The 54,043-nt window shown below is 65.0% G+C and carries 62 protein-coding genes and 1 tRNA gene (2 of these 63 running past the window's edge); 26 read left to right on the forward strand and 37 right to left on the reverse strand.

Translation table 11 applies throughout. The annotated features are described in order from the left end of the window. Both CFE35_RS11585 and CFE35_RS11590 read left to right on the forward strand, forming a co-directional pair. Positions 1 to 106: the 3' portion of a type II toxin-antitoxin system RelE/ParE family toxin gene (locus CFE35_RS11585; protein ID WP_292930757.1), read on the forward strand. Its footprint begins 143 nt before the window's first position; only the last 106 of its 249 coding nucleotides appear in the window; its start codon lies off the left edge, out of view; its stop codon occupies positions 104 to 106. Positions 107 to 117: 11 nt separating this feature from the next. Then, entirely contained in the window at positions 118 to 459 is a 342-nt protein-coding gene (locus CFE35_RS11590; protein ID WP_292930758.1) for a helix-turn-helix transcriptional regulator, read from the forward strand. Positions 460 to 462: 3 nt separating this feature from the next. On the opposite strand, the gene CFE35_RS11595 is transcribed toward CFE35_RS11590, so the two are convergent. The 8 genes from CFE35_RS11595 to coxB all read right to left on the reverse strand — a co-directional run bounded on the left by CFE35_RS11595 (position 463) and on the right by coxB (position 7,001). Next, positions 463 to 1,050 (reverse strand): SURF1 family protein, encoded by a 588-nt coding sequence (locus tag CFE35_RS11595; protein ID WP_292930759.1) that lies wholly within the window; start codon positions 1,048 to 1,050, stop codon positions 463 to 465. Further along, on the reverse strand, positions 1,047 to 1,421 hold the full coding sequence (locus CFE35_RS11600; RefSeq protein WP_292930760.1) for a DUF983 domain-containing protein: 375 nt from the start codon (positions 1,419 to 1,421) through the stop codon (positions 1,047 to 1,049). The genes CFE35_RS11595 and CFE35_RS11600 overlap by 4 nt, the downstream gene beginning before the upstream one ends. A gap of 10 nt (positions 1,422 to 1,431) precedes the next feature. Next, a complete protein-coding gene (locus tag CFE35_RS11605) occupies positions 1,432 to 2,253 on the reverse strand; it encodes a cytochrome c oxidase subunit 3 (protein ID WP_292930761.1) in 822 nt (273 codons plus the stop codon). A 119-nt stretch (positions 2,254 to 2,372) separates the two neighbouring features. Beyond that, a complete protein-coding gene (locus CFE35_RS11610; RefSeq protein WP_292930762.1) occupies positions 2,373 to 2,966 on the reverse strand; it encodes a cytochrome c oxidase assembly protein in 594 nt (197 codons plus the stop codon). Continuing rightward, positions 2,966 to 3,163, reverse strand: a complete 198-nt coding sequence (locus CFE35_RS11615; protein WP_292930963.1) for a hypothetical protein — start codon at positions 3,161 to 3,163, stop codon at positions 2,966 to 2,968. Before CFE35_RS11615 ends, CFE35_RS11610 begins: the two co-directional genes overlap by 1 nt. After that, positions 3,160 to 4,083: a heme o synthase gene (locus tag CFE35_RS11620; RefSeq protein ID WP_292930763.1), complete on the reverse strand. Its 924-nt coding sequence runs from the start codon at positions 4,081 to 4,083 to the stop codon at positions 3,160 to 3,162. Before CFE35_RS11620 ends, CFE35_RS11615 begins: the two co-directional genes overlap by 4 nt. Positions 4,084 to 4,252: 169 nt before the next feature. After that, positions 4,253 to 5,938, reverse strand: a complete 1,686-nt coding sequence (gene ctaD, locus CFE35_RS11625; RefSeq protein WP_292930764.1) for a cytochrome c oxidase subunit I — start codon at positions 5,936 to 5,938, stop codon at positions 4,253 to 4,255. A gap of 28 nt (positions 5,939 to 5,966) precedes the next feature. Then, complete coding sequence (gene coxB / locus CFE35_RS11630) at positions 5,967 to 7,001, reverse strand: cytochrome c oxidase subunit II (RefSeq protein ID WP_292930765.1); 1,035 nt, start codon at positions 6,999 to 7,001, stop codon at positions 5,967 to 5,969. 338 nt (positions 7,002 to 7,339) lie between these two features. On the opposite strand from coxB, the gene pyrE reads away from it, so the two are divergent. From pyrE to CFE35_RS11695, 13 genes are all read left to right on the forward strand, one after another. Then, a complete protein-coding gene (gene pyrE, locus CFE35_RS11635; RefSeq protein ID WP_292930955.1) occupies positions 7,340 to 7,921 on the forward strand; it encodes an orotate phosphoribosyltransferase in 582 nt (193 codons plus the stop codon). 164 nt (positions 7,922 to 8,085) lie between these two features. Next, the gene (locus tag CFE35_RS11640; RefSeq protein ID WP_292930766.1) at positions 8,086 to 9,093 is read left to right on the forward strand and encodes a serine hydrolase domain-containing protein; all 1,008 of its coding nucleotides are present in this window, start codon (positions 8,086 to 8,088) and stop codon (positions 9,091 to 9,093) included. Beyond that, on the forward strand, positions 9,090 to 9,848 hold the full coding sequence (locus CFE35_RS11645; protein ID WP_292930767.1) for a pyridoxine 5'-phosphate synthase: 759 nt from the start codon (positions 9,090 to 9,092) through the stop codon (positions 9,846 to 9,848). Before CFE35_RS11640 ends, CFE35_RS11645 begins: the two co-directional genes overlap by 4 nt. A 13-nt stretch (positions 9,849 to 9,861) precedes the next feature. Then, on the forward strand, positions 9,862 to 10,278 hold the full coding sequence (gene acpS, locus CFE35_RS11650; RefSeq protein ID WP_292930768.1) for a holo-ACP synthase: 417 nt from the start codon (positions 9,862 to 9,864) through the stop codon (positions 10,276 to 10,278). Next, complete coding sequence (gene lepB, locus CFE35_RS11655) at positions 10,275 to 11,201, forward strand: signal peptidase I (RefSeq protein ID WP_292930769.1); 927 nt, start codon at positions 10,275 to 10,277, stop codon at positions 11,199 to 11,201. The genes acpS and lepB overlap by 4 nt, the downstream gene beginning before the upstream one ends. Next, complete coding sequence (locus tag CFE35_RS11660) at positions 11,198 to 12,268, forward strand: AI-2E family transporter (protein ID WP_292930770.1); 1,071 nt, start codon at positions 11,198 to 11,200, stop codon at positions 12,266 to 12,268. Before lepB ends, CFE35_RS11660 begins: the two co-directional genes overlap by 4 nt. Before the next feature lie 7 nt (positions 12,269 to 12,275). Then, positions 12,276 to 13,415, forward strand: coding sequence for a DUF3089 domain-containing protein (locus tag CFE35_RS11665; protein WP_292930771.1), 1,140 nt, complete (start codon positions 12,276 to 12,278; stop codon positions 13,413 to 13,415). Beyond that, positions 13,412 to 13,879: a Holliday junction resolvase RuvX gene (gene ruvX / locus CFE35_RS11670; protein ID WP_292930772.1), complete on the forward strand. Its 468-nt coding sequence runs from the start codon at positions 13,412 to 13,414 to the stop codon at positions 13,877 to 13,879. The genes CFE35_RS11665 and ruvX overlap by 4 nt, the downstream gene beginning before the upstream one ends. Before the next feature lie 99 nt (positions 13,880 to 13,978). Further along, complete coding sequence (locus CFE35_RS11675) at positions 13,979 to 14,428, forward strand: PaaI family thioesterase (protein ID WP_292930956.1); 450 nt, start codon at positions 13,979 to 13,981, stop codon at positions 14,426 to 14,428. After that, positions 14,425 to 14,829, forward strand: a complete 405-nt coding sequence (locus tag CFE35_RS11680) for a PaaI family thioesterase (protein WP_292930773.1) — start codon at positions 14,425 to 14,427, stop codon at positions 14,827 to 14,829. Before CFE35_RS11675 ends, CFE35_RS11680 begins: the two co-directional genes overlap by 4 nt. 369 nt (positions 14,830 to 15,198) lie before the next feature. Next, complete coding sequence (locus CFE35_RS11685) at positions 15,199 to 15,408, forward strand: cold-shock protein (RefSeq protein ID WP_292930774.1); 210 nt, start codon at positions 15,199 to 15,201, stop codon at positions 15,406 to 15,408. A gap of 81 nt (positions 15,409 to 15,489) precedes the next feature. Further along, the gene (locus CFE35_RS11690; RefSeq protein WP_292930775.1) at positions 15,490 to 15,693 is read left to right on the forward strand and encodes a hypothetical protein; all 204 of its coding nucleotides are present in this window, start codon (positions 15,490 to 15,492) and stop codon (positions 15,691 to 15,693) included. Then, a complete protein-coding gene (locus CFE35_RS11695) occupies positions 15,694 to 15,951 on the forward strand; it encodes a hypothetical protein (protein ID WP_292930776.1) in 258 nt (85 codons plus the stop codon). Here the strand turns inward: CFE35_RS11695 and CFE35_RS11700 are convergent. The 4 genes from CFE35_RS11700 to argH form a co-directional block, all read right to left on the reverse strand. Further along, positions 15,948 to 16,721 carry an NAD(P)-dependent oxidoreductase gene (locus CFE35_RS11700; protein ID WP_292930777.1) on the reverse strand — a complete coding sequence of 258 codons (774 nt, stop codon included), beginning with the start codon at positions 16,719 to 16,721 and terminating at the stop codon, positions 15,948 to 15,950. The two genes, CFE35_RS11695 and CFE35_RS11700, sit on opposite strands and share 4 nt — an antisense overlap. Positions 16,722 to 16,731: 10 nt before the next feature. Beyond that, positions 16,732 to 17,991: a diaminopimelate decarboxylase gene (gene lysA / locus CFE35_RS11705; RefSeq protein WP_292930778.1), complete on the reverse strand. Its 1,260-nt coding sequence runs from the start codon at positions 17,989 to 17,991 to the stop codon at positions 16,732 to 16,734. Positions 17,992 to 18,057: 66 nt separating this feature from the next. Then, positions 18,058 to 18,276 (reverse strand): hypothetical protein, encoded by a 219-nt coding sequence (locus CFE35_RS11710; RefSeq protein WP_292930779.1) that lies wholly within the window; start codon positions 18,274 to 18,276, stop codon positions 18,058 to 18,060. Positions 18,277 to 18,299: 23 nt separating this feature from the next. Then, a complete protein-coding gene (gene argH / locus CFE35_RS11715; RefSeq protein WP_292930957.1) occupies positions 18,300 to 19,676 on the reverse strand; it encodes an argininosuccinate lyase in 1,377 nt (458 codons plus the stop codon). Positions 19,677 to 19,701: 25 nt separating this feature from the next. Here argH and CFE35_RS11720 point away from each other — a divergent pair, with 25 nt between their 5' ends. After that, positions 19,702 to 20,319, forward strand: coding sequence for a TlpA disulfide reductase family protein (locus tag CFE35_RS11720; protein WP_292930780.1), 618 nt, complete (start codon positions 19,702 to 19,704; stop codon positions 20,317 to 20,319). Between the two features lie 22 nt (positions 20,320 to 20,341). Here CFE35_RS11720 and CFE35_RS11725 read toward each other — a convergent pair whose 3' ends face one another. Next, the gene (locus tag CFE35_RS11725) at positions 20,342 to 20,533 is read right to left on the reverse strand and encodes a YdcH family protein (protein ID WP_292930781.1); all 192 of its coding nucleotides are present in this window, start codon (positions 20,531 to 20,533) and stop codon (positions 20,342 to 20,344) included. A gap of 410 nt (positions 20,534 to 20,943) precedes the next feature. On the opposite strand from CFE35_RS11725, the gene CFE35_RS11730 reads away from it, so the two are divergent. After that, positions 20,944 to 21,462, forward strand: a complete 519-nt coding sequence (locus CFE35_RS11730; RefSeq protein WP_292930782.1) for a hypothetical protein — start codon at positions 20,944 to 20,946, stop codon at positions 21,460 to 21,462. A 47-nt stretch (positions 21,463 to 21,509) separates the two neighbouring features. Here CFE35_RS11730 and CFE35_RS11735 read toward each other — a convergent pair. After that, a tRNA-Val gene (locus CFE35_RS11735) sits at positions 21,510 to 21,585 on the reverse strand. Positions 21,586 to 21,742: 157 nt separating this feature from the next. Here CFE35_RS11735 and CFE35_RS11740 point away from each other — a divergent pair. Beyond that, positions 21,743 to 23,455, forward strand: coding sequence for a copper resistance system multicopper oxidase (locus CFE35_RS11740; protein WP_292930783.1), 1,713 nt, complete (start codon positions 21,743 to 21,745; stop codon positions 23,453 to 23,455). Beyond that, positions 23,452 to 24,369, forward strand: a complete 918-nt coding sequence (locus CFE35_RS11745; RefSeq protein WP_292930784.1) for a copper resistance protein B — start codon at positions 23,452 to 23,454, stop codon at positions 24,367 to 24,369. Before CFE35_RS11740 ends, CFE35_RS11745 begins: the two co-directional genes overlap by 4 nt. 6 nt (positions 24,370 to 24,375) lie before the next feature. On the opposite strand, the gene CFE35_RS11750 is transcribed toward CFE35_RS11745, so the two are convergent. The 6 genes from CFE35_RS11750 to CFE35_RS11775 all read right to left on the reverse strand — a co-directional run bounded on the left by CFE35_RS11750 (position 24,376) and on the right by CFE35_RS11775 (position 26,771). Beyond that, a complete protein-coding gene (locus tag CFE35_RS11750) occupies positions 24,376 to 24,858 on the reverse strand; it encodes a hypothetical protein (protein ID WP_292930785.1) in 483 nt (160 codons plus the stop codon). A gap of 9 nt (positions 24,859 to 24,867) precedes the next feature. Then, the gene (locus CFE35_RS11755) at positions 24,868 to 25,497 is read right to left on the reverse strand and encodes a cytochrome b/b6 domain-containing protein (protein WP_292930786.1); all 630 of its coding nucleotides are present in this window, start codon (positions 25,495 to 25,497) and stop codon (positions 24,868 to 24,870) included. Positions 25,498 to 25,660: 163 nt separating this feature from the next. Further along, positions 25,661 to 25,783 carry a hypothetical protein gene (locus tag CFE35_RS11760; protein WP_292930787.1) on the reverse strand — a complete coding sequence of 41 codons (123 nt, stop codon included), beginning with the start codon at positions 25,781 to 25,783 and terminating at the stop codon, positions 25,661 to 25,663. Between the two features lie 221 nt (positions 25,784 to 26,004). Beyond that, entirely contained in the window at positions 26,005 to 26,418 is a 414-nt protein-coding gene (locus CFE35_RS11765; RefSeq protein WP_292930788.1) for a hypothetical protein, read from the reverse strand. Between the two features lie 12 nt (positions 26,419 to 26,430). Further along, complete coding sequence (locus CFE35_RS11770; RefSeq protein WP_292930789.1) at positions 26,431 to 26,607, reverse strand: Flp family type IVb pilin; 177 nt, start codon at positions 26,605 to 26,607, stop codon at positions 26,431 to 26,433. Further along, positions 26,607 to 26,771 carry a hypothetical protein gene (locus CFE35_RS11775; protein WP_292930790.1) on the reverse strand — a complete coding sequence of 55 codons (165 nt, stop codon included), beginning with the start codon at positions 26,769 to 26,771 and terminating at the stop codon, positions 26,607 to 26,609. Before CFE35_RS11775 ends, CFE35_RS11770 begins: the two co-directional genes overlap by 1 nt. Before the next feature lie 461 nt (positions 26,772 to 27,232). On the opposite strand from CFE35_RS11775, the gene CFE35_RS11780 reads away from it, so the two are divergent. Further along, on the forward strand, positions 27,233 to 27,958 hold the full coding sequence (locus CFE35_RS11780; RefSeq protein WP_292930791.1) for a response regulator transcription factor: 726 nt from the start codon (positions 27,233 to 27,235) through the stop codon (positions 27,956 to 27,958). Between the two features lie 5 nt (positions 27,959 to 27,963). Further along, positions 27,964 to 29,331, forward strand: a complete 1,368-nt coding sequence (locus CFE35_RS11785; RefSeq protein ID WP_292930792.1) for an ATP-binding protein — start codon at positions 27,964 to 27,966, stop codon at positions 29,329 to 29,331. A 5-nt stretch (positions 29,332 to 29,336) separates the two neighbouring features. Here the strand turns inward: CFE35_RS11785 and CFE35_RS11790 are convergent, their stop codons facing one another. The 3 genes from CFE35_RS11790 to folE form a co-directional block, all read right to left on the reverse strand. After that, positions 29,337 to 29,747: a LysR family transcriptional regulator gene (locus tag CFE35_RS11790; protein ID WP_292930793.1), complete on the reverse strand. Its 411-nt coding sequence runs from the start codon at positions 29,745 to 29,747 to the stop codon at positions 29,337 to 29,339. Positions 29,748 to 29,861: 114 nt separating this feature from the next. Next, positions 29,862 to 30,815 carry an FAD-dependent oxidoreductase gene (locus CFE35_RS11795; RefSeq protein WP_292930794.1) on the reverse strand — a complete coding sequence of 318 codons (954 nt, stop codon included), beginning with the start codon at positions 30,813 to 30,815 and terminating at the stop codon, positions 29,862 to 29,864. A 14-nt stretch (positions 30,816 to 30,829) separates the two neighbouring features. After that, the gene (folE, locus tag CFE35_RS11800) at positions 30,830 to 31,444 is read right to left on the reverse strand and encodes a GTP cyclohydrolase I FolE (protein WP_292930795.1); all 615 of its coding nucleotides are present in this window, start codon (positions 31,442 to 31,444) and stop codon (positions 30,830 to 30,832) included. A 219-nt stretch (positions 31,445 to 31,663) separates the two neighbouring features. Here folE and CFE35_RS11805 point away from each other — a divergent pair, with 219 nt between their 5' ends. Further along, positions 31,664 to 32,254, forward strand: coding sequence for a LuxR C-terminal-related transcriptional regulator (locus CFE35_RS11805; RefSeq protein WP_292930796.1), 591 nt, complete (start codon positions 31,664 to 31,666; stop codon positions 32,252 to 32,254). A gap of 347 nt (positions 32,255 to 32,601) precedes the next feature. Here the strand turns inward: CFE35_RS11805 and CFE35_RS11810 are convergent, their stop codons facing one another. The 3 genes from CFE35_RS11810 to CFE35_RS11820 all read right to left on the reverse strand — a co-directional run bounded on the left by CFE35_RS11810 (position 32,602) and on the right by CFE35_RS11820 (position 36,588). Continuing rightward, complete coding sequence (locus CFE35_RS11810; protein WP_292930797.1) at positions 32,602 to 33,453, reverse strand: TorF family putative porin; 852 nt, start codon at positions 33,451 to 33,453, stop codon at positions 32,602 to 32,604. Between the two features lie 512 nt (positions 33,454 to 33,965). Then, complete coding sequence (locus CFE35_RS11815) at positions 33,966 to 34,937, reverse strand: winged helix DNA-binding protein (protein ID WP_292930798.1); 972 nt, start codon at positions 34,935 to 34,937, stop codon at positions 33,966 to 33,968. A gap of 361 nt (positions 34,938 to 35,298) precedes the next feature. After that, positions 35,299 to 36,588 (reverse strand): adenylosuccinate synthase, encoded by a 1,290-nt coding sequence (locus CFE35_RS11820; RefSeq protein ID WP_292930799.1) that lies wholly within the window; start codon positions 36,586 to 36,588, stop codon positions 35,299 to 35,301. A gap of 142 nt (positions 36,589 to 36,730) precedes the next feature. Between CFE35_RS11820 and arsC the strand changes: the two genes are divergently transcribed. Beyond that, positions 36,731 to 37,141 (forward strand): arsenate reductase (glutaredoxin), encoded by a 411-nt coding sequence (arsC, locus tag CFE35_RS11825; protein ID WP_292930800.1) that lies wholly within the window; start codon positions 36,731 to 36,733, stop codon positions 37,139 to 37,141. A 24-nt stretch (positions 37,142 to 37,165) separates the two neighbouring features. Here the strand turns inward: arsC and CFE35_RS11830 are convergent, their stop codons facing one another. After that, complete coding sequence (locus tag CFE35_RS11830) at positions 37,166 to 38,308, reverse strand: ATP phosphoribosyltransferase regulatory subunit (protein ID WP_292930801.1); 1,143 nt, start codon at positions 38,306 to 38,308, stop codon at positions 37,166 to 37,168. Positions 38,309 to 38,499: 191 nt separating this feature from the next. On the opposite strand from CFE35_RS11830, the gene CFE35_RS11835 reads away from it, so the two are divergent. Beyond that, positions 38,500 to 40,881, forward strand: coding sequence for a hypothetical protein (locus CFE35_RS11835; RefSeq protein WP_292930802.1), 2,382 nt, complete (start codon positions 38,500 to 38,502; stop codon positions 40,879 to 40,881). 64 nt (positions 40,882 to 40,945) lie between these two features. Here the strand turns inward: CFE35_RS11835 and CFE35_RS11840 are convergent, their stop codons facing one another. The 4 genes from CFE35_RS11840 to CFE35_RS11855 form a co-directional block, all read right to left on the reverse strand. After that, a complete protein-coding gene (locus tag CFE35_RS11840) occupies positions 40,946 to 41,365 on the reverse strand; it encodes a nuclear transport factor 2 family protein (protein ID WP_292930803.1) in 420 nt (139 codons plus the stop codon). Positions 41,366 to 41,480: 115 nt separating this feature from the next. Continuing rightward, positions 41,481 to 42,677, reverse strand: coding sequence for a calcium-binding protein (locus CFE35_RS11845; protein WP_292930804.1), 1,197 nt, complete (start codon positions 42,675 to 42,677; stop codon positions 41,481 to 41,483). 135 nt (positions 42,678 to 42,812) lie between these two features. After that, the gene (serA, locus tag CFE35_RS11850) at positions 42,813 to 44,396 is read right to left on the reverse strand and encodes a phosphoglycerate dehydrogenase (RefSeq protein ID WP_292930805.1); all 1,584 of its coding nucleotides are present in this window, start codon (positions 44,394 to 44,396) and stop codon (positions 42,813 to 42,815) included. Positions 44,397 to 44,495: 99 nt separating this feature from the next. Next, positions 44,496 to 45,623 carry a phosphoserine transaminase gene (locus CFE35_RS11855; RefSeq protein ID WP_292930806.1) on the reverse strand — a complete coding sequence of 376 codons (1,128 nt, stop codon included), beginning with the start codon at positions 45,621 to 45,623 and terminating at the stop codon, positions 44,496 to 44,498. A 159-nt stretch (positions 45,624 to 45,782) separates the two neighbouring features. Between CFE35_RS11855 and CFE35_RS11860 the strand changes: the two genes are divergently transcribed. After that, on the forward strand, positions 45,783 to 46,454 hold the full coding sequence (locus tag CFE35_RS11860) for an extensin family protein (RefSeq protein ID WP_292930807.1): 672 nt from the start codon (positions 45,783 to 45,785) through the stop codon (positions 46,452 to 46,454). Positions 46,455 to 46,470: 16 nt separating this feature from the next. On the opposite strand, the gene CFE35_RS11865 is transcribed toward CFE35_RS11860, so the two are convergent. The 5 genes from CFE35_RS11865 to CFE35_RS11885 all read right to left on the reverse strand — a co-directional run bounded on the left by CFE35_RS11865 (position 46,471) and on the right by CFE35_RS11885 (position 51,337). Next, the gene (locus CFE35_RS11865) at positions 46,471 to 47,091 is read right to left on the reverse strand and encodes a LuxR C-terminal-related transcriptional regulator (RefSeq protein WP_292930808.1); all 621 of its coding nucleotides are present in this window, start codon (positions 47,089 to 47,091) and stop codon (positions 46,471 to 46,473) included. A 260-nt stretch (positions 47,092 to 47,351) separates the two neighbouring features. After that, positions 47,352 to 48,104 (reverse strand): proteasome-type protease, encoded by a 753-nt coding sequence (locus CFE35_RS11870; protein ID WP_292930958.1) that lies wholly within the window; start codon positions 48,102 to 48,104, stop codon positions 47,352 to 47,354. 26 nt (positions 48,105 to 48,130) lie between these two features. After that, positions 48,131 to 48,943, reverse strand: coding sequence for a transglutaminase family protein (locus CFE35_RS11875; protein ID WP_292930809.1), 813 nt, complete (start codon positions 48,941 to 48,943; stop codon positions 48,131 to 48,133). A 13-nt stretch (positions 48,944 to 48,956) separates the two neighbouring features. Next, complete coding sequence (locus CFE35_RS11880; RefSeq protein ID WP_292930810.1) at positions 48,957 to 49,904, reverse strand: alpha-E domain-containing protein; 948 nt, start codon at positions 49,902 to 49,904, stop codon at positions 48,957 to 48,959. Next, positions 49,904 to 51,337 carry a circularly permuted type 2 ATP-grasp protein gene (locus tag CFE35_RS11885; RefSeq protein WP_292930811.1) on the reverse strand — a complete coding sequence of 478 codons (1,434 nt, stop codon included), beginning with the start codon at positions 51,335 to 51,337 and terminating at the stop codon, positions 49,904 to 49,906. Before CFE35_RS11885 ends, CFE35_RS11880 begins: the two co-directional genes overlap by 1 nt. Before the next feature lie 182 nt (positions 51,338 to 51,519). Here CFE35_RS11885 and CFE35_RS11890 point away from each other — a divergent pair, with 182 nt between their 5' ends. Then, the gene (locus CFE35_RS11890) at positions 51,520 to 53,583 is read left to right on the forward strand and encodes a molybdopterin oxidoreductase family protein (protein ID WP_292930812.1); all 2,064 of its coding nucleotides are present in this window, start codon (positions 51,520 to 51,522) and stop codon (positions 53,581 to 53,583) included. A 144-nt stretch (positions 53,584 to 53,727) separates the two neighbouring features. Here the strand turns inward: CFE35_RS11890 and CFE35_RS11895 are convergent, their stop codons facing one another. Beyond that, positions 53,728 to 54,043, reverse strand: partial view of a DUF3617 domain-containing protein gene (locus CFE35_RS11895; protein WP_292930813.1) — the 3' portion only. The gene runs 275 nt beyond the window's last position; only the last 316 of its 591 coding nucleotides appear in the window; the start codon falls outside the window, past its right edge; its stop codon occupies positions 53,728 to 53,730.

Below are 54,043 nucleotides of genomic sequence, written 5' to 3' on the forward strand. Positions count from 1 at the left end.
CCGCGAAGGCATTCGATTGCGGGTTGGTGATTGGCGGGTGATCATGCACGACTGCGTGGTTCTCGCAGTGCTTGAAATTGGCCCACGCGGCGGCGTTTATCGGTGAAGGAGTTCAGCATGGGCGAGATGATCACGATCCCGCTGGAAGACTACGAACGGCTCTGCGCCGCATCGAGCGAGCTTTCCGATCTGCACGCCTATGATCGCGCCATGGCCGCGCTCGATAGCGGCGAGGACGAACGCGTTCCTGCAGACTTTGCCAAGCGCCTGATCGCAGGTGAAAGTCCGCTCTGTGTCTGGCGGGAGCTCCGCGGGCTGGCGCAGGCCGAACTCGCGCGGATTTCCGGCGTGGGCCGTGTGCAGATCGTCAATATGGAAAAGGGCGTGCGCGGCGGATCGGTGGCGACGATGAAGAAGCTGGCCGAGGCGCTGGGCGTTACGATCGACGACCTGGTCTGAGATTCAGCCCGCGCGCATCCGTTTCCTGAGCGCCAGCGCATAGATTACCAACGCCACCCCGGCGAAGAGGAACCACTGCACCGCATAGGCGAGGTGGTTGTTCGGAATGTCGCGCGGATCGGGCTTGGCGTTGGCCTGAAGCCCGGCGAGTGGCGGATCGGCAATGAGGCGAGCCGCACCATCCTTGTGAAATGGCGCGACAATGCCGTTGACCACACCGCCGTTCCAGACCGGTGGCTTCGGATCGCGCGACCACCCCGCCTGAACGTAGGCCGTGCCATTTGCTTGGATGCCGCAAAGAATCACGTGGACGTATCCGGCGTCACCTTTGTCGTTGCGCCCTGAAATCGATTCCCAGTCACCTGAGGTGAAACGGCAATCGACTTGCGACCGGTGGTAGAGAGCGTCTTCGATATGCGCGGGGTTTGCATCCGGGAATATGCGAAGATCAGAACTGCCGGATGCCCCCTCGTAGCGCGCGAGCATCGCCTGCTTCTCGTCCAGCCGCTGAAGCTGCCACAGGCCGAGGTGGATCATGTACCCCACCGCCACCAGCACCAGCAGCGTCGGCAGGATCGGAATGCGCTTCACGTCAGAACTCCTGCGGCTCGCAGCCGCGCCAGCAGCAAACCCGCTTTGACCAATCGCAGTGCGCCGATGATCGTGCCCAGCACGACCACGACGATCAGGCCGAGCAGCACCCACAGCGGCGGACGCAGCGCCTCATCCAGCTTCAGTGCTCCGGCCATCAGCACAATGATCAGCGGAAGCAGGACGGCATAGAGCCAGCGCCCGCGCGGTTCATAATCTGCAAATACCAGCCCGCAGCCCCGGCACCCAGGCGCGAAAGCCGCCGGTGCATCCCAAAGGGTGCGCGCGCTGCAGCGCGGGCACAAACCGAAAAGGGCAGCGCGGGTAAGCCCGCCCTGCCCTTTCGTTGCTTGTTCGGTGCTGTCTGTCACCGGGGACCGATCACTCGATCGGCGCGCCCCAGCCGCCCCACACGTAGATGGCGACGAAAAGGAACAGCCACACCACGTCGACGAAGTGCCAGTACCACGCGGCCGCTTCGAAGCCGAAGTGCTGGCGGGGGGTGAAGTGCCCCTTGTAGGCACGGGCCTGGCAGACGATCAGGAAGATGGTGCCGACGATCACGTGGAAGCCGTGGAAGCCGGTCGCCATGTAGAACGCCGAGCCATAGGTGTTCTCACCAAAGCCGAACGGCGCGTGCATGTATTCGTAGGCCTGGATCGAGCTGAACAGCAGGCCGAGCGCGATGGTGGCCCAGAGACCCTGCTTCAAGCCTTCGCGGTTGCCGTGGATCAGTTCGTGGTGCGCCCAGGTCAGCGTCGTGCCCGAGCAGAGCAGGATCAGCGTGTTGAGCAGCGGCAGATCGAACGGGTTCATCACCGCTTCGATGCCCTTGGGCGGCCATGTGCCGCCGACCACTTCAGCCAGTTCACTGGGGAACAGCGAGAAATCGAAGAAAGCCCAGAACCAGCCAACGAAGAACATCACTTCCGAAGCAATGAACAGGATCATGCCGTAGCGCTGGTGGAGCTGCACGACCGGCGTGTGATCGCCCGCATGCGCTTCCTTGATAACGTTGCCCCACCACGAGAACATGGTGAGCGCCACGCCGAAGACGCCGAGCATCAGCGCGATCTTGCCGCCAGCCATGCCGTGCATGGCAAACACGCCGCCAGTGGTCATCGTCAACGCCGAAAACGCGCCGACGATCGGCCAGATGTCAGGCGGCAGAATGTGGTAGTCGTGGTTCTTGGTGCCGGCCATGATCGTCTCTTAAACCCCCGTCAGCTTGGGACTTGGCGAAACGCACCCCGCAAGGAACGCGATTCAGCTTGTTTGAAAACGCCTTTATCGAGGCCTTGCGGCTCGGTCCAGTGGCTTTCCTACTTGTTTTTCAAGGGAGCCGATGCGCTCCCACTCCCACTGTCGGCTGCTTCCATAAAGGTATAGGAAAGCGTGATCTCGGGCACATCCCTGGCGTTGGGATCGTTCAGCATTTCGGGATCGACGTAATAGATCACCGGCATGCGCACTTCTTCGCCCGGCTCCAGCTTCTGCTCGTTGAAGCAGAAACACTGGATCTTGTGGAAATAGGCCCCCGTCTGCTCCGGCGTCACGTTGAAGATCGCGCGGCCGACAATCGGGCGGTTCGAGGTGTTCTTCGCGATGAAGAACGCCATCTTGCGCTCACCGATGTGGCCATCCTGCGTAACTTGTTCCGGGCGGAACTGCCACGGCAGACCCGATGTCACGTTGCCGTCGAAGCGGATGGTGATCGGGCGAGCGGTGGTCTTCACCGCTGCGGCCTGCGCCGCCGTCGCCCGCATGGTCGTGCCGCCAAAGCCGGTTGCCTGACAGAACATGCGGTAGAGCGGAACCGAGGCGAAACCGAGGCCGAGCATGGCCAGCGCGCCGAACGCCGCGATCCCGGCAACCTTGCGATTGCGCCGTGCGGCCATATCGAGCGCGAGCGCCATCAGCTGTGCTCCACCTGCAACGGGACGTCGGCCGGCACAGGCGGCTTCTGGGCAATTTTCACGATCGAGATCGCAAAAAACAGGATCACGAGGAAACCGAGGATCAGGCCCAGCACCTTGTTGCGCGCCTTCTGCCGCGCGCGCAGCGCATCGGTTTCAGCGGCGGTCAGTGTGTGCGTGTCGGAAGGCAGGTTCATGGTTGCAGTCCATAGATTGTCGCGAAGCGGTCCACGACCAGCATCGCGAACAGGATGAACAGATAGAAGATCGAATAGGCGAACAGACGCTTCTCCGGCTTCATTCCATCGCCGGGGGCCGATGTGCGCAGGCCCACCTTGATCGATAGCCACAGAAGCATTCCGCTGAGCAGCAGCGCGGCAAGGCCATAGACCACGCCCGTTCCGCCGATGAACCACGGCGTCATCGAAAGCGGCAGCAGCAGCGCGGCATAAGCCAGGATCTGCCATCGGGTCGAACGTTCGCCCGCCACGACCGGCATCATTGGAATACCCGCCTTGGAGTAATCAATCTGGACAAACAGGGCGAGTGCCCAGAAGTGCGGCGGGGTCCACATGAAGATGATCAGGAACAGCAGCACCGGCATCAGCGTGATGTCGCCCGTCACCGCGATCCAGCCGATCAACGGCGGAAATGCCCCTGCCCCGCCGCCGATCACGATGTTCTGCGGCGTGCGCGGCTTGAGCCACACGGTGTAGAGATAGGAATAATAAAAGATCGAGAAGGCAAGGATGCCCGCCGCGAGCCAGCTGATCGCCAGCCCCATGGTCATCACTGACAGACCCGACAGCGCAAAGCCGAAATCACGCGCGGACGTGCGGTCCATGCGCCCGCCGGGGATCGGCCGCCCTGCGGTGCGCTTCATCACAGCGTCGAGATCGGCTTCCCACCACTGGTTGAGCGCGGCCGCGCCGCCCGCGCCGACGGCGATGCACAGGATCGCGGTGAACGCGAGCACGGGGTGGATGGTGCCGGGCGCTGCCAGCATTCCGCAGACGGCAGTGAAGATGACGAGCCGCATCACACCCGGCTTGGTCAGCGCGAAAAAGTCGCGCCAATCGGCGGGCATGATCAAGGCCTGGGGGTTCGCGGTGGACATGATGCGCGGCCTATAGGCTGGCTTTACGCTTAGGGAAAGCGAAACGGCATGAGGCTTTGGGGCTATGCGATGTGTTGTTGATGGACACCGCGTAACGGGGAGACGCAGCAAAACAAAAAGGGCCCCGGATCGCTCCGGGGCCCCTCTGTTTGTGCAGACCGAAATCGGATCAGTGCGCAGCCGATTCCTCGATCACGGGAAGCGTCTCGAACTGGTGGAACGGCGGCGGGCTCGACAGCGTCCACTCGAGCGTGGTCGCGCCTTCACCCCAGTAGTTGCCTTCCGCCTTCTTGCCGGCAACCAGCGAGTAGCCGATGTTGACGAAGAAGATCACCATCGATGCCGCCATGACCATGTAGCCATTGGTTGCGATCGTGTTCCAGTATTCGAACGCCGGGGCATAGTCCGGATAACGGCGCGGCATGCCCTGCACCCCGAGGAAGTGCATCGGGAAGAAGATCAGGTTCACGCCGACGAAGAACACCCAGAAGTGCAGGTGGCTGAGGAACTCGCTGTGCATGCGGCCGCTCATCTTCGGGAACCAGTAGTAGAACCCTGCGAAGAGCGAGGTGACCGCACCCAGCGACAGCACGTAGTGGAAGTGGGCAACCACGTAGTAGGTGTCTTGCAGGTTGTCGTCGATGCCGCCGTTGGCGAGCACCACGCCGGTCACGCCGCCGAGGGTGAACAGGAAGATGAAGCCCAGCGCCCAGACCATCGGCGACTTGAACTCAAGGCTGCCGCCCCACATCGTCGCGATCCACGAGAAGATCTTGATGCCGGTGGGCACCGCGATGACCATCGTCGCGGCGGTGAAGTACATCTTCGTGTTCACGTCGAGGCCGGTGGTGTACATGTGGTGCGCCCACACGATGAAGCCCACCGCACCGATCGCGACCATCGCATAGGCCATGCCGAGATAGCCAAACACCGGCTTCTTCGAGAAGGTCGAGATGATCTGGCTGATGATGCCGAAGCCCGGAAGGATCATGATGTAGACTTCGGGGTGGCCGAAGAACCAGAACAGGTGCTGGTACAGAACCGGATCACCGCCGCCGGCCGGGTTGAAGAACGTCGTACCAAAGTTGCGGTCGGTCAGCAGCATGGTGATCGCAGCAGCCAGGACCGGCAGCGAGAGCAGCAGCAGGAACGCGGTGACGAGCATCGACCACACGAACAGCGGCATCTTGTGCAGGGTCATGCCCGGCGCGCGCATGTTGAAGATGGTCGTGATGAAGTTGACCGCACCAAGGATCGAACCCGCGCCCGCAAGGTGCAGCGAGAAGATCGCGAAATCGACGGCAGGTCCGACCGAGCCTGTGGTCGACAGCGGAGCATAGACCGTCCAGCCGGTGCCTGCACCCATGCCGGTACCACCGGGCATGAAGGCGGAGATCATCAGCGAGCAGAAGCCCGTGAAGGTCAGCCAGAACGAGATATTGTTCATGCGCGGGAAGGCCATGTCCGGCGCGCCGATCATTAGCGGCACGAACCAGTTGCCGAAGCCGCCGATCAGGGCGGGCATGACCATGAAGAACACCATGATCAGGCCGTGAGCGGTGATCAGCACGTTCCACAGGTGGAGCGTGGCGTTGAAGTCCTGGTCGTTACCGCCAAGGAAGTGGGTCCACCAGCCAAGATACTGGATGCCGGGATGCGCGAGCTCGGCACGCATGATGCCCGAAACGCCGCCGCCGATGATGCCCGCGAAAATCGCGAAGATCAGGTAGAGCGTACCGATGTCCTTGTGGTTGGTCGACATGAACCAACGCTGGAAGAACGCCGGCTTGTGGTCGTGATCGTGCGCATCATCGTGGTGCGCGTCGAAGCCTTCGTGGGCTGGAATACTGGCCATGGTGGTCTAACCTTGTCCTCGAAAATCGTTACGCAGCAGGCGCGGGCTTGGCGGGGGCAGCCGCCGTGGTGGTGGCTCCGGCAGCGGGGCCAACGGTGCCACCCTGCGTCTTCACCCACTCTTCGAACTTGGCGCGGGGCAGTGCTTCGACCACGATCGGCATGTAGCCGTGGCGCGCGCCGCACAGTTCGGAGCACTGGCCGTAGTAGACGCCCGGCTTCTTGATGAAGAGCACCTTCTCGTTGATCTTGCCGGGCACAGCGTCGAGCTTGAACCACAGCGAAGGCACCGCGAAGGCATGGATCACGTCTGAACCGGTGGTCTGCAGGCGGATGGGTTCACCGGCGGGAACAACCATGCGGTTGTCGGCTGCCAGCTGCGGCTGCTCGCCGCGCTTCAGCGCTTCGGCGTCGGGCAGGATGTTCGAAATAACCTCAAACCCGCCGTTGTCCGGATAGGTATAGCCCCAGTACCACTGATAGCCGGTGGCCTTGACCGTCAGCGCGCCCTTCGGCGCGGGCGCATACTGGTGAGCCAGGAGGCGGATCGAGGGCACCGCGATGACCACGAGGATCAGCACCGGAACCACCGTCCAGATGATTTCGATGGTGGTGTTGTGGCTGGTCTTGGAAGCGACCGGGTTGGCGCTGCGACGGAAGCGCACCATCACCAGCAGCAGAAGAAGCAACACGAACAGCGTGATCACGGTGATCACCGGCATCAGCAGGTAATCGTGCATCGCCAGCGCTTCTTCGCCGATCGGCGAGTACTGATCCTGGAAGGTCATACCCTTGGCAACCGGCTGGCCGACGCCATCGACCGGCTTCATCGGGGTATAGGACCCCTTGTCGACTGGCGCGGCAGCAGCAGCACTGTCAGCAGCAACAGCGGCGGGCGCTGCAGCCGCTTCAGCGCTGGCGGCAGGCGCCGGAGCGATCGCAGCGGGGGCTGCAGGAGCCGGAGCGGCAGCAACTGCCGGGGCGGGAGCGGCGACTGCCGCCATGGCCTGAGGCGCGAATGCGAGCGCTGCCGCGAGGCCGAAGGTCCGGATCACACCTGCCATGTGGCGGGCACTTAGGGAAAGACTCATGGTATACCGCTCTCGATTTTTTGCTTCCGCGCCGGGCATTTGCACCCGGTGCTCCACACCCTGATCTATCAATTCACCGCGCCTATACGCGCGCTCGCCGCAAGCCTCAAGCGCCCAAGCGGATATTTTTGGGGCAATGGCATTTGCCCTAAAGCTCTACGGTAGAATGCGAATAAGGCGCGGCATGTGCCCGAAAATCCCGCAGACCTGCCCGCAGTCCGCCATAGCGCCGCGCCGCCGCGTTCGCTATGGACCCGGGATTGAAGCTCCGCCTGCGGGGTGTCCCCACACCCGCTTATGATGAGATGACCATGCTCGAAGACGAGATTCTCGCCGAATTCCGCGCCAGCGAAGCCCTGCTCGAAGGGCATTTCCTGCTCTCCTCCGGCCGCCACAGCGCACACTATCTGCAATGCGCGCGCGTGCTGATGGATCCGATGCGCGCCTCGCGCCTTGCCTCGGCGCTGGCCGCAAGCCTGCCGCGCGAACTGCGCAGCGCCATCAACAAGGTCGTCTCGCCCGCGATGGGCGGCGTCATCATCGGCCACGAAATGGGCCGCGCGCTGGGTGTCGAGGCGATGTTCGTCGAGCGCCCCACCGGCACGTTCGAACTGCGCCGGGGATTCGCGCTGAAGCCGGGCGACAAAGTGCTGATGGTAGAGGACGTCGTCACCACCGGCCTCTCCAGCCGCGAAGCCATCGCCGCCATCGAAGCGGCGGGCGGCGTGGTCCTCGCGGGCACGGCGCTGGTCGATCGCTCGGCAGGCACGGTCGATCTCGGCGTGCCGTTCTACCCGCTCGTCAGCCTCAACTTCCCGACATATGCACCGGACGAGCTTCCCCCCGAACTCGCCGCCACGCCTGCGATCAAGCCGGGAAGCCGCGCCGCCTGATGCTGGGAGGGGCCGGAGCCGCTGTCGGAGACCGCAGGAAAAGCCTGCCGAAGGCTTTTCTCGGCGCATGTCTGCTGTCGCTTGGCTCTCTGATCACCGCCGCGCCAAGCGCGGCCGCCGAATCGCCCGCGCCTGCACTGGACGGAGCCCGCATCTCTGCAGCCGTGAAGGCAGCAGACCTCGCCGGCACGGTGCTGATCGCCCAGGGCGACCGGATCCTGTTCGAACGCGCGTATGGCGCGGTCGAACCCAATGGCACGGCGCCCCACCACCTCGGCAAGGTCTGGCGCTGGGCTTCGGTATCCAAGCAGGTCACCGCGACCCTCGCCATGCAGGAAGTTGCGGCGGGCCGACTTGATCTCGACCAGCCGATTACGCGCTATCTGCCGCAAAGCCGCGCCCCCCATGCCGACACCCTGACCGCGCGTATGCTCATGCAGCACGTTTCGGGCCTGCGCCATGCCGACGATTTCGCCCGGCCGGAAATGGACGGCTGGACCACTTTCTATACCGCACCGCTGGGCAGCGCCGAAACCGGCGTGACTTGGTGCGAGGGACCGACCGGCAAGCCGGACAAGGCCCCGCCAGCGGACTTCCGCTATGGCGACTGCGATTTCATCCTGATGGGGGCGGTGCTCGAGGCGATCACTGGCAAGACCTATGCGGCACTGGTCGCAGAACGGATTGCAGGGCCGCTCGGGCTGCGCGCGCTTGGCGTGTTTCCAACGACCAGGCGCACGGTGCCGGGGTTCGATCAGGGCAAGCCCGAATCGCGCTTCTTCCATCTCGAAAACTTTGGCCCCGCTGGCGCGCTCTATGGCACGACCCACGATCTGCTCGCCTTCGACCGCGCCTTGATGACAGGCAAACTGGTGCCTCCCGCCCAGCGCGCCGTGATGTGGACCGGGGAGCCGCGCTATGGCTACGCCGCGCTGGGCCAGTGGGCCTTCGAAGCTGCGCTCAAGGGTTGCGACGGCGCGGGCGTGCAGATCATAGAGCGGCGCGGCTTCATCGGCGGCGTGGTGCTGCGCAACATCATCCTGCCGGAACTTGACATGGTCCTCATCATGACCTCGAACCGCGCCAGCGCCGAGGCAACTTTCGGCGAAATCTGGCAGCAGGCCGGATTGACTCACGACGTGCTGGCCGCAGCACTGTGCAAGGCATCATGAACCGACCAACCCCGCCCCTTTCCGGCCTGCCGCAGCGCCTGCGCCTCGGCGTCAACATCGATCACGTCGCCACGATCCGCAACGCGCGCGGCGGCGAACATCCTGATCCGGTGCGGGCGGCGCAGATCGTCGCCGAAGTGGGCGGCGACGGCATCACCGCGCACTTGCGCGAAGACCGCCGCCATATCCGCGACGAAGACATCGCCCGCATTCAGGCCGCGACCAATCTGCCCCTGAACTTCGAGATGGCCGCGACCGAGGAAATGGTCGCCTTCGCCCTCCGCCACAAACCTCACGCCGCCTGCATCGTGCCCGAACGGCGCGAGGAGCGCACGACCGAGGGCGGGCTGGATGCGGCAGGCCAGCATAACCGCCTCGCTCCCATCGTTGCGCGGCTTGCGGACGCCGGCATCCGCGTCAGCCTGTTCATCGCGCCCGAACCACGCCAGATCGAAGCGGCCATGCAGCTCGGCGCGCCGGTGGTCGAACTGCACACCGGCGAATACGCCCACGCCGAAGGCGAAGCCCGCGCGGTGGAACTGCGCCGTCTCTATGACATGGCCGCACTCGCCGCGAAGAACGGCATCGAGCCGCACGCAGGCCACGGCCTGACGTATGAGAACGTCACCGCCATCGCCGCGATCCCGCAGCTGGCCGAGCTCAATATCGGGCACTACCTGATCGGCGAGGCGATTTTCACCGGGCTGGCCCCGGCGGTGCTGCGGATGCGCGAACTGATGGACGCGGCGCGGTGAGGAGTCTTCAGCAGTGATCATCGGCATGGGCTCCGATCTCTGCAATATCGAGCGCATCCAGGCCTCGCTCGACCGCTTCGGCGAACGATTTGTGCAGCGCGTGTTCACGCCCACCGAACAGGCCAAGGCCGCGCGCCGCCCCTATACCAAGGCGGGCACGCTGGCGAAGCGCTTCGCGGCCAAGGAAGCCTATTCCAAGGCGGTCGGCACTGGCTTCAAGGCAGGCGTGTTCATGAAGGACATCGGCGTGGTCAACGCGCCTTCCGGTGCCCCCACCCTCGCGCTCACCGGCGGGGCCGCCACCCGGCTTGCCGCGATTACCCCGGCGGGGCACGAGGCCGTGGTTCACCTCACGCTCACCGACGACCATCCATGGGCGCAGGCCTTCGTCGTGATCGAAGCACGTCCGCTATCCTCAGGTGCCGTTTGAACGACGTTTCCGATTCCCCCGCACCCGGGGCCGTCCCCACCGCAGCGACCGAGCAGCCCAAGCCGGCCCCGGCTGAGCCCGAAGGCACCAACTGGCTCGCCGAATTGCGCGGGCTGCTGCTCATGCTACTCGCGGTGATCGGCTTCCACAGCTTCGTGGCCAAGCCGTTCTACATTCCTTCGATCTCGATGATGCCGAACTTGCTCGTCGGCGATCAGCTGGTCGTCTCGAAGTATCCCTATGGCTGGTCGTGGGTCTCGGCCTCGATGCATTTCCTGCCGCGCTCGAAAACGCGGATCATGCCCGAAACGCCCGCCTACGGCGATATCGTCATCGTAGTCCCGCCAGACCGCGACGAGGACTACATCAAGCGCGTCGTTGGCCTGCCGGGGGACCGCATCGCGGTGGTGAACGGGCAGATCATCCTCAACGGCAAGCCGGTGCCGCAGATCGCGGAAAGCCCGCTAGAACTGCCGGTCGATCCCAACCAGCCCTGCGATCCGGATGATTTCCCCGGCCTCAAGTACCGCGCGGTCGATGGCATGCAGGTGTGCGAACTGCCGATCTTCCGAGAGACGCTGCCCAATGGCGCGACTTACCGGATCATCGACCACCGCCAGCAGCCGCTCGACAACTATCCCGAGACGAAGATCCCGGCGGGCTACGCCTTCCTGATGGGCGACAACCGCGATCATTCGGCAGACAGCCGCGCGCCGGTGGTGGAAAAGGGCCTCGGCGGCCCGGTGCCGCTGGCGGACATCGGTGGGCGCGCCGAGTTCATCACCTATTCGCTGAGCGGCACCGAAACGTGGAATCCGCTCACCTGGTACGGTGCCTTGCGAGGCCGCCGCGCTTCGCTCAAACTGCGTCCGATGATCCTGCCGCCCACAACCGCCAGCCAACCTCCTGCGAGCAAGCCATGAGCGACGAGACGACCCCCGCGCCCCGCCACGCCAGCGGCCCGACCGACATTCGCGACGATCTCGTGCGGCAGGAAGTGAAGCGCGCCGCGGTCTGGCTCGGCATGGGCTCGCTGCTCGTGCTGGCGGTCTATCTCGCGCATCCGCTGCTGGTGATCTTCGGCGGCTTCGTGTTTGCCATGCTGATCGATGGCGGCCAGCGCCTGCTGGGGCGCGTGCTGCCGATCGGGCGCGGCTGGCGCGTTGCCGTGGTCCTGCTGCTCACCGTGGCTTTCCTTGTCTGGGTGGTGGAATTCGCGGGCAGCCAGATCATGACGCAGGCCGCCGAAATGCCGCCGCTGGTCACCGCGCAGGCCCAGCGCGCGCTCGATTGGGCCGGGGCGCATGGCCTCACCATGGGCCGCAGCGATGTCAGCAGCCTGCTCAAGGAACTGCTCGGCGGTGTCGGGCAAGTCACGCAGGCGCTGGGCGGCTTGTTCGGCGGCGTCACCACGCTGCTGATCATGGTTATTCTCGGCATCTATTTCGTGCTCGAACCCGATCTTTACCAGCGCGGCCTTGCTTGGATGCTCCCGGCGGGAAGCCGCGAGTATTTCCACGGCACCACCCACCGCATGGGCCGCACGCTGCGGATGCTGCTGGCGGGGCGCATGCTCGGCATGGTGATCGAAGGCGTCGCAACATGGGTTGCGCTCGCGGTCTATGGCGTGCCGATGGCGGCGCTACTGGGCCTGCTCACAGGCCTGCTCGTGTTCCTCCCCAATATCGGCGCACCCATCTCGGGCATTCTGATGATCCTCGTCGGCTTCTCCGGCGGCACGGCCATGGGGATCTACTGCATCATCGTCTACGTCGTGATCCAGACGGTGGACGGCAACATCATCGTGCCGATGGTCGCCAAGCGCACCGCCGATCTGGCGCCAGCGCTGGTGCTGGGCGCGCAGCTCATCTTCGGGGTGCTGTTCGGCATCCTCGGCCTCGCGCTGGCCGATCCGCTTGTGGTGATGCTCAAGATCGCGCTGGAGCGGCAGGCCGAACACAACACCCGCCGCGAAGAACTGGCAGGATAACCGCAAGATGGCCCGCAAGTTCCTCTATGCCATCGCGGTCCTGATCGTGATGGTCATCGCCGCGCTCCTTGCCTTGCGCATCTGGTCGGCCGAACTCACGCGCTTCGCCTTCGTGCCGCGCGGGGCGTTCGAATCGCAGGCTCCCTTGCGCGCGGGCACTTACGATGATCCGGCGATGTGGGTTTCGCGCCCCGGCACGCCTTACGATCCCGCGCAGTACCATCCTGAAGGCAGCACGCCGGGCAAGCCGGGCCGCGCTTTTGTGTTCTTCATCCACCCGACCAGCTATCTCGCCCGCGAGCACTGGAACGGCCCAGTGAGCGACACGGACACCCGCCACCGCACCGCCTTGTTCGTGCGCGGCATGGCCAGCGCGTTCAACGGCGAGGCGGCGGTCTTCGTCCCTTATTACCGGCAGGCCGCGTTCGGCAGCTTCCTCGTCAACCGGCCCGAAACGCTGAAGGCCCGCGCCATTGCCTATGGCGACGTGCGCGCCGCCTTCCGCGCCTTCGTTGCCGCCGTCCCCGCCGACGCGCCGATTGTGCTCGCGGGCCACAGCCAGGGCGCGTTGCACCTCATGCACTTGCTGCAGAATGATGTGAAAGGCACCCCGCTCGCGGCCCGCGTGGTGGCGGCCTACATGATCGGCTGGCCGGTATCCCCGGCGCACGATCTTCCCGAAACCGGCCTGCCGCCCTGCACCGCGCCCGATCAGACCGGCTGCGCGCTCAGCTGGCTCAGCTTCGCCGATCCGCCCGATGCGCGCCTGATGCTCGATACCTACCGTGTCGAGCCGGGGCTGGACGGCAAGCCCAAGGGCGATGAGCCGATCCTGTGCACCAATCCGCTGAACGGCGGCGCTGCACCGAACGCGCCCGGCACAGCCAACATCGGCACGATGGTCCCCTCGGTCGATCTCACTACGGGCAAGCTCACCAAGCTTGGCGTTCCGGCGCGCTGCGATGCCGGGACCGGCTTGCTGCTGATCGGCGAAGGCCCCGATCTTGGCCCATTTGTCCTGCCCGGCAACAACTACCACGTTTATGATGTGCCGCTGTTCTGGGCCAATGTTCGCGCTGATGTGGCGCGCCGCTCGCAAGCGTGGTTGGCGCGGCAGAAAGCGGCACAGCCCGCACCCGCCAAGTGATCACCACCAGCGCGCATGATTTGCGCAGCGCGCTGCCCGATGGCGGCGCGCTGATGGGCCTCGATCCCGGCACCAAGACCATCGGCGTCGCCTTGTGCGACCGTGACTGGCGCTTTGCCACCGCCGGGCAGACGATCCGCCGCCGCAAGTTCAGTCAGGACAAGGCGGAGCTGGCCGCGCTGATCGCGGCGCGCGGCGTGAAGGGCCTTGTCATCGGCCTGCCGCTGCACATGGACGGCAGCGAAAGCCCGCGCAGCCAGGCCGCCCGCGCGATGGCGCGCAACCTTGCCGATCTTGGCTTGCCCATCCTGCTGTGGGACGAACGCTGGACCACGCAGGCCGCCGAGCGCGCGATGATCGAGCAGGATTTCAGCCGCGCCCGCCGGGCCGAACGCATCGATTCGCATGCGGCGGCGCTGATCCTGCAAGGGGCGATTGATGCCATGGTCGGCGCAGCGTTCTGACCCCCGCGCGATAAATGATGGTTGTCAGCAACGCAGCGCACCGGCAGGACATCCCCCATGAGCAAGGATGAAAAGGCCGCTGGCCTCATGAAGACCATCATGCCCGAAGGCTTCACGTTCGATCCTGAACGCGGCGCGCGCTGGTTCACGCGGGCAGGCCACACTGGCTTCCTCGGCATGGAATATCACAATCACGGCCCCGACTGGATCGAGCTTGCTCTCCCCTGGCGCGAGGATCTCGTCGGCGTCGAGGAAACCGGCGTGCTGGCTTCGGGGCCGATCATCAGCCTGCTCGATAACGCCACCTCGATGTCGGTGTGGACGCGCCAAGGCAGCTTCAACCCGCAAGTCACGCTCGATCTGCGGATCGACTATGTCCGCGCCGCCACGCCGGGCAAGACGGTGATCGCCCGCGCCGAATGCTATCAGGTGCGCCGCTCGATGGCCTTCGTGCGCGGCATAGCCCATGATGGCGATGCATCCGATCCCGTAGCCCACACCGCCGGCATCTTCATGCTGGTGAGCAGCGAGGGGTGGTCGAAGCCATGAGCGAATTTCATTTGCCGCCCTATGCGCGGACGATGGGCATGGAAATCGACCATGTGGACGAAGGCGGCGTGCCGGTTATCGCGATGGACTTTGCCCAGCGCGTGGAGGGCCGCCCCGGTTTCCTGCATGGCGGAGCGATCGGCGGCCTGCTCGAAATGGCGGCCCACGCCGCCTTGCGCGCCGAGCTGGATCGGCAGGGCAGCGAGTTTCGCATCAAGCCGGTCAATATCAGCATCGAATATCTGCGCGGCGGCGTGCAGGTCCGCACGTTTGCGCGCGGCGAAGTGATCCGTGCGGGACGCCGCGTGGCTAACGTGCGGGTTGAGGCGTGGCAGGGTGATCGCAGCAAACTGGTGGCCAGCAGCTGGATGAATTTTCTGCTCGCCCCGCCCAAGGGCTGAAGAGCCCGCGAACTGCGCAAATCAAGGACCAGAGCGCGCTGCGCCCGATACGTATCGGGCGAATTGCCTTGCAATTTTTTCAATTGCAACTAAAGCGGAGACGCCTCTCGTCGATTGCGACGGAATTTGACCGCTGCTTTGGCAGCCTATCTTCCTTTTCATGATGCCTGGCTTTTTTGACCGGTCTGCGCCGGTCTACCTATGCTGCTCTCGTTGAAGTGAGACGGGCATCGACGATTTATTTGAGGTTGCGGGAACGCTGTTCCCCTTCCCCGCCAGACCCTCGATTTCCTTTCAAGTGACGACCTGACGCACGACCCCGTCGGCATCCCTGCCGGCGGTCCTACCGTTTCTTGAAAGGAAGCGAACATGACTATCGGAACCGTGAAATTCTTCAACGAAGACAAGGGCTATGGCTTCATCCAGCCGGATGACGGCGGCAAGGACAGCTTCGTTCACATCTCCGCCGTGCAGGCCGCTGGCCTCGCCACGCTGAACAAGGATCAGCGCGTCAGCTATGACGTCGAGACCGGCCGCAACGGCAAGGAATCGGCGATCAATCTCGCCAGCGCGAACTGATCACGTCCCGCCCCGGCAGCCGCATCGTCGGCTGCCGGGGAGGCTCCTTTTCTCCACCCTGTCCCCGCGGAGTCGATGCTGATGGCACTGTCCTACGAATTCCTCATCGAACGCGCCGAACAGGCAGCCACCGAAGCCGCGACCGCCATGCTCGACAATGTGCGTGATCGCGCACTGCGTTCGGAAAAGGCGTGGCGCGCCATGGCCGATCAGATCCGCGAAGTGGCCGAAGGCCGCGAGCGCACCAGAGTGGAGCGCCTTGAAGCCGCTGCCATTTCCGTCTGAATGACAGGCAAACGCGATCTCGATCTGCCCCAGCTGTTTGCCGCGCTTGAAGTCTCTGACATCGCCGCAATCAACGGCATTGCCAGTCTCGCCAATATCCTGCGCAAACGCGGCCTGCTCACCGTTGCCGAAGCCTCAGCGCTGCACCAGAGCATGAGCCTGCCGCTCAGCCTGCCGCGCCACGCTGACAATCTGGCCGTGCAGGAACTCCAGCTCCACCTCGACGAGCTTTTCGCGCACATCGTCGCGCCGGATTAAGCCGCCTCGATCACCACCACGATGCCGCCTTCGGTCTCCGCCTCGCCCGGCGCAAGCCGCGCAGCATCGGCCCGCACCCGCGCCAGCACGGCAGCGGGCACATCCGCCCCCGCCACCACCGCATCCGCCTGCCCCAGCAGCCGCGCCTCGCGCAGCGTGAGGTCGTCCGGATCCTGCGAGCGCAGGCGGATCACGAACCGGCCCGCCGCGCCATCCGCGCCGCCCGCCAGCCATGCCGCCACATCGCCGCCCTCACGCAAGGGATCGAGCGCCCCGCCCGCTTCCAGCGCCGCATCGAGCGCGCGTCTGCGTTCCGGCCCTGTTGGCCACCGCGCCCGCATTGCGCCCCTCGCCGCATAAAGCGCGTCTGCCAGCGTGCCGAGGCTCTGCGGAAGCAGCCGCTCCAGCCGCAGCCGCAAGGCCTTGGCCAGCCCTGCCGAAGCGCCGCCCGTGCCCACCGCCACGATCACCGGCGCGCGGTCGATGATCGAAGGCGTGGTGAAATCACACAGCGCGGGCTTGTCCACCACGTTGACCAGCAGCCCTGCCCCGCGCGCCCGAAGCGCATCGGCCTCGCAGGCACGCTCGTCTTCATGCGCGATAAAGGCGAGGCGCGCACCGGTGTCGATGCCCTCGGCGAGATCCTCGATCACCTTGCCGCCCGCGCGCAGAACCAGCCGCCGCTTCGCCTCTGCCGCCTCGCCATGCCCCAGCACCACCACCGGCTGCCCGGTGAGGCGGTGAAACAGCGGGAGGCTGGGCAGGCTCATGCCAAAAACCTCACGCCAACCAGTCCGGCACGCGCTCGGCCGAGAGGATGGTCGCAGGCTCGATCCTGTCCGCCACCACGGCCCACTTCGCGCCGTCCACCATCACTTCGGGCACCATCGGGCGCGAGTTGTAGGTGTTCGCCATCGTCGCGCCATAGGCCCCGGCGGTGCGGAAAACCGCCAGATCGCCGCGCGCGACCGTGTCGATCTCGCGCGCCATGGCAAACGTATCGCTCGATTCGCAGATCGGGCCGACGATGTTCGCGGTCATCGTCTCGCCGCTCGGCGTCACCGCGCTGAAATCGTGCCAGGCATCATACATCGCCGGGCGCGCCAGATCGTTCATGGCCGCATCGACCACGACCCACGGGTGCAGCGCCCCCTGCTTAACACGCACGATTTCGGTGAGCAGCACGCCGGTGTTGCCCGTGATCACGCGCCCCGGCTCGAACATCAAGGTCGCGTCCCAGTCTTGCGTCACCCGCGCGATCATCGCGGCATATTCGGCGGGCTGCGGGAAGACTTCGCCCGCCTTGTAGGGCACGCCCACACCGCCGCCGAGGTCCATGTGCGTCACCGCGTGGCCTTCCGCGCGAATGGCCTGCATCAACGCCCCGGCCTTGATGAACGCGGCCTCCAGCGGATCAAGCTTCGCCAGCTGGCTGCCGATGTGCAGCGCAAGGCCGCGCAAGTTCAGACCGGGTAGAGCCGACAGCCGGGCATAGATACCAGCGGCCCGGTCGTAGGGCACGCCGAACTTGTTCTCGGCCTTGCCCGTGGAAATCTTGGCGTGCGTGCCTGCATCCACATCGGGATTGATGCGCAGCGTTGCCGTCGCGATCAGGCCCATGCTGGCCGCGATTTCGGCGAGCTCGATGCCCTCTTCCTCGCTTTCAAGGTTGAACTGCCCGCACCCGGCCGCCAGCGCGCGGCGCATTTCCGCCGCTGTCTTGCCCACGCCCGAAAACACCACATCCGCCGCCGGAATGCCCGCCGCTAGCGCGCGGTCCATCTCACCGGCTGAAACGACATCCGCGCCGTAGCCTTCTGCCGCCAGAACCTTGAGCACTGCGAGGTTGGGATTGGACTTCACTGCAAAAGCGAGGTGCACCTTCGGCAGCACCTTCAGCGCATCGCGAAACACCCGCGCATGGCGTGTCAGCGTCGCGCGCGAATAGACATAGACCGGCGTGCCGACTTCGGCCGCGATCAGGGGCAGCGGCACGTCTTCGGCATGAAGCACGCCGCCGCGATAATCGAAATGATCCATCGGTAATTCCTGGAAATTGGGGTCCGGCCTATCGCCGGGAAATCCTGTCAGTCTTCGGGCGGCCCATCAATTTTCGGGCGGGAGGTCGAAAGGATCGTCCTGCCGGTCCTCCGAACGACTGCGAAGCTCGATATTGCGCTGCGGTTTCGCCTGAACCGGCGGGGTGAGCAGCGCGTCCGGTTTGAGCCGGTCCTCACGCCCATAGGGCGCAGGCGGCAGCGTGTGGCCCGCCAGCGGCTGCAGTTCGCGCCGCGCACCGCATCCGGCGAGCAATACGGCAAGCATAAGAACAGGCAGAACCTTGCGCATCACGGCTCCAAGCCCAGCGCGGCACGCGCCTCGGCGACGCGCTTCGATACCTCAACCGGCGCGGTTCCGCCATGGCTGGCGCGCGCGGCCACGCTGGCTTCCACCGAAAGCGCGGCAAACACGCGCTCGTCCACACGGCTGTCGATGGCCTTGAGGTCTGCCAGCGCCAGCTGGTCGAGCGCGACGCCGCGGCTTTCCGCCAGCTTCACTGCGCTGCCGGTGATGTGGTGCGCCTCACGGAAGGGGATGTTCGCCTGCCGCACCAGCCAGTCTGCCAGATCGGTGGCGGTGGCATAGCCCAGCTCCGCCGCGCCCCGCATCCGCGCCGTGCGGAAGGTAGCCTCAGCCACCATGCCCGTCATCGCTGCGATGGAAAGCGCGAGCAGCGAGGCCGCCTCGAATACCGGCGGCTTATCGTCCTGCATGTCCTTCGAATAGGCGAGCGGCAGGCCCTTCATCGTGATCATCAGCGCGGTGAGACAGCCCACGATCCGCCCGGAATGGCCGCGTACCAGCTCCGCCGCATCGGGGTTCTTCTTTTGCGGCATGATCGAGGAACCGGTCGAAAGGCTGTCCGGCAGGGTGACGAAGCCGAAGGGCTGGCTCGCCCAGATCACGAATTCTTCGGCCAGGCGCGAAAGGTGCAGCGAGCACTGCGCCGCCGCCATCAGGAAATCGAGCGCGAAATCGCGGTCCGACACCGAATCGAGGCTGTTCGCGGTCGGACCATCAAAGCCCAGCGCCGCCGCCGTGGCGTGGCGGTCGATCGGAAAGCCCGTTCCTGCCAGCGCCGCCGCACCCAGCGGGCACTGGTTCATCCGCGCCCGCGCAGCGGCAAAGCGCGAACGGTCGCGCTGGGCCATCTCGTAATAGGCCATCAGGTGGTGGCCGAGCGTGACGGGCTGCGCCGTCTGCAAATGCGTGAAGCCCGGCATGATGCTGGCGGCGTGTTCGCCTGCGCGGGTCACCAGCGCCACTTGCAGCGCATGGAGCGCCGCTTCGGTCTGGTCCACCGCATCGCGCACCCACAGGCGGAAATCGGTCGCCACCTGATCGTTGCGGCTGCGCGCGGTATGGAGCCGCCCGGCCGCCGCGCCGATCAGTTCGGCCAGCCGGCTTTCGGTGGTCATGTGGATGTCTTCAAGGTCCCAGTTTTCGGGAACCCCGCTCGCCTCATACTCGGCGGCGACCTGATCCAGCCCGCCGGAAATCAGCGCGGCATCTTCCGCCGTGACGATCCCTTGTGCCCCCAGCATGGCCACATGGGCCTTTGACGCGGCGATATCCTGCCGCCACAAGGCCTTGTCGAAGGGAATCGAGGCGTTGATCTCGCGCATCACGGCCGAAGGGCCTGCCGCGAAACGCCCGCCCCACATCTGGTTGGAGCCTGAATTGCCGCTCATGTCCCCGCGTCCTACTTTCCGGCGTCCGTTTGCCTGTGTGGTCCCGCTCGTTGCCGCGGTCCTTCTTGCGGGGTGCGATAAGCAAACCCCGGCCGAACCGCAACCGCAGAGCACGGCACCTGCTGTCGCGGCTGCGGCCAAGGGCGAGGACGGGGGCGAAGGTTCGTTCAACGGCACGCTCGATATCAGCAATCGCGGCGCGGCGATGCCCGATCTCACCTTCACCGATCCTTCGGGCAAGAAACTGCGCACCCTCGATCTCAAGGGCAAACCGCTGCTCATCAACTTGTGGGCGACCTGGTGCGGCCCTTGCGTGCTGGAAATGCCGACGCTCGATGCGCTTTCCGCCGCAAAGGCAGGCAAGCTCACCGTGCTCACCATATCGCAGGATCTGGATCAGGCGGCGGCCGTGGATGCCTTCTTCAAGGACCGCAAGCTGGCGCACCTCGCACCCTGGCTCGATCCCGATAACGCGCTCAGCCAGCACTATGGCACCGGCGTCCTGCCCACGACCGTGCTCTATGATGCGCAGGGCCGCGAAGTCTGGCGCATGATCGGCTCGCACGATTGGTCCGGTCCGCGCACCGATGCGATGCTGGCGGATACCTTGCGGTAACCGCCAGCTGCATTTGCTGCTCTCAGGCCATTGCGCTGTTGCGGAGCGCCACATTTCCGCGCGCCATCTGGTGCAGCCGGTCCTTGATCGCCAGCTTCAGCTTCTTGAGCCGCATCAGCCGCCAGCTGTCGGGCGCCGCCCGCGTCTGTTCGCGGCGGATTTCCGTCTCGAGCCGGTGGTGCACCAGCGACAACCGATATTCGTGAGCATGCATAGCCTCTCTCCTTGTCCGAGGGTTTCGGTTCGAGCCGGCCCGGTGCAGTTCTAATGGGTCAGGGGGAGTGAACTGCGCCGGGTCGGCTCGATGCGGTCCGACATCGCAGCTGCCTGCGGGGGGAGGAAGACAGCTGCCAGAGGGGCCCGGTCCGCAAGTAATGAGATAACGTTGCACAGCTCGGCAGGCCAATCGGTTTTGCTGCCGCCAACCCATAACCTGAACCTATAGGCCGACGCCCCTGCTTTCCCGCGCAGCATCAGGAATGCCGACGGGTGGTTCCGCGCGAACCCATTGCTGACAGCCGGAACCGATGATAGCGCCGCTCCACCGGTGTGGAGGCCATGCCAGCCGACACAAGCGTGTGCATGACCCGGCATGAACGGACAAGGCACGAAGGGAATGCGGTGATGAAACGATTGCGCGCAGCCGCCGCCAGGATCGCAGCAGGTGCTGTGGCTGCAATGTGCGGAGCCGCGCTGCTGGTGTCTGGCACCCCTGTCAGTGCACGCACCGTGAGTCTGGTGACGGCTGACGAGGCAGCCGCGTCAGCCAAGGCCTTCGCCGCGAACCCAGACGTTGAGGACATGTCTGCCGCCCGCCACGACTATCTTGGCAACACCGCGCCTGCCCCGATCCTCGATGTGCTGACGCCCAAGGCGGGGCTTCCCGCCAAGCCGCCGTTTGACGTGCGCGTGGTCGCCCGTCCGCCCGAGGGGCTTGGCATAGATCGCTCCTCGATCCGGATCCGCTACGGCTTTTTCAAGATCGACATCACCCAGCGCATGCTGGCGATGGGCCGGTGGGAAGGCAACGAGTTCGTCGTCCACCAAGCCAAGGCCCCGGCTGGCACCCACTGGTTCTACGTGACCCTTGCCGATACGGCGCACCATCAGGCCACCGTGTCACTCCGGGTTGTCATCCAGTAGACCATCGGCGCTGGCCCGGCGCGGATATTGGGGCGCATGGGAACGCATGGTGGGCGGTGAGGGGCTCGAACCCCCGACCCTCTCGGTGTAAACGAGATGCTCTACCAACTGAGCTAACCGCCCGGCATGCCGGAAGCGCGGCTCATGCTGGGTTTTTGGCCTGAGGTCAATCGGCAGATGGCAGCTGGCAAGGGGCCGCCGCTGCAGCACCCTTGGGGGGTTGAACGCCCCCCCGCACATCCCCACTAGGTAGTGCTCCAAGCCGCAGGCATAGCTCACAATGGATTATCCCGAAATTTCCCGCCGCCAGACCCTGCCGCGCCGCCGTTTCCTGCAAGCGGCAGGCCTTGGCGCGGGGGCATTGGTGCTCGACGCGCGCCTCCCGGCCTGGGCGCAGCCGGTTTCGGCGGGCCTGCCCACTTTGTCCGGCGAGCATATCCGCCTGCGCATCGCGCGCGATACGCTGATGGTCGATGGCAAGGCCGCGCACGCCTTGAGCATCAACGGCACCGTCCCCGCGCCGTTGCTGCGCCTGAAACAAGGCCAGAAGCTGCGCCTCACCGTGGAAAACACGTTGGAGGTGGATACCTCGCTCCATTGGCACGGGCTGATCCTGCCGTTCCAGATGGACGGCGTGCCCGGCGTTTCCTTCCCCGGCATCAAGCCGGGCGCCACTTTCACGTATGAGTTCCCCATCGAGCAATCTGGCACCTACTGGTATCACAGCCATTCGGGGATGCAGGAATGGATGGGGCTCTATGGCCCGATCGTGATCGATCCCGCAGACGCGGACCCGGCGCCTTATGACCGCGACCATGTGATCCTGCTTTCGGATCACAGCTTCCTGCGTCCCGAAAAAATCCTGCGCAATCTCAAGGCAGAGCCGGGCTACTACAACTTCCAGCGCCAGACGCTTGCGGGAATGCTCGCGGGCAAGGACCAGCCCCTGCCGGACCGCGCGGAATGGGGCCGGATGCGCATGGACCCGACCGACATTTCGGACGTGACCGGCGTGGTGCTCGATTATCTCGTCAACGGCCACGGCCCCAAGACCAACTGGACCGCGCTGTTTGCGCCCGGCGAGCGGGTGAAGCTGCGCTTCATCAACGGCTCGGCGATGACCACGTTCAACGTGCGCATTCCCGGTCTTGCCCTGAGCGTCGTCGCGGCGGACGGGCAGCATGTGCGTCCGGTCGCGGTGGACGAATTCCAGTTCGGGCCGGGCGAGACCTATGACGTGATCGTCACCCCGGCTGAGGACAAGGCCTTCACCATCGTCGGCGAAACGGTCGACCGATCCGGCATGGCCATCGCCACGCTGGCTCCGCGCGCGGGGATGCGCGCGGCCGTCCCGCCGCGCCGCCGCCGCCCCGTCCTCACCATGAAGGACATGGGCATGGAGATGGAGGGCATGGACATGTCCGGCATGTCGATGCGCGATGGCAGCCGTGCCCCGCAAGTCCGGCTCGGTCCCGGGGTCGAGATGATCAATCCGATGCCGATGGACCGCACCGGCGATCCCGGCATCGGGCTCGATGCCACTTATGTCGGCCCGGATCACAAGGTGCTGGTCTACAGGGATCTTGTCGCGCTGGAGGTCAATCCGGATCTGCGCGCGGCGGAGCGCGAGATCATGGTCCACCTCACCGGCGCGATGGACCGCTACATGTGGTCGATGGACGGCAGGACCATGTCCGAAGCGCACGAGCCGATGCCGATGCGCGCGGGCGAGCGCGTGCGCGTGACGCTCATCAACGATACGATGATGGCGCACCCGATCCACCTCCACGGCCACTTCTTCGAACTCGTAACCGGCCACGGCGCGCACAGCCCGCGCAAGCACACGGTGAACGTGCTGCCCGGCGGCAAGGTCAGCTTCGATGTGACTGCGATCGGCGGGGACTGGGCGTTCCACTGCCACATGCTGCTGCACATGATGATGGGCATGATGCGCGTGGTGCAGGTTCGCCCGGTTGCGGGTCAGGCAGCATGAGAACAGCCTGTCTCGGCCTCACGGCTGTCCTGCTCTTGGCTGCTGGCCCTGCCTTCGGGCAGGCGGCGGACCCGCACGCAGGCCATCACATGCATGGCATGATGCATGGTGATGCGCCGCCCGCTCCCGAGGCGGCACCCACGCCGACAGATAATGCGCTGACCGGGACCGACCAGCCCCCGGGCGACGCCCCGCCGCCGCCCGTCGCGCACGACAATCCTGCCGCCCGCTTCTGGGATCCGGCCGCCATGGCCGCAGCAGCCGAAGCCGAAATGCACCCGCCCACGCCGGTCTACACCAAGCTGATCGTCGATGCCGCCGAGCTGCGCCTGCGCCAAGGGCAGGACGGATACCGCTGGGAAGGCGAATTCTGGGCCGGCAATGTCGACCGCTTCGTGATCAAGACGCGCGGCGAAGGCACGCGCAGGCAGGGCCTCGAATCCGGCGAAGTGCAGGCACTCTATGCTAAGGCGCTCGATCCGTGGTGGAACCTGCAAGTCGGCGTGCGGCAGGATATCGGGCCGCAGCCAAGGCGAACCTGGGCCACCGTTGGCCTAGATGGCCGCGCGCGCTATCAGTTCGATGTGCAGGCCGCGCTGTTCCTGTCCGACAAGGGCCAGCTCGCTGCGCGCCTCGAAGGTTCCTATGATCTCAGGATCACCCAGCGCCTTGTGTTCCAGCCGCGCGCCGAACTGGAGCTATCGGCGCAGGACATGCCCGCCGAGCGGATCGGTGCAGGCCTCACCGCTGCCGAACTGGACTTGCGCCTGCGCTATGATGTGCGGCGGGAGTTCTCGCCCTATATCGGGGTCAACTGGACCTGGGCGGCGGGGCAGACCGCGCGCTACGCCCGCGCCGATGGCCGTGACCCGGCGGAACGCAGCGTGATTGCCGGCATCCGTTTCTGGTTCTGAGCGCCCTCAGATCAGTTCCTCCAGAAACAGCGCGATCAGCCCGGATTGGGATTCCACGCCCGCCTTGGCATAGACCCGCGCCAGCTGCGCGCGCACGGTACCTGCCGCCGATCCGCGCAAGCCCGCGATCTCGCTGATATCGCAGCCCTTGATCGCGAACAGCGCCACATCCGCCTCCGCCGCGGTCAGCTGCCACTGCGCAAACCGCAGGCCGATCAGTTCGGCCAAGGCCCCTTGCGCTGCCGCCACCGCGGTCTCGTCACGCCGGGCCGCTGCAATCAGGGCGCGCACCTGCAAGGCCCCCAGCACCACCGCGACCAGCAGCGCGGCGGCGGCCAGCGCCTCTATCGCAAGGTGCGGGCCGATCCCTTCGGCCATGACATCGCCAACCAGATCGACGAGGAAGAACCCGCAGGCCAGCGCCTGCAAGGCCACGAGGATGCTGATCCCCGCGGCCTTGCGATCAAGCTGGCGTGCTCTGGCCTTCATGCCCGGTGACTACCGCTGCAGCGGCGCCATCGCCACAAGAACCTGCCGCCCGCTGCGCCGGGTTTCGAAGATCACCCCGGCCACATGCAGCAGGATCAGCAGATAGAGCAGATTGGCGGCAACTTCGTGGATCTCGCCCACAAGGCCTTCCTCGCCTTCGGACTCCCCGCCTTCATCGCCTTCTTCCTCGCCGCTTTCCGCATGGCTCGGCGCAGAAATCACCTCGCGGCCGCGCACCGCTTCATTGAAAGATGCCCCTTTCAGCGACGGCGGCCCGGCCATGGCAATGCCTGTGGCGATGATCGTCAGCAGGCAGGCCCAGATGGCATAGACCATCAGCGCGCCCAGCGGATTGTGGGATGCATGATGCGTTACCGTGCCCGTGCGGATATCGCGCAGATGCGCCAGCGCCTTGCGCGGGCTCGGCCAGAACGCGGCAAAGCGCGCCTCTGCCGGGCCGATAAAGCCCCACAGCAGGCGCAAGGCCAAGACTGCGGCCAGCGCATAGCCCACCCAGACGTGCGCGCCGGATCCTTCCTCGGTCAGCAGCGCATTGGCCAGCACGGCCAGCGCAATCGACCAGTGCGTGATTTTGACAATGGGATCCCAGCGGCGGGCGGGTTTCGGTTGATCGGTCATGGCAAGCATCCTTTACGAAGGGTGCCAGCGGCGGCCCGGGACGGGGGGAAGAACGGGGCCAGCCGCTGACGCCGTGCACATGGCCAGCCACGCCCCGCCGCGCGAGCCGCGCCCCGCTTATGCGCGCCCGCCTAAGCCGCTGCTTACGCGGGCAAGGATGCTGCTAGAGCACTTTCCAGCCAGACGGGGCAGGCCCGGCCCCGCCTTCGCCAACTGTGTTGATCAGCACGTCCGCAGGCAGCGGCTTGTGGAATGCAATGCCGGCATCGCTGCCGTTGCTCCACACGATGTGGCCAAAAACCTCATGCGGCCCCACCGCAATAGCACATCGCGCCCGCGGTGCGGTGGCACCTGGCGCAAGGTCACCCGTGCGCCATGGCGCGATAGGTTCTGCATCACGCCGTCAGCCCGGGCTGGCGACCGAGATCAGGATCAACTGCCGCTCCGCATCGATTCGCCGATGGTGGCGGCGATTGCCAAACCCTGTTGCGCGGCTTCGCGGGGATGTCATGCCGCTACGCTCCAGCGCTCATCATTCTGCGCCCATTCGTCCTGCGCCAACGCAGCCTGATCCATCCCCTCGGCCCGCGCCCGCTCGATGCATGCTCTCACGTGCGCGCCGCTCTGGCGCATCGCCCAGCCCCGGCACCAGTCGAGCGCCGCAACCGTCTCTCGAAACGCGCAACGCTCCGAATGGTTGACCCAGCGCAGCACGACACACCAATCGCATAACCGCAGCCACAGCGCACGCTGTTCAGCCACGGCACGCGCAAGTTCGCCAACCGTTACCGCATACGCCCGGATCGTGATCTGCCCCGCCTCATAGGCGTTGAAAGTATCTTCCAGCTGGGTGAAAACACCCTGATAGTAAACAATTTTCTGCCTCATTAGACGAAGCAGCAATGCTGAAGCGGGATGCATCCTGGCCTCATGTCATGGGGTGATGGCAATCTTGCTCGAAGCGGCAGCGAAAGTGTTGTTGAGCTGGTTGCTGAAAGTGTGCAGCGAAGCGATGATCGCAACCGAGATCAACGCTGTCAGAATGCACAGCTCGATCGCGGTCGCCCCGCCCTTATCCTCCACCAGCAGGCGCCGAATAAACCGGGCCATCATGATGCGGCAATTCCGCTGTGATTCGTCAGTTCCGTGAATAATTCCAGTGCACCAATGGCCTGCCGCAACCGTTTCCGCAGTGCAGTTCCACTGTAATCAGCAAGATTATCCTCACGAATTACAAGGTCGACTGCCGTAAAAATTGGCCGAACGCCTGCCATCAAACCCTCCCCATTGGTGGCTGAACAATAAGCAATCATGCGTTAATCGCCTGTTTTTGTGCCGGTAACCAAAAGGGCTGAGAGGCCGCAATTTCCACGCGGCTTGTCCAGCCAAGCCTTGCCCGGCCCGGCTCGCCGCAATTTTCCCTTGAGGATCAAGTCACTGCCATCATCGCCAGCAGGCATCGCTGCCCCTCGTTCGGCAGGCGCGACCATGCCCACCGCCAGCACCCCCCGCGCCGCACCCCCGTGCGCGCACCTGCAAGATACCTATCCAGACTACCGGCAGCGTGCAGCACCCCTTGGGCTGGAGATGAATTCCTGGTCCGCGCCGCCACAGGAAACAATTCGTCATGCCGCAGACGATGTCAGGCAATGAACAGCCACCATCGGAAGGAGCACTGATTCCGCAACGAAGGCTTGCCGCCCCTCCCGCCCCTCACTAGGTTCTGGATACAATCATGACTGCACCTTCCATTCTGCTGGTCGAAGACGATGTTTCGCTGCGCATGCTCACCGCACGCGCGCTGCGGGAAAACGGCTATGCCGTGCGGACGGCGGCAACCGGCGCCGAAATGTGGGTCATGCTCGAAGCCGAACCGGCCGAACTCGTCGTGCTCGATATCATGCTCCCGGGTGCCAGCGGCATCGAACTGTTCCGCAAGCTGCGCCGGCAGAGCGACGTTCCGATCATCTTTGCCTCCGCCCGTGGCAGCGAGGAAGACCGCGTGCTCGGCCTCGAACTTGGGGCCGACGATTACCTTGCGAAGCCCTACAGCGCACGCGAACTGATCGCCCGCATCGGTGCCGTGCTGCGGCGCGGTGGCGGCGAGGGACAGGGCGGCGGCGCGGCAAAAGGCGACGAACGCACCAGCGAAGTCCACTTCGAGGGCTGGACGCTGTCGCTCTCCCGCCGGGAACTGCGTTCGCCCAGCGGCGCGATGGTCGATCTCACCGGGGCAGAGTTCGATCTCCTCGCCACTTTCGTCGGCCACCGCCAGCGCGTGCTTGGCCGCGAACGGCTGATCGAGCTTTCGCGCACCCGGCTGGGCGACAGTTCGGACCGCAGCATCGATGTGCTCGTCAGCCGCCTGCGCCGCAAGCTCTCGGCGGGCGGGGGCGAGCCACCGATCGTTACGGTGCGCGGTGTAGGCTACATGTTCAAGGCGGAAGTCCGCCGAGGTTGAGACGCGTGCGCCGCATAGGGCTTCGCCGCCTTGGCCTGACCGAGCGGCTGCTGGCGATCCTGCTGCTGGTCGCTGCCGTCGATTTCCTCGCCAACACTTTCCTGTTCGATTCGGCGACGACGACAGCCGTGCAGCGCGACGATGCGGCACGGATCGGCGAGCATCTGGCTCTTGCCGCGCGCGCCGTGCGCCGGGAGGAACCTGCGCAGCGCGCCGAGGCTGCCCGTGGCCTCTCGTCCTCGCGCTTCGCACTGACATGGACGCCGCGTCCGGAAGCGCCCGCAGCAGCCACTCTCGATCCCGATCTCCCCGATCCCGATCTGGCCGCGCGGATCATGGCGGCCGGTCCCGCGCTTGGCACTGATGGCCAGCGCCTTGTCGTGCAGCACGCCCGCGGCAGCCGCGATATAGCCGGAACGCTCACGCTGCCCGATGGCAGCGCGCTTGGCTTCAGGACTTATGCCGGCGAAGTGCGGCTGCAGCTTTCCCTGCTGCAGATTCTGCCGATGCTGCTGCCCACGCTGCTCCTCGGCGCGTTGGCCTGGTTGATGTTCCGTGCGACGATGCGCTCCCTGCAAACCCTGGTGAAAGCGCTTCGCCATATCGAAACACCAAGCCTTGGCGGCTTGCCGGAACGCGGACCGGACGAAGTGCGCCGTTTGATCCGCGCCTTCAATCAGATGCAGCGCCGCATCCAGCGCCAGCAGGCCGAACGCACGCAATCCATGCTGGCAATCGGCCATGATCTGCGCACACCGCTGGCCCGCCTGCAGCTGCGGCTCGATGGTCTGCGGCTGGAAGACGAAACGCGCGCCGAACTCGAGCACGATATCGGCGAGATGCGGCACTTGCTCGAATCGCTTCAGGCCTTCGTGGAGGCTGGTGGCACCCAGATCCCGCCGCAGCGCATCGATATCGCGATCATGGCCGCCACGCTGGTCGACAGCGCCGCCGATCAGGGGTTCGATGCGCACTATAGTGGCCCGGAAAGCCTCGAAATCACGGCGCGTGCCATTTCGGTCCGCCGGGCGATCTCCAATCTGATCGACAACGCGCTGCACTATGCCGGCAGTGTCCGCGTGTCGCTCGATACGGACCCCGATTCCGTGATCATTCGGGTCGAGGATGATGGCCCCGGCATTCCCGAAGACCGCATGGAAGACGTGTTTCAACCGTTCTTCCGGCTGGATACGTCGCGCGCGCGCGATACGCCGGGGATGGGGCTGGGGCTGTCGATCGTCCAAGCGGCCATACGCCTTGAAGGCGGCACGCTGACCCTGATGAACCGGGCGGGGCCGGGCCCGGCACAATCCGAAGCGGACGGCAGCGGCCTCATCGCCCTGATACGCCTGCCCCTGCAGATCGGCGGCTAGAGCCCTCAATCGTCCTGTGCAGAAATGTCGGCCCGCTCTGACTGGCTGCGCAACGGACGTGGCCGCAGCCTCGCTTCGAGCGCCGTGAACTCTTCACCCGCTGCGCGCTGCTCCAGCGCCGATTGCAGCGCGCGGTAGTTCGCCAGCACGTCTGCCCCGTCTGCCGTCAACCTCGCGCCGCCGCCGCGTCCGCTCCCGGGAGATGTTTCCACCAGCGGCGCGGCCCAGCAGCGGTTCATCAGATCGACGAGCTGCCACGCGCGGCGATAGCTCATCCCCAGCCGCCGTCCCGCGCCAGAGATCGAGCCTTCCGCGGCAATGGCATCGAGCAGATCCGCCTTGCCCGGCCCCATGGCAATCGCCTGATCGCACAGAATCTGCAGCTTCAATTTGAGGGCGGGCCGGGCAAGGGTCATGCTGGGCAGCGTAGTGCGCGCCAATGCCTTGCTCAACCATATCGTTCCGGACCTTGGCGTGCCCGCCAGCATCAGAGGGACAGGGCCGGTCCGCCGCGGACAAAACGCCGGTCGTCAAGCGGCGGCGCGCGCACCGCTCAGCATGCGTTCGGCCAGCATGCGGCCGGAAACCCAGGCGCATTCAACCCTCGGGCCGAGCAGCCAATCCCCGCAGGCCCCAATTCGTTGCGCTTCATTCCAAAGGCAGCCCAGCCCCGTGCCTGCCGAAAGTGCATAGCGCCAGCGGTGAACAGAGTGGGCGAGCGGAGCCAACCGCAGAGTGCCCGCAGCTTCGGCAAGAGCGGTGAGCAGCAGCGGTGCAATCTCATCAGGGCTGCGTTCAAGGTTGGCGGCCGACCACTGCGGAGTGGCCTGCACCACCCAGCTTTCGGGGCCGCTCCGCCCCGGCTTGGCGCTATCGCGCGCAGCCCAGGCGAGGATGCCGTGATCGCGCACGATATCCGCAGCAAGCGGCAAGGGCTCGCCAAACGCGAACATCCCGCTCCAGCAGGGTTGCGAACGCGCGAACAAGGCGGTCCGGGCCAGTTCAAAATCGTGCAGCGTGAGGATCGGGGCGGCTTGCTCTGCGGGGAGGGCGAGGACAGCGGCATCGAAACGTTCGCCAGGAAGCCCTTCGCCCAGCAGCCGCCAGTGCTGGTCTTCGCGCGCGAGGCCGCTGACATGGTGCGAGAAGCGCACGGTATGCGCAGCAGCCATGGCACGCACGACGGCGTTCATCGCGGGCACGCCGATCCACGCATCATCGCGCGCGTCGGGCCAGCGCACGGCAAGGCCCGACGCGGCCCAGCGCGCCACTTCGGCGGCAAACCGGGGATCGCGCACGGTGAAATACTGTGCGCCGAAATCGAAGGAGGCTTCGCCGTGCAGGGTTTCCAGACGGCGCGATGCCATCCGCCCGCCTGCCTTGCGGCCTTTGTCGAACAGGGTAACCTGCCAGCCTTCCGCGGCCAGAACATCCGCACAGGAAAGGCCTGCAATTCCGGCCCCAATGATCGCAACGCTGGGCATCTTCCTGACTGCCGTTACTTCCGGCCCATCAGCGATAGCACTTCCTTGCGGCTGCTGGCGTCTTCAAGAAAACAGCCCAGCATGCGGCTGGTGACCATGCCGACACCCGGCGTGCGCACGCCGCGTCCGGTCATGCAGCCGTGCTGCGCTTCAATCACCACGGCAACGCCATGCGGCTGGAGGTTTTCCCAGATGCAAGTGGCGACTTCGGCCGTGAGCCGTTCCTGGATCTGCAGGCGGCGGGCATAACCGTGCAGCACGCGGGCGAGCTTGGAGATGCCGACGACGCGATTGCGCGGCAGATAGGCGATCGAGGCCGTCCCCGTGATCGGGGCGAGGTGGTGTTCGCAGTGCGACTGGAACGGGATGTCGCGCAGCAAGACGACTTCGTCATAACCAGCCACTTCGCTGAAGGTGCGGCGCAAGTGCTGGCCGGGATCTTCCTCATAACCCGCACAATATTCCCGCCAGGCCCGGCCAACGCGGCTCGGCGTATCGGAGAGGCCTTCGCGGTCCGGATCATCGCCTGCCCAGCGCAGCAGCGTACGGATCGCTTCCTGAACGGGCTGAGGAACAACAAGTTTCCCGTCTTCGTCGCGCGCTTCGAACTCGTGAGTGACGTAATTCATGGGTGCGCTCCGTTGGCGAAAAACATGGCGCTCGCCGGATTGGCTGCGCTGACAATGCAGAAACCGGGCACAAATGCGTGCGGTGCATATTGCAGCACCGTCGCGAATGGGTTTACCCACACTGCAATCTTGGGTCTAAGGATCGGGACGGGGCCGGTTTTTGGGAACATGGACCTAAGGGCAATTGCGCGAAGCGCGCCGGAGCCGAAGGAAAAGAATATGGCAATTGGCGCAATGATCGAAAATAGTCTCGTGGCAGCGGTGGTGAGCAACCCGCGTCTGCCCGATAATCCCATCGTGGATTGCAACGCGGCGTTCATGGAACTCACCGGCTATGGCCGCGATGAGATCATCGGGCGCAATTGCCGCTTTCTGCGCGGTTCCGGGACCGAGCCGGAACTGACCGAACAACTGCGGGCCGGCATTGCGGCGCGCGTGCCGGTGATGGTCGAACTCCTCAATTACAAACGGGACGGAACGCCGTTTCGCAACGCGGTGATGATTGCGCCGATCTTCGATGCCGCAGGCGAGCTCGAATGGTTTCTGGGCAGCCAGGTGGAAATCGCCGGGGCCGCCGACAACGTGCCAAGCGCCCGCGCCGTGGAAGCGCGGGAAAAGGTTGCCTCGCTTTCACGGCGGCAGCGCGAAATTCTGGAGTGCATCGCGGCGGGTCGGCTCAACAAGCAGATCGCCTATGAGCTTGGGCTGAGCGAGCGCACGGTGAAGCTCCACCGGGCTGCGGTGTTGCGGGCGCTTGGCGTGCGCACCAGCGCGGATGCGATCCGCATGGCGATCGAGGCCGGGCTCTAGGACAGCCAGGGGCCCGCAGCCCACGGCGGAGCACGTTGCCCTCCGGGACAGGTTGAGAGCACGGGGCACGAAGCCCACCTGATGGGTATCGGGTCGATGGAGCAAAGCTCCTCTTCGCGGTCGCAACCGGGTGCGAGCCTGCCGGTCCCCCCGCTTCACCGGGAGGTTCGCACCTTAAGCCTCACGCAGGCGGTCAATCTCGTTTCGGATCAGGTTGGCATGGACCCGGGAGAAAGCCCCCGGGGCCATGCGCGATGATCACACCGCGGCACGGCGGCGGGTCCGAAAAGATCCCCCCCGGTCCCCATGGAACCGGAGGGGCAGGCTGCGTACTTCAAAGCCCGCGATCAGAACGCGGCGGTGACCGAGACCACGACCTTGGAGCCAGCAATCGTCTTGCCGTCCTTGGTCGAGGAGAAGTTGGGCTGGAGATAGAGGGCCTCGGCATCGCTGATATCGGTATCGACATAAGCGACACCGAGAATGAGTTTGCCAACCGCCACATCGGCGCCAAGCAGCCAGTCGAAATACTTGCCGGTCGGCGCGACGCTGGTGCCGTTCGGACCGAGGCCCGAGTTGCCCTTCGAGTAGCCGACGTGGCCCTTCAGCGTGATCGGCGTGCTCGGAATGGCGGCGGCAGCATCGGTCCAGATGTAGAGGTTGTCTTCCTTGGCCCCGGGGTTGTCGGGCGTGCCGGTCTGAGCCGAAGCGCCGGTGTTGTACCACTTGCCGAGCGCCACCTGCTTGGGCGCATAAGCAACGCCGGCAGTGAGGCTGGCTGGCCCGACGGTGCCCGAAAGCTTGATATAGGGTTCAGCGAAGGTAGTTTTACTGGAGCCGCCCGGATACGTGTAGACCGTGACGCCAACATCGAGCGCAGCGCTCTTGCCCACGGGCAGCTTGTACCCGGCGATGAGATCGAGTTCGAGGTTCGGACCGCCGAAGGTGCCCCAACCGGCAAGGTTCGACGACCAGAAGCCCGCATAGGCGCCACTTTCATGGCTGACGGTGATGCCGCCCTGGACGGCCGCGCCGCCATTCGACTGCGAGACGCCGCGATACCGGTAGTCCGACACCAGAGCGACGCTACCGGAAACGGTGATGGGCGGGGGAGGTGCGGTTTCCTCTGCCTGGGCAGCGGTGGCGCTCAGGGTGGAGACGGCGGTCAGGACAGCCATGGTGGCGAGACGGAATTTCATGTGGAACGACCTCCCTGGGGCGAAGCCCGAGATTTAGGATACCGTTCCTGCCTGCGACCGCTTGCGCCTGGCATCTCATTAGATGGTGCCACGTCACGTGCGATGCAGTAATACTTATGGTGACAATCTTGCTGGATAATTGCTGAATTGTTTCCAAAGATTGCTATCCATGCTGCAATGCAAAAAACTGCTGCTGAGGCATTTTTGCAACATCTGGCGGACCGAACCGAGCAGGCGCAGGGGCGCACGCCGGTTCTCGGGCTGGGGAATGCCTTCAGCCCGTCAGCCGGAAAGCGCTCAAACGCAGATCCTTTGCGTCTTGGCACCTTTGCACAGGCGGTCGCTTTGCTGTTCAGTCGGCCGCCGTCAATGCTTGTCAGAGGCTGTCAGAAGTGCGCGACCGCCCTGCCCCGCACCGGGAAGCGGTAGCGGGGAGGTAACAGACAGCCTCTCCGTTCTGCCACGTAACCATCAGGCCAAGCCTGCTCCGCGCAAGCTGGTGAGGGCCTGGTTCAGACCAAGGTGGCCGAAGATGCGCCGAGTTCGGCGAAGTAGCGCGCCATGGCATCCGCCGCCTTGTCGGTCAGGGTGATGAACGCCCGGCGGCGGTCGGTCTCGTCATCCACGCGCTGGAGCAGGCCGGCATCGGTCATCTGACCGATCCAGCGCAGCGCAGTGGTTGGCGGAACGCCTGAGGCGATGCACAGCGAGGTGACCGAAACGCGCACATGTTCGGCGCGCGCGGCGGTGAGATCGAGCAGCATGTCCCATGCCGGATCGGCGAACAGATCCCCTTCGAAAAACCGGGCCCGGAGCTGCCGTTGGCGGATGATCTTGCGCACCAGACGCGGATCGGGAAGCGGCGGACGCGCAGCGCGCACGAGGCGGTCAGTCCCTTCGTCGATCCGCGCATCATCGTCTGCGCCTTCGAACCGGAAGGCCGACGGCTGGGCAGCGGTTGCTGCGGAACCCGAAGACAGCGCCTCAAGCTTCTGGGCGATCTGGCCGACTTGTTCGGTAAGCCGCAACAGCGCGAGCCGATCTTCCTCGGAGAGTTCGCGCACGCGGTTGCCGGCGCGGGCCAAAGTGCGGCCCAGCGCAATCACTCGATCCGCCCTGCTGGGCGTGACGAGGATCTGCGCCTCGCTTTGATCAAGGCAGCCAAACACATCATCCAGCGAGCCGATGCTGGTCGAGACAACCAGCTGCGCCCCGCTTTTGGCCGCGCGCAGATCGAGCCGGGCCAGCGCAGCGAGTTCGGCGCCATCGATCACCGGGCAATCGACCAGCACGAGATCGCCGAGGGCGGGGCCAGTCTCTGCCACGAGCAGATTGCCGAGATCGCTGGTCTGCGCAATGCGCAGGCCGGCAGCGACCGCATCCTCCTCCATCTCCGCGCGCAGATAACTGCGGTCCGCAAAGATAGAGACGGCAAGGGCCGAAGTACCGCGATCCTGAACCCGTCCCTGAATTCGATCCCGCATTTCAACGACGCGCGGTGCCAAACCATCACCCCTGTTTGCGTCGGTCCTGCCGTAGTCGAACTGACTGGCCGCCTGTCCCATCGAAAGTGCACTCCGTAAAAGCCCGTATGCGAACAAGAGTGGAACAAAACAAGTTCAAGTCAAGATCATATTCCTCCAAACTGGATGAAGGCTAGGCGAGCAGGCCAGAGTGGCAGGCTGCAAACAGCGCAAATCCAACCGTTTCCTGCCGAATGATCGGGATGCATTCCGCAGTGCGGCATTTGCGTCGTGGAATAGATCCACGCGCGTTTTCAGCCTCGCCGGACTGTCCGGCGAGGTCTGATGGCCAAGATCACACCCGATTCGGGCGCAGTCGGCGTCAGTCGATAAAGGGATCGCGCACGAGGATCGTATCCTCGCGCTCCGGGCTGGTGGAGACCAGCGCCACCGGCGTTTCGATCAGTTCCTGCACCCGCTGGATATACTTGATCGCCTGCGCCGGGAGATCGGCCCACGAGCGGGCACCGGCAGTGGTGCCCTGCCAGCCGTCCATTTCCTCGTAGATCGGCTCGACCGCAGCCTGATCGGCGGCGTGGCTGGGGAAATAGTCGAGCACCTTGCCATGCAGGCGGTAGCCCGTGCAGATCTTCACCTTGTCGAAGCCATCCAACACATCGAGCTTGGTCAGCGCGATGCCGGTGACGCCCGAAATCGCGCAAGATTGGCGCACCAGCACCGCATCGAACCAGCCGCAGCGGCGCTTGCGGCCCGTAACGGTGCCGAATTCATGGCCGCGCTCACCCAGCCGCTGGCCGACTTCGTCTTCAAGCTCGGTCGGGAACGGACCCGAGCCGACGCGGGTGGTGTAGGCCTTGACGATACCGAGCACGAAGCCGGTGGAATTGGGGCCGAGACCCGAACCCGAAGCCGCCGTGCCCGAAACCGTGTTGGACGAAGTGACGAACGGATAGGTGCCATGATCAACATCGAGCAGCACGCCCTGCGCCCCTTCGAACAGGATGCGCGCGCCGGCTTTCCGCACCTTTTTCAGGCGCTTCCACACCGGCTGAGCGAATTGCAGCACGAACGGCGCGATGGCGCGCAGCTCATCGAGCAGCGCGGCGCGGTCTACCGGCGGCTGTCCGAATCCGGCGCGCAGCGCATCGTGGTGCGCGCAGAGCCGGTCGAGCTGCGAATCGAGCGCATCGAGGTGCGCCAGATCGCAGACGCGGATCGCGCGGCGGCCGACCTTGTCTTCATAGGCCGGGCCGATGCCGCGCCCGGTGGTGCCGATCTTGCCCGAACCGGCAGCGGTTTCGCGCAGGCCATCAAGATCCCGGTGGAGCGGGAGGATCAGCGGGCAATTGTCGGCAATCGCGAAATTCTCGGCGTTGATCGAAACGCCCTGCCCCGTCAGCTTCTCGATCTCCGCCTGCAAGGCCCAGGGATCGAGCACGACGCCATTACCGATGATCGACAGCGTGCCGCGCACGATGCCCGAAGGCAGCAGCGAGAGCTTGTAGACCGAGCCATCGACCACCAGCGTGTGGCCGGCGTTATGGCCGCCCTGGAAGCGCACCACGGCATCGGCTCGGCTTGCCAGCCAGTCGACGATCTTGCCCTTGCCCTCATCGCCCCACTGGGCGCCGATAACGGTCACGTTGGCCACGGTGCACGCACTTTCTGTTGCAGTTCGAAGTCGGCTGGCGCCCTACGGGAGTGTAGCGACAAGGGCAAGGCGTGAAGGGGGCGCAAAGGGCGTGGGGCGTGAAGGCTTGCAGGCCGCGCCAGACTTCTGGCATGGCAGCGCAATGACCCAGACATTCCCCATCACCATCTATCACAACCCCAAGTGCGGCACATCGCGCAACACGCTGGCGATGATCGAGGCCGCGGGATACGCGCCTGATGTCGTCGAGTACGTCAAGGCGGGATGGACGCGCCCGCAGCTGGACGCGATCATCGCGGCAATGGGCGGCTCGGCGCGCGGCATCCTGCGCACCAAGGGCACCCCGGCGGAAGACCTTGGCCTCACCGATCCCGCCGCCGGCGACGAGGCGATTCTCGCCGCGATGGTGGAGTACCCGATCCTCGTGAACCGGCCCATCGTGGTCAGCCCCAAGGGCACGAGGCTGTGTCGGCCTTCGGAACTGGTGCTCGATCTGCTGGAGCGCAGGCCCGACAGCTTCACCAAGGAAGACGGCGAGGTCGTGAAGCTTTAAAGCTGAAGCTCTAAAGCTGAAGCTCTAAAGCTTCTGGGGCTCGCTGCCCGCCAGCACGTGCGTGCAGCCCAGCGCGTGGGCCGTATCCGCCTCGCTCAGCGCCGCCACTGTGCGCCAGCCGATGCTGCGCAGGCGGGCGGCCACATCGCGGTCGTGGCCCAGCGGCAGGAACACGCTGTCCTCGCCGCGTTCGGCTTCGGCGACGTGGGCAATGAGAGCATCGGGATAGAGCGAGAAGCCGGTAGCGGCCTCATCCTTGCCAGCGCCCGCGATGCGGTACGTGCCGCCGCGCCCAAGCGCGCCGCGCGCGCCATCGGCATAGAGCGTGAAGCCCAGCCACGACTGGTATTCGAAGCCATGCCGCTCTGATGGATCGAGCGTGAGGCGGGCCGCGCCGCCCAGCGCGGCGGCAATCTCGCGCAGCGCGGCAATGCGGCTGGCCAGCGCGCCGCGCCCCTGTCCTTCGGCATCGATGGCGGCCAGCTTCTCGATCGCCGTGTTGAAATCACCGGTCGCATAAAGCAGCGGGACATAGGCCTCACCGCCCGCATCGACGAGGCCGCCCGCGTCCTTGGTGTCGAGCTCGCGCCGCACCGCCTCGATCTGCTGCAGCGCCAGCGGGAAGGCTTTCTCGGCCAGCGTATCGACGAGATCGGGCAGCGTGAAATCGACGCTGACGCCTTGCGCGCCCGCCGCCTGCAGTGCCTCGATGGCGACGGCAACAATCTCGCACGCCGCCGCCACGTTGTCTGCGCCGATCAGTTCCGCACCGCACTGCAGCCGCTCGCGCGCCGGATCGAGCGCGTCGCTCTTGATGGTGAGCACCTGCCCGGCGTAGCACAGCCGCAGGGGGCGCACCGCGGCGGCGAGGCGGGTGCCGGCAATGCGGCCGATCTGCGGCGTGTGATCGCTGCGCAGCGCCATCATCCGCAGGCTTGCGGGATCGACGAAGCGGAACATGCGGCGGCCAGAATCGGGGGGATTGATCCCGTCCATCCGCGCGGCGAGGCTGCGCTCGAACTCGATCATCGGCGGCAGCACGCGGTCATAGCCGTGACCGTGCATGACATCCTGAATGGCGCGCATCACGCGCGTAGTAGCGGCGGCCTCGCGCGGCAGGCGGTCTTCAAGGCCCTCGGGCAGGAGATCGGGGTTCGGTTCGGTCATGGCAAAAGCGCCCTAGCCTAGGCCACGCGGGATGCGAACCCCAATTGCGCGGGGTGGCGTGAGGGCGCGGCGGCTGGTTTGCGCGCCGCTTGCTGATTTTCGCTGATGCAATGACATTTCGCATAGCAGAAATGCCTAGGCTGCCCGTAGTATTCCCCAGATGACTCGGCCGCGCATGCAAGGGGACTGGTATGACAGCGTATAATTTCAGCGACTTGACCAATGGTCAGCACGTTGCATTTGACCCGTCGAAAGATGTCCTCGCGTTCAATGCGGCGGGAATTACCGCGCGGTCTGTCCAGCTCCTGTTCCAGACCGGCGGACTAGCCTTGTCTGTGGGCAGCAAGACAGTGAACCTTGATGGCGTGAATGCGGCAGATCTTTGGGACAAGTCCTTCACCTTCCTGTCAGGCACCAAGCTGTTGCTCGGCGCGGCGCAGTTTGACGGAACGCGCGACTGGTGGGGCCGCACCTACAACCTGACCGCAGGCGACGACCAGGTATGGGGCCTCGGCGGCGCGGACATCGTTCACGCGGGCGCGGGGAACGACCTTCTGGTCGGCAACATCGCACCAACGCTGTTAACGCACGTTTCGCGCAAGGGCGATGTCGGCTCTCCTGTCGCCAGTTCTCAGCCGGCGGTCAGCGCCGACGGGAACAAGGTGGTCTTCCAGAGCAACTGGACGGGTTTTGGCACCAAGGGCTTCGATGGCATCATCGTGAAGACGATGTCCACCGGCCGCACGGTCGATGAAAACCGCAGTGCCGATGGTGCACCCGGCGGTTCGGGAGCAGGCAGCCCTGCCATGTCGGCCGATGGCAACTTCATCGCCTTCTTCGGCAAATCCACCAACCTTGTTCCGGGTGATGCCAGCGGCGCGCTCTACGATGTCTATCTTGCCAACACGACGACGAAAGAGATCGTGCGCGTGTCGACCGCCAGCGACGGATCGCTCGCGGTCGATGGTCGTTCGGAAAATCCCGACATCGCGCAAGGTGGGCGCTATGTCGTGTTTCAGAGCCTCACCTCGAACTTCGCTCCGAATGGTTCGGCGTTGCAGACTGACATCTTCCTGAAGGATGTTCAAACCGGAAAGCTCACCCGGCTCTCGACCAGCGTGACCGGGACCGATGGCAACAACGAAAGCATCAATCCGCACATATCGGCCAATGGTCGCTACGTTGTCTTCCAGAGCGAGGCGAGCAACCTCGTGGCGAACGACACCAACGGCTATTCGGACATCTTCCTGTGGGATTCGGTCAGCAAGAAGCTGTTGAACATCACCAAGGACCTGCCCGTCGATACCAACCCCTTCAACACCGTCACCAATGCCGATATCGCCGTGCGCGATAACGGCGACGTGATCGTGGTGTTCGAAACCGGTCGCAACCTGCTGGCTGCAGACGACCACAACAGCACCGATGTCTACGCGCTCAACGTGACGACCGGAGCGGTCCAGCTTGTTTCGGCCAAGGCGGACGGAACGGGCGTCGGCGTTGCAAGCGGCGACGCCTCGATTTCGGACGACGGGCGCTGGGTCGTGTTCACAGGCGGATCGGACCTGCTCGTTCCGGGCGATTCCAATGGCTATGCCGATGTGTTCGTCAAGGATCTGCTGACCGGCGAGATCGCCCTGGTTTCGCGCACGCAGGGTGGGGTTGCCGCCAATCAGGCCAGTGGGCGTGCCTCCATATCGGCCGGCGGCGATTTCATCGTCTTCGAGACGCAGGCCGACAACTTGTCCTCGACCGATGCCAACGGCTCGTTCTCCGATATCTATCGCGTGTCCAACCCGCTGCTTTTCGACGATCTCTACGGCGGGGCGGGGAACGACACCTACATCCTCACGCGTGCGGACCACGTGATCGAGAAATTAAACGAAGGACGCGACACAGTGCGCGCCTCGTTCAGCTACACGCTGGGCGCCAATGTCGAGGATCTGGTCCTCACCGGCACAGGCGGGTTTTCGGGCACGGGTAACGCGCTGGCCAATACCATCACCGGCAACGGCGGCGCCAACACACTCAGCGGCGGCGGGGGCAACGATGTCCTTTATGGCAAGGCCGGCGCGGACAAGATCACGGGCGGGGACGGCAGTGACAAGCTCTATGGCGGCGCAGGTGGCGATCTGCTGACGGGCGGAACGGGGAACGACCGCTTCACCTTCGATTCTCTCGCCGGCAGCGACCGGATCAGCGATTTCGCTTCGGGCGTGGACAAGATCGTGGTCGGCGTGCCGCAGCACGCCATCGGTGATGGCGATCTCCTCATCGAAGGCGCGGTCATACGCGCCGCGCCCGGTGGCTTTGCCGCGAATGCGGAACTGGTGATTTTCAGCAAGAACGCTGCGGGCCTTTCGCTTTCGGATGCAGCCGCAACCATCGGTTCGGCCAACAGCGCAATCGCCACGGGGCAGGAACGCCTGTTTGTCGTCGACAACGGCAGTTCGAGCGCGCTGTTCCTGTTCCATTCCAGCGATGGAAACGCGGCCGTGTCGGCCACCGAACTGACGCTGCTGGCGACGCTGACGGGAGCGGCTTCCACGGCGCTGGGCGATTATCTGCTGATCTGAGGCGCGCAGCCCCTGCAGGGCGCGTCGCTGTGCCGTGCCCGGCAGGCAGCGACGCGGCTCGACATCAATGGAATATATCGGTCCAGAGCATCCACTTGCCGCCCACCAGCTTGTAGACGACGACGGCGGTGACGTTGGCGTGAACGGAGTTGGCGCCCTTGGTGGCGTATTCCACGCGCGAGATTTCGCGGATGTAAGTGGGGGAGAGGCGCTCGGTTTCGAGGACCGTCAGCTTGAGGTTGGCGAGCGCGCCGGTTGCACCGACCCAGAAGGCGGTGATGTCTGCGCCCTTGTAGAGCTTGTTGTCGCCGGGGAGCAGCGTGGCATCGGGGGCATACATTGCGCCCACCGCTGCGCCGTCACCTTTGTTGAACGCGGCGGCGAGGGCATCGTCCGCCGCCTGGATCATCGCGTTGTCGTTGGCGAGCGCCGGCGTTGCCGAAAGTCCGAGCATGGCCGCAGCCAGCAGCATCTTGCGCATCATGTGTAAGCCCCCGTGGGAATGATCCCCCAAGAAAGGAAGGCTATGCACGATTGCCAGCGAGGTCAAACGCCATCGGAGCCTGTGCCCGAAGGACCGGACTGCCCGAATGGGCACGTCAGATCAGGATGTTGTAGACGATGAAATCGCTCGCCGTGAGGACAGGGTGGCTGGCGGTCCCGATGGTTGCGAAATGGACCGCAGCGACACCGCCTGCGCCGTCGGCATCGTAGTAGAGCTTGCCGGTCGCCGTGTCATAGATCAGGCGATCGTCGGTATCCTGCGCCGTCTGCGCTCCGTCAGCGGCGAGGAACGCGCCGGGATCGACAGCGCCTTGGGCGAGGCCATTGAACCGGCCGAACTTGAGCGCGATCAGATCGCCTTGCGCGTGCCGGAAATCGGTGATCGTATCCTGCGTGACAGCGCCAGCGTATGGATCGAAACCGTTGTCTTCGAAGATGAAATAGTCCTTGCCGGTGCCGCCGGTCAGCTGATCGTTGCCCGATCCGCCATAGAGCCGGTCCTCGCCCGCACCGCCGGAAAGCCTGTCGTTGCCCAGAAATCCGTAGAGCCGGTTTGCCCCGGCATCGCCGATCAAGCGATCACCAAACGGGCTGCCGCCAAGATCTTCGATGCTGCTCAGAACGTCCATGCCCTGGCCGGTGTTCTGCGCGCCGGTCTGCAAAAGGCTGACAATCACGCCTACGGTGGCATCGCTGTAGCGCGCCCGGTCGATCCCGCTGCCGCCGATGATGGTATCGTCGCCTGCGCCGCCGGTCAGCCAGTCATTGCCCGCGCCGCCATCGAGCGTGTCGTTCCCGGCGTCGCCGTAGAGTTCGTCTCTGCCCCCGCGGCCCAGCATGGTGTCATTTCCGCCGTGGCCATAGGCGATATCGTCGTCCACGCTGAGGCTGAACCTGTCGTTGCCGCGAAACACGGCTTCGGTCAGCGCGGCGTCCTTTGTCGCATCCGCACGGGCCGCCGCGATGGCGCTGGCGGTGATCTTGAGGCCGGTGATCGAAAAGGCCACGGTCTGGTTGGCGATGGGATCGGAAAACCGGCCGGAAGTGCCGACAATCGCGTTTACCGTGCCCGCTGTGATCCGGTCATTTGCCGCATCGAACACGAAGCCGCTGCCGCCGAAATGATACGGGAAAATTGAATTCGCCACCGCGATATTGAGGACATCGACATAAGTCGTCGCGCCGACTTGCAGATCGCTGTGCGAGAGATTGGAGTCAGTCGCCGCGCGGAAGATCTCCGCCAGCGAAAACGCCGAGTTATCATAGGCGGCAACAGACTTGATCGAAGCCATCGGGTGTCCTTCCGCGATCAACCCTATCGCCGGGACAGCCACGACACAATTCGGAAAGCCGCGAATCTGGCGTGACCGCAGACGCGCCAAGGACGTTCCCCGGCGACCCGTGCGGCCACCGGGGAACTTTCAGGATCAGAACTTCAGCGCGCGCACCGTGCGCACGCCCGGCACCGAGCGGGCTTCGGCCAGCACGGCCTCGCTCACCGGGGAGTCGACCGAGAGCAGCAGCACCGCCTCACCGCCCGCTTCGCGGCGGCCGAGGTGGAAAGTGCCGATGTTGATCCCGGCCTTGCCGAGCAGCGTGCCGATCGAGCCGATGAAGCCCGGCGCGTCGGAGTTGACGATGTAGAGCATGTCGCCCGCAAGGTCCGCCTCGATGCCGATGCCGAAGATTTCGACCAGACGCGGATCGCCGTTGCCAAACAGCGTGCCCGCGACCGAGCGATCACCCTGCGCGGTGCCGACGGTGACGCGCACGAGGGTGTGGTAGATGCCTTCGCGGTCGTGCCGCACTTCCCGCACATCGAGCCCGCGTTCCTTGGCGAGGAAGGGCGCGTTGACCATGTTCACGGTCTGCGAATACTGCTTCATCAGTCCCGCGAGCACCGCGCCGGTGATCGGCTTCTGGTTGAGCTGCGCAGCGGCACCTTCGACTTCAATGGCGATCTTGGTCAGGTTGTCGTGCGCAAGCTGGCCGACGAGGCTGCCTAGGCGTTCGGCGAGCGCCATGTAGGGCTTGAGCTTCGGCGCTTCCTCAGCCGAGAGCGAGGGCATGTTGAGCGCGTTGGTGACGCCGCCGGTCACGAGGAATTCGGCCATCTGTTCGGCCACCTGCAGCGCGACGTTGACCTGCGCTTCGGTGGTGCTCGCGCCGAGGTGCGGGGTGCAGATGAAGTTCGGCGTGCCGAACAGCGGCGATTCCTTGGCAGGCTCGGTCTCGAACACGTCGAGCGCGGCACCGGCCACGTGGCCCGCGTCCATCAAGTCCTTCAAGGCGGCTTCATCGATCAGGCCGCCGCGCGCGCAGTTGATGATGCGCACGCCCTTCTTGGTCTTGCCGAGGTTGTCGCGGCTGAGGATGTTCTTCGTCTCGCTGGTGAGGGGCGTGTGCAGCGTGATGAAGTCTGCCTTGGCGAGCAGGGTTTCGAGATCAGCCTTTTCGACGCCCATTTCGATGGCGCGTTCCGGCGTGAGGAAGGGGTCGTAGGCGACAACCTTCATGCGCAGGCCGAGCGCGCGGCTGGCGACGATCGAGCCGATATTGCCCGCGCCGATGAGGCCAAGCGTCTTGCCGGTGACTTCGACGCCCATGAAGCCATTCTTCGGCCACAGGCCCGCTTGCGTCTGCGTATTGGCTTCGGGGATCTGGCGGGCGAGCGCGAACATCAGGGCAATGGCGTGTTCGGCAGTGGTGATCGAGTTGCCGAACGGGGTGTTCATCACCACCACGCCCTTGGTCGAGGCATAAGGGATATCGACGTTGTCGACACCGATACCGGCGCGGCCGATGACCTTGAGGTTGGTGGCGGCATCGAGGATCGCCTTGGTCACCTTGGTCGAGGAGCGGATGGCGAGGCCATCATAGTCGCCGATGCGGGCGATCAGTTCTTCGGGGGTTTCGCCGGTGATGACGTCCACGTCGCAGCCGCTTTCGGCGAAAATGCGGGCGGCGTTGGGGTCCATCTTGTCGGAAATGAGAACGCGGGGCTTGGTCATGGTGAATGTCCTTGGGCAGCATCCCCGCATGGGCGGGGAGCTCGGTGGTCTGGAAAGGGTGCGCCCCCGCGGCTCGCAGGGGCGCTCGCTATGCGAGGATCAGGCGGCCTTGACTTCGGCCCAGGCCCAATCGAGCCAGGGGCCGAGATCGGCGATGTCTGTGGCATCAACAGTCGCGCCGCACCAGATGCGCAGGCCTGCCGGTGCGTCGCGGTAGCCCGCCACATCGTAGGCGGCACCCGCCTTTTCGAGCAGGCCCGCAAAAGCCTTGATCAAGGCTTCGTCCGCGCCTTCAACGGTGAGGCACACCGAAGTCATCGAGCGCGAGGCGGGATCGGCGGCGAGATGGCCGAGCCAATCGCGTTCCTGCACCAGCTTGTCGAGCGCAGCCGAATTGGCGGCGCAGCGGGCCTTGAGGCCTTCGAGGCCGCCGACCGACTTGGCCCATTCGAGCGCGAAGATCGCGTCTTCGACCGCGAGCATCGAGGGGGTGTTGATCGTCTCGCCCTTGAACACGCCCTCGGTGAGCTTGCCCTTGGAAACGAGGCGGAACACCTTCGGCAGCGGCCAGGCGGGGGTGTAGGTTTCGAGGCGTTCGACGGCGCGGGGGCCGAGGATGAGCACGCCGTGGCCGCCTTCGCCGCCCAGCACTTTCTGCCAGGAGAAGGTGGCGACGTCGATCTTGTCCCACGGAATGTCGTAGGCGAAGACGGCGCTGGTCGCGTCCGCGAAGGTCAGGCCTTCGCGGTCGTCGGGGATCCAGTCACCGTTCGGGACGCGGACGCCCGAGGTGGTGCCGTTCCAGGTAAACAGGACGTCATCAGCAAAGTCGACGGCGGCAAGATCGGGAAGCTGGCCGTAATCGGCGCGGATCACGGTGGGATCGAGCTTGAGCTGCTTGGCGGCGTCGGTCACCCAGCCCTCACCAAAGCTTTCCCAGGCCAGCGTGGTCACGCCGCGGGCGCCCAGCATCGTCCACATCGCCATTTCGAAGGCGCCGGTATCCGATCCGGGCACGATGCCGATGCGGTGCGTATCGGGCAGGCCCAGCACGTCGCGCATCAGATCGATGCAGAGCTGCAGGCGTGTCTTGCCGATCTTGGACCGGTGCGAGCGGCCAAGGCATTCGACGGCGAGTTTGGCGGGATCGTATCCGGGCGGCTTGGCGCAGGGGCCGGACGAAAAGTGAGGGCGCGCGGGTTTGCGCGCCGGCATTTGTGCAGTCATGTAGTCTCTCCTCGCAGAGAGCACGCGCGGCGTTGGGACCGCGTGGCCCGGAGCCGCTCATAAGGCCGGGCAGCGACCTGTCAACCTGCGTTGGGGTGCGGGCTGGTCTTAGGATTGAATGTAAGGCGAAATTAACCACGCGCGGCGCACAATCAGCGCATGGCCCGCCCGATGCTCTTCGCGCTTGTCCCCCTGCTCGCCCTCGCGCTCTCCGCGTGCGCGTCTGTGCCGGAGCCTGCGCGGCGGCCGATGCGCACGGTGACCACGTGGAATCCGCCTGCCGCGCCCGACGGCCGCATGTGCCTGACCAACCTCAGCCGGAGCGACGCCGACTTCACGCAGCTGCCGGACCAGTATTACGGCGCGGGGTGTTCGGCGGTGGGGGCGGTGCGGCTGGCATCGCTGCGTAGCGATGGCGGCGTGCTCCAGCTTTCGAATCTTGGCCCGGTTACCTGCCCGCTGGCAAACACGCTTTCCGGCTGGGCGCGCTTTGGCGTGGACCGCGCGGCGCGGGCCATGCTGGGCAGCCCGCTGGTGCGGATCGAGACTATGGGCAGCTATGCGTGCCGCAATGTGGCCGGGACCAATCGCCTGTCTGGCCACGCCAGCGCCAATGCGGTGGACGTGGCCGGGTTCGTGCTCGTAGACGGCAGGCGAATCAGCGTGCTGCGCGATTGGGACAATCCCTCGCCGCAAATCCGCGCGTTCCTCGGCGCTGTGCGGGATAGCGCGTGCAAGCGTTTCGGCACGGCGCTGAGCCCGCAATACAACGCAGCGCACCGCGATCACCTGCATCTTGAAGTGGGCGGCGGACGGCCTTTCTGCCGCTGAGATCAGGTTTCGCAGATCAAGCCGCGATATCGCCCAGCCCGGTAGCTTCGATGCGCAGGCGCACGGCTTCAGCGGCGTGGCGCGCGCCGAGTTTGCCCATCATCTTCATGCGATGGATTTCCACGGTGCGCGGGCTGATTTCCAGTTCGCGCGCGATGGCCTTGTTGCTGCAACCTTCGGCCAGCCGGTCCAACACTTCGCGTTCGCGCATCGAGAGGCGCGAGATGCGCTGGCGGGCTTCTGCGGATCGGGCGCGCTGCTGGCGCTGGGCATCGGCTTCACGCGCGCAGCGGGCGACGGCTTCGTTGAGCGGGGCGATCTGTTCGGGCACGGTGAGATAATCCAGCGCGCCCGCCTTGATCGCGGAGACGACGGCGGTGATCGTGGGCGCTTCGGCAATGGCGATGATGGGCAGCCATTGCCCGGCGCGCACCATGGCGGCGACGAGGTTCGTGATCCCCTCCCCCACCGGTTCATCCTGCGCGAGGACGAGGCCCCCCGACGGCGCATGGCTGAGCAGCTCATCCGCGTGGGCATAGATTTCCGCATGATGCCCGGCGGCAAATGCGAGACGAGCGAGCTGGGCCCTGCGGGCGCTGTCGCTATCGAGAACATGGAGGGTGACGCGTTCGATCATGGGTTAACCAAACCACGGACCGACCACACCACGCCAACGCGGTTAGTTTCGTTCTGAACCCACAAGCGCGGCTTTCACGCACTAAATATGGCATTCCCTAAGGGAATTATACTCGGGAATGGACCCAATAGCCCCGCAATGGTGCTTAGTAGCGCCCCTTCGGCGCTGCCCGCAGCAGGAACCTATATGGATAAGGAGTTTTACGTAAGGGATCACGCCGTTAACGATGTGCGCGCAGCGAGCCGCGATCGGGGCGGCGATCAGGCGGGCGGATCGTCGAAGCTGTAGTCCGGCAGCGAATAGAATGCCGAGCGCAGCGCCTCTCCCCAGCTGGACGAGATCAGCTTGAAGAACGGGTCTTCGGCGGTGATGCGCTTGTGGTGGAGCGGCTCGAACCGGTCGCGCTCGATCACCATCAGATCGAACGGCAGGCCGACCGAGAGATTGGCCGCGAGCGTCGAATCGAACGAGACCATGAGGAGCTTGACCGCATCCTCGAAGCTCATGCCCTTGTCATAGCCGCGCACGAGGATCGGGCGGCCATATTTCGTCTCACCGATCTGGAAGAAGGGCGTATCGAACGAGGCTTCGATGAAATTGCCTTCGGGGTAGATCAGGAAGAGGCGCGGCTCCATATCCTTGATCTGGCCCGCCACGATCATCGAGGCGGTGAAGCGCGGGCCTTCCGACTGCATCCCGGCATCATCCTGCCGCCCTTCGATCACATCGCGCAGCAGACGGCCAACGAGGGTCGCGATCTGGAACATGGTGGGGGCTTCGAGGATCGAGGGCCGCCGATCACCGGGCGCCTTGGTGCGTTCCTCAAGCTGGCTGATGACGGCCTGCGTGGTCGCGAGATTGCCCGCGGTCATGATCGTGATGATCCGTTCGCCCGGCACGTTCCAGGTGAACATCTTGCGGAACGTGGAGATATTGTCGACGCCCGAATTGGTGCGGGTGTCGCTCATCAACACGAGGCCCTTGTCGAGCACCATCCCCACGCAATACGTCATCGGCCCAGCCCCTTCCCCGCGCCGGTTCACTGTTCCACACGCTGCTGGGCAACCGCAAGCGTCACGTGCAAGGTTTCGTCATACGCACCGTAGCGGATGCCGGTAACGGGGGCGGCATCGCGGTAATCACGGCCGGTGGCAACGCGCACATAATGCGGATCGGGCGAGATGCCGTTGGAGACATCGAAGCCGACCCAGCCCAAGCCTTCGACCATTGCTTCGGCCCAGGCGTGGCCGGCATCCTGCTCCACCCGGTCCTTCATCATCAGGTAGCCGCTGACATAGCGCGCGGGCACGCCGAGCGCGCGGGCGGCGGCGATGAACACGTGGGCGTGATCCTGGCAGACGCCGTGCCCGGCAGCGAGCACGGCTTCGGCATTGCTCGCCGTATCGGTGTGGCCGGAACCATAGTCCACCGCGCCGCGCACGAGGGCGGAAAGCGTGTGGAGCTTTTCCAGCGTATCCTGCTTGCCCGAGAGACCCGCGATCAGCGCGCGCAGACGGGGGCCGCCAGAGGTCAGTTCGGTCGGCTGGCGGAAGTGCCACAGCGGAAGATAGCCCGCGTGGCTGCCAACGATACCCGCCTTGTCATTCGTATCGACCACGCCTTCGCAGCGGATGGTGACTTCCGTCACGCCCGGCTCGAACGCGATCAGCGTGACGTGGTTGGCGTTCTCGTCATCGTATTCGACTTCCAGCCGCGCGCCTTCGAGGCCGATCTTCCACGCGACGATGGACTGGCCCGCGCTCGTCTTGGGCGTGAGCCGCAAGCGTTGCAGCCCGCGCGCGGCGGGGGCGGAGAAGGTATAATGCGTGGTATGATCGACCCAGAGCCGCAAGTGCCCAATTCCCTTAGTCTATAAAGCGATAATCGTACTGGATCTGGTTGGCGAGCCGGGTGTTTCGATTGATGAACTGCGCGATATATTCGTGCAGGCCCTGTTCGAAGATCGCGTCGATGGTGATCGTGTGCAGATCGCAGTCCGCCTCACGCAGGATGGCGTGCGCCGCCGTTTCCCCGCCATATTCGCGCGCGAGGTGCGCGAGGTTGCTGCGCAGTTTGCCGTAGCAGAATGCGAGGGAGCGCGGGAAGCGGCTATCGAGAATGAGGAACTCGGCAATCCCGCGCGCTTCCATGCGGCCCGCGTTGAGCCAGCGGTAGGCGCGTTCGCCGGCGAGCGAGCGCAGCACGTTTTCCCACTGCACGTTGTCGAGGCTGGAGCCGACGTAGGAGATCGAGGGCAGGAGCACATAGTATTTCACGTCGAGGATGCGCGCGGTGTTGTCTGCCCGTTCGATGAAGCTGCCGATGCGCGCGAAATTGTAGATCTCGTTGCGCAGCATGGTGCCTTCCATCGCGCCGCGCACCTGGGTCGATTGGCGGCGGAGCGTGTCGAGCACATCGCCGAGGCGGGTTTCGGTGACGGGGCGGGCAAGCAGTTCGCGCATCTTCAGCCAGCTGTCGTTGACCGATTCCCACACCTCGCGCGTGATCCCCGCGCGGACCATGCGCGCATTGGTGCGGGCCATCTCGCACATGGCGAGGACGTTGCCGGGGTTGTCCCGATCGCGCAGGATGAAATTGATGACATTGTGCCCGGCATAATCGCTGCCGAACTTCGCTTCGTACAAGGCGCGCAGGCCGAGCGTGATGATGACCGAGCGCCATTCGTCGCTGGCATCGCGCGCATCGCGGGTGAGCGCCATGCGAAAGCCCGCCTCGATCAGGCGCGCGGTGTTCTCGGCCCGCTCGAGATTGCGGAACAGCCAGAAGATGCCGTTGGCGGATCTTCCCAGCATCAGTCGTCCAGCACCCAGCTGTCCTTGGTGCCCCCGCCCTGCGACGAGTTGACCACGAGCGAGCCCTTCTTGAGCGCGACGCGGGTCAGGCCGCCGGGGGTGATGTCGATCGCGCCGGGGGACATCAGCACGAAGGGCCGAAGATCAACATGGCGCGGGGTGAGGCCCGAGCGGCCGAGGATGGGGACGGTGGAAAGCGAAAGCGTGGGCTGCGCAATATAATTGTGCGGCCGCGCGGCAAGCTTGGCGGCGAAGGCGGCGATTTCCTTCTTGGACGAGGTCGGCCCGATCAGCATCCCGTAGCCGCCCGAGCCGTGGACTTCCTTGACCACCAGTTCGCTGAGGTGTTCGAGCACGTATTTCAGCGCATCCGGCTCCGAACAGCGCCAGGTGGGGACGTTGGGCAGGATCGGTTTCTCGCCGGTGTAGAACTCGACGATTTCGGGCATGAACGAATAGATCGCCTTGTCGTCCGCGATGCCGGTGCCCGGCGCGTTGGCGATGGTAATCCCGCCTGCGCGGTAGACATCCATGATGCCCGAGACGCCGAGCTGGCTTTCCGGGTTGAAGGTCAGCGGATCGAGATAGTCATCGTCCACCCGGCGATAGAGCACGTCGATCGGCGTGTAGCCTTGCGTGGTGCGCATGGCGATGCGGCCGTTCTCGATGCGCAGATCGCTGCCTTCGACGAGTTCGGCGCCCATCTGATCGGCAAGAAAGGCGTGCTCGAAATAGGCGGAATTGTAGATGCCGGGGGTTAGCACCGCGACGACCGGCTGGTGGCCCTTGGCCGCAGGCGGCAGGCAGGCGGCAAGGCTGCGCGCGAGGCGGCGGGGATAGTCCGAAACTTCGCGCACGCGCACCCGCGTGAACAGTTCCGGGAACATCGCCATCATCGTCTCGCGGTTCTCCAGCATGTAGGAGACGCCCGATGGGGTGCGCGCGTTGTCTTCGAGCACCATGAAATCATCCTCGCCGGTGCGGACGAGATCGATGCCGACGATATGGGTATAGACCCCGCCGGGCGGCGTGAAGCCCACCATCTGGGGGAGGAACGCGGGGTTCTTTTCCAGCAGGCGCGCGGGCAGGCGGCCGGAGCGGACGATTTCCTGCCGGTGGTAAAGATCATGCAGGAACGCATTGAGCGCCCGCACCCGCTGCTCGATCCCGCGCGAGAGGCGGCGCCACTGCTGCGCGGTGATGATGCGCGGCACCATATCGAACGGGATCAGCCGTTCCTCGGCGTCCTCGCTGCCATAGACATTGAAGGTGATGCCGGTGCGGCGGAAGAAGGCTTCGGCCTCCGTGCCCTTTCGGCGAAGCAGATCGGCAGGTTGTTCGTCGTACCACTCGCTATACCCGCGATAGGCGGGGCGCACCGCGCCATCGGCGGTAAACATCTCATCATACGATGAGGGCGAGGCGGCGTTCATGCGATCATCCCAATGAGGGGAAGCTTGCACAGCGCGGAGGCTTTGCCAAGCGCTATGCTGCACCTGCGAGACAAAAATGTAACCGATCTGCGCGGGAAAGTGTTTCGCCGCTTCGCGCTTGCCATGACGTCGGCTTGGTGACACGTTTAACCGGACAGCTAAATAATCGGGAGAGACACGCGATGGCCACGATCCATCACCGCACTTGCCACATCTGCGAGGCCAATTGCGGCGTGCTGGTGGAAGTGGAGGGCAGGCAGATTCTCTCGATCAAGGGCGATCCCGAAAACCCGCTTTCGCGCGGGCACATCTGCCCCAAAGCGACCGCGCTGGAAGACCTGCAGAACGACCCGGACCGGCTGCGCGCACCGCAGAAGCGCGTGGGCGAGAACTGGTACGCAATTTCGTGGGAGCAGGCCTTTGCCGAGATCGGCGAAAAGGCGCGTGCCATTCTCGCGCGCGATCCGGCCAGCACCGCGACGTATATCGGCAATCCCAACGCGCATTCCTATGGCAACGCGCTCAATGCGCATCACCTGACCAAGGCGCTGGGGACGAAGAACCAGTTTTCCGCCAGCACGGTCGATCAGATGCCGCACCAGGTGGCGAACCTCCTGCTGTATGGCCATGCCAGCATGTTCGGCATTCCCGATATCGACCGCACGGAGACGCTGATCATCATCGGCGGCAATCCCATGGCGTCCAACGGATCGGTGTGGACGGTGCCCGATTTCCGCAATCGCGTGCGCGCGTTGAAGGCGCGCGGCGGCCAACTGGTGGTGATCGATCCGCGCCGCACCGAAACTGCGAAGATCGCCGACCGGCACGTATTCGTGAAGCCCGCCAGCGATGTGTTTCTGCTGGTGGCGCTGCTGAAGGCGGTGATGGCGCGGCGGCCGTATCAGCCGGTGCAGGATTTCGTGACCGGCCTCGATGATGTGGCGGCGCTGCTCGCGCGGTTTGACGATGCGGCGTGCCTTGCGGCCTCCGGCGTTGCGGCGGACGATGTCGCGTGGCTGGCCGAACGGCTCACCAGCGGCCCCGCCGCGCTCTATGGCCGGCTCGGTATCGCGACGCAGCAGCACGGCACGCTGAACGCATGGTTGATTGCGCTGATCTCGATCGCGGCGGGGCAGCTTGACCGGGAGGGCGGGACAGTGTTTCCGATCCCCGCGCTTGATACGCTGGCGATGCTGCCGAAGGGATCGCTGGGCAAATACACCTCGCGCGTTTCGGGTTATAAATCGGTGCTGGGGGAGTTTCCCGCCGCCGCGCTGGCCGAGGAAATCGAGACGCCGGGCGAAGGCCAGATCAAGGCGCTGTTCGTGGTCGCTGGCAATCCAGTGCTCTCCACCCCCAATGGCCCGCGCCTTGATGCGGCACTGGCCGGGCTGGAACTGATGGTTTCGGTCGACATGTACCGCAATGCCACCAGCCGCCGCGCGCATTATATCCTGCCACCAACGGGGCCGCTGGAACGCGATCACTACGGCCTGTTTCTCCTGCCGATGGCCGTGCGCAACGTGGCGGTCTATTCGCCGCCAACGCTGGAAAAGGACGACCCTGCCGCCCTGCACGATTGGGAAATCCTGCGCGGGCTGGCCGCGGCGATCAGCGGCAAACCGGTGCAGGAACCGACCCCGCGCGAGGCGCTCGACAGCATGTTGCAAGGCGGACCCTACAAGGTCTCGCTCGCAGACGTGGAAGCCGCGCCCTCCGGCCTCGATTTCGGGCCGCCGAAAACCGGCATCCTGCCCGAACGCCTGCGCAGCGACGATCAGACGATTGGCTGCGCGGTGCCTGCCTTCATGGAAGCGCTGGCGGCGCTCGATGTGGCCATGCCCGAAACCGGCAAGCTCACGCTGATCGGGCGGCGGCACTTGCGCACCAACAATTCGTGGCTCGCCAACAGCCACCGGCTGACCAAGGGGCCGAACCGCTGCACCATGATGATCCACCCGGACGACGCGGCAGCGCTGGGCCTTGAGGACGGCGCGATGGCCGTGGTGCGCTCGGCTTCGGGCGAAGTGACGATCCCCGCCGAAGTGACCGACGACATGATGCCCGGCACCGTCTCGATCCCCCACGGCTGGGGGCACGATCTGCCGGGCATGGCGATGCAGGTGGCGCGGGGGCGTGCCGGGGTGAACGCCAATGCGCTGACCGAATCCGGCGCGCTCGATCCGCTTTCCGGCACCGCCGCGCTATCGGGCGTGCAAGTGGAAGTGGCGCGGGCGGCGGCTTAGAGCCAGGTCAGATCAGGCGGAAGCGTCGGCCCGTGCTTGACACGGGCCTTGGCTTTCTTCTTCACGCGCCGCGCCTGAAAAAGAGCCAAACCCCGTGTCAAGCACGGGGTGACGGATAAGGGATCAACCGCAAGCCATCGAAGTTTAGCCGCCCACGGGTCCGCCGGTTCCGGGCACTTCGCCTTCCTTGCCGGTGCAGGCGCCATTGTGCTTGGCGCTGAGCCCCATCGTCATCGCCATGGCCTTGCCGTTGGGGCCTTGCCCGTTGATCGCCATCGTCATGTCATAAGCATCAGCCGTGTAGGTGCCGGACATGGTGATCGCCTGCGTGCCGTTTTCGGACTTGCAGCTCATCTTCGAATCGATCTTGCCGCCGCCCATCGTGAAGCTGTCGTACTTGCAGCGCTCATCGGCCTGGCCGAAGAACTTGGCTTCGGGCTTTTCGGCTTCTTCCTTGCTG

Source organism: Novosphingobium sp. PASSN1, from assembly GCF_002278815.1.

Bases quoted from the DNA above. Each gene is read 5' to 3' on its own strand.
- CFE35_RS11795 (WP_292930794.1), bottom strand. From the start codon at position 30,815: ATGCCCAGCGTTGCGATCATTGGGGCCGGAATTGCAGGCCTTTCCTGT.
- CFE35_RS11840 (WP_292930803.1), bottom strand. From the start codon at position 41,365: ATGATGCGCAAGATGCTGCTGGCTGCGGCCATGCTCGGACTTTCGGCA.
- CFE35_RS11730 (WP_292930782.1), top strand. From the start codon at position 20,944: ATGAAACGATTGCGCGCAGCCGCCGCCAGGATCGCAGCAGGTGCTGTG.
- coxB (WP_292930765.1), bottom strand. From the start codon at position 7,001: ATGGCAGGTGTGATCCGGACCTTCGGCCTCGCGGCAGCGCTCGCATTC.
- CFE35_RS11615 (WP_292930963.1), bottom strand. From the start codon at position 3,163: ATGAACCTGCCTTCCGACACGCACACACTGACCGCCGCTGAAACCGAT.
- CFE35_RS11620 (WP_292930763.1), bottom strand. From the start codon at position 4,083: ATGTCCACCGCGAACCCCCAGGCCTTGATCATGCCCGCCGATTGGCGC.
- CFE35_RS11710 (WP_292930779.1), bottom strand. From the start codon at position 18,276: ATGCTTGCCGTATTGCTCGCCGGATGCGGTGCGCGGCGCGAACTGCAG.
- CFE35_RS11755 (WP_292930786.1), bottom strand. From the start codon at position 25,497: ATGACCGATCAACCGAAACCCGCCCGCCGCTGGGATCCCATTGTCAAA.
- CFE35_RS11740 (WP_292930783.1), top strand. From the start codon at position 21,743: ATGGATTATCCCGAAATTTCCCGCCGCCAGACCCTGCCGCGCCGCCGT.
- CFE35_RS11745 (WP_292930784.1), top strand. From the start codon at position 23,452: ATGAGAACAGCCTGTCTCGGCCTCACGGCTGTCCTGCTCTTGGCTGCT.
- argH (WP_292930957.1), bottom strand. From the start codon at position 19,676: ATGTGGGGCGGGCGTTTCGCGGCAGGCCCTTCGGCCGTGATGCGCGAG.
- CFE35_RS11775 (WP_292930790.1), bottom strand. From the start codon at position 26,771: ATGGCAGGCGTTCGGCCAATTTTTACGGCAGTCGACCTTGTAATTCGT.
- arsC (WP_292930800.1), top strand. From the start codon at position 36,731: ATGACCCAGACATTCCCCATCACCATCTATCACAACCCCAAGTGCGGC.
- CFE35_RS11805 (WP_292930796.1), top strand. From the start codon at position 31,664: ATGGCAATTGGCGCAATGATCGAAAATAGTCTCGTGGCAGCGGTGGTG.
- pyrE (WP_292930955.1), top strand. From the start codon at position 7,340: ATGCTCGAAGACGAGATTCTCGCCGAATTCCGCGCCAGCGAAGCCCTG.
- CFE35_RS11880 (WP_292930810.1), bottom strand. From the start codon at position 49,904: ATGCTGGGAAGATCCGCCAACGGCATCTTCTGGCTGTTCCGCAATCTC.
- CFE35_RS11610 (WP_292930762.1), bottom strand. From the start codon at position 2,966: ATGGCGCTCGCGCTCGATATGGCCGCACGGCGCAATCGCAAGGTTGCC.
- CFE35_RS11675 (WP_292930956.1), top strand. From the start codon at position 13,979: ATGCCCGAAGGCTTCACGTTCGATCCTGAACGCGGCGCGCGCTGGTTC.
- CFE35_RS11680 (WP_292930773.1), top strand. From the start codon at position 14,425: ATGAGCGAATTTCATTTGCCGCCCTATGCGCGGACGATGGGCATGGAA.
- serA (WP_292930805.1), bottom strand. From the start codon at position 44,396: ATGACCAAGCCCCGCGTTCTCATTTCCGACAAGATGGACCCCAACGCC.
- CFE35_RS11855 (WP_292930806.1), bottom strand. From the start codon at position 45,623: ATGACTGCACAAATGCCGGCGCGCAAACCCGCGCGCCCTCACTTTTCG.
- CFE35_RS11790 (WP_292930793.1), bottom strand. From the start codon at position 29,747: ATGACCCTTGCCCGGCCCGCCCTCAAATTGAAGCTGCAGATTCTGTGC.
- CFE35_RS11860 (WP_292930807.1), top strand. From the start codon at position 45,783: ATGGCCCGCCCGATGCTCTTCGCGCTTGTCCCCCTGCTCGCCCTCGCG.
- CFE35_RS11725 (WP_292930781.1), bottom strand. From the start codon at position 20,533: ATGCATGCTCACGAATATCGGTTGTCGCTGGTGCACCACCGGCTCGAG.
- CFE35_RS11660 (WP_292930770.1), top strand. From the start codon at position 11,198: ATGAGCGACGAGACGACCCCCGCGCCCCGCCACGCCAGCGGCCCGACC.
- CFE35_RS11750 (WP_292930785.1), bottom strand. From the start codon at position 24,858: ATGAAGGCCAGAGCACGCCAGCTTGATCGCAAGGCCGCGGGGATCAGC.
- ctaD (WP_292930764.1), bottom strand. From the start codon at position 5,938: ATGGCCAGTATTCCAGCCCACGAAGGCTTCGACGCGCACCACGATGAT.
- CFE35_RS11645 (WP_292930767.1), top strand. From the start codon at position 9,090: ATGAACCGACCAACCCCGCCCCTTTCCGGCCTGCCGCAGCGCCTGCGC.
- CFE35_RS11690 (WP_292930775.1), top strand. From the start codon at position 15,490: ATGGCACTGTCCTACGAATTCCTCATCGAACGCGCCGAACAGGCAGCC.
- lysA (WP_292930778.1), bottom strand. From the start codon at position 17,991: ATGGATCATTTCGATTATCGCGGCGGCGTGCTTCATGCCGAAGACGTG.
- CFE35_RS11765 (WP_292930788.1), bottom strand. From the start codon at position 26,418: ATGCATCCCGCTTCAGCATTGCTGCTTCGTCTAATGAGGCAGAAAATT.
- CFE35_RS11695 (WP_292930776.1), top strand. From the start codon at position 15,694: ATGACAGGCAAACGCGATCTCGATCTGCCCCAGCTGTTTGCCGCGCTT.
- CFE35_RS11810 (WP_292930797.1), bottom strand. From the start codon at position 33,453: ATGAAATTCCGTCTCGCCACCATGGCTGTCCTGACCGCCGTCTCCACC.
- CFE35_RS11815 (WP_292930798.1), bottom strand. From the start codon at position 34,937: ATGCGGGATCGAATTCAGGGACGGGTTCAGGATCGCGGTACTTCGGCC.
- CFE35_RS11720 (WP_292930780.1), top strand. From the start codon at position 19,702: ATGTCCCCGCGTCCTACTTTCCGGCGTCCGTTTGCCTGTGTGGTCCCG.
- CFE35_RS11700 (WP_292930777.1), bottom strand. From the start codon at position 16,721: ATGAGCCTGCCCAGCCTCCCGCTGTTTCACCGCCTCACCGGGCAGCCG.
- CFE35_RS11865 (WP_292930808.1), bottom strand. From the start codon at position 47,091: ATGATCGAACGCGTCACCCTCCATGTTCTCGATAGCGACAGCGCCCGC.
- CFE35_RS11890 (WP_292930812.1), top strand. From the start codon at position 51,520: ATGGCCACGATCCATCACCGCACTTGCCACATCTGCGAGGCCAATTGC.
- CFE35_RS11605 (WP_292930761.1), bottom strand. From the start codon at position 2,253: ATGGCCGGCACCAAGAACCACGACTACCACATTCTGCCGCCTGACATC.
- CFE35_RS11885 (WP_292930811.1), bottom strand. From the start codon at position 51,337: ATGAACGCCGCCTCGCCCTCATCGTATGATGAGATGTTTACCGCCGAT.
- CFE35_RS11770 (WP_292930789.1), bottom strand. From the start codon at position 26,607: ATGGCCCGGTTTATTCGGCGCCTGCTGGTGGAGGATAAGGGCGGGGCG.
- CFE35_RS11685 (WP_292930774.1), top strand. From the start codon at position 15,199: ATGACTATCGGAACCGTGAAATTCTTCAACGAAGACAAGGGCTATGGC.
- CFE35_RS11845 (WP_292930804.1), bottom strand. From the start codon at position 42,677: ATGGCTTCGATCAAGTCTGTTGCCGCCTATGATAACTCGGCGTTTTCG.
- CFE35_RS11835 (WP_292930802.1), top strand. From the start codon at position 38,500: ATGACAGCGTATAATTTCAGCGACTTGACCAATGGTCAGCACGTTGCA.
- CFE35_RS11870 (WP_292930958.1), bottom strand. From the start codon at position 48,104: ATGACGTATTGCGTGGGGATGGTGCTCGACAAGGGCCTCGTGTTGATG.
- CFE35_RS11590 (WP_292930758.1), top strand. From the start codon at position 118: ATGGGCGAGATGATCACGATCCCGCTGGAAGACTACGAACGGCTCTGC.
- CFE35_RS11780 (WP_292930791.1), top strand. From the start codon at position 27,233: ATGACTGCACCTTCCATTCTGCTGGTCGAAGACGATGTTTCGCTGCGC.
- CFE35_RS11665 (WP_292930771.1), top strand. From the start codon at position 12,276: ATGGCCCGCAAGTTCCTCTATGCCATCGCGGTCCTGATCGTGATGGTC.
- folE (WP_292930795.1), bottom strand. From the start codon at position 31,444: ATGAATTACGTCACTCACGAGTTCGAAGCGCGCGACGAAGACGGGAAA.
- CFE35_RS11830 (WP_292930801.1), bottom strand. From the start codon at position 38,308: ATGACCGAACCGAACCCCGATCTCCTGCCCGAGGGCCTTGAAGACCGC.